General features: G+C 63.8%; 50 protein-coding genes, 1 tRNA gene, 1 pseudogene and 1 riboswitch. Of the genes and pseudogenes, 26 read left to right on the forward strand and 26 right to left on the reverse strand.

What is annotated here, in order from left to right; genetic code table 11:
- Positions 1 to 93: 93 nt before the first annotated feature.
- Both ACFE72_RS16355 and ACFE72_RS16360 read right to left on the reverse strand, forming a co-directional pair.
- Entirely contained in the window at positions 94 to 471 is a 378-nt protein-coding gene (locus tag ACFE72_RS16355; RefSeq protein ID WP_375414164.1) for a response regulator, read from the reverse strand.
- Positions 472 to 474: 3 nt separating this feature from the next.
- Positions 475 to 1326, reverse strand: a complete 852-nt coding sequence (locus tag ACFE72_RS16360; protein WP_375414165.1) for an MJ0042-type zinc finger domain-containing protein — start codon at positions 1324 to 1326, stop codon at positions 475 to 477.
- A gap of 153 nt (positions 1327 to 1479) precedes the next feature.
- Here ACFE72_RS16360 and ftsE point away from each other — a divergent pair, with 153 nt between their 5' ends.
- The 4 genes from ftsE to ACFE72_RS16380 all read left to right on the forward strand — a co-directional run bounded on the left by ftsE (position 1480) and on the right by ACFE72_RS16380 (position 4731).
- The gene (ftsE, locus tag ACFE72_RS16365) at positions 1480 to 2139 is read left to right on the forward strand and encodes a cell division ATP-binding protein FtsE (RefSeq protein WP_375414166.1); all 660 of its coding nucleotides are present in this window, start codon (positions 1480 to 1482) and stop codon (positions 2137 to 2139) included.
- 8 nt (positions 2140 to 2147) lie between these two features.
- On the forward strand, positions 2148 to 3119 hold the full coding sequence (locus ACFE72_RS16370; protein WP_375414167.1) for a cell division protein FtsX: 972 nt from the start codon (positions 2148 to 2150) through the stop codon (positions 3117 to 3119).
- Positions 3120 to 3234: 115 nt separating this feature from the next.
- Complete coding sequence (locus tag ACFE72_RS16375; RefSeq protein WP_375414168.1) at positions 3235 to 3945, forward strand: YdcF family protein; 711 nt, start codon at positions 3235 to 3237, stop codon at positions 3943 to 3945.
- 12 nt (positions 3946 to 3957) lie between these two features.
- On the forward strand, positions 3958 to 4731 hold the full coding sequence (locus ACFE72_RS16380) for a lysophospholipid acyltransferase family protein (protein ID WP_375414169.1): 774 nt from the start codon (positions 3958 to 3960) through the stop codon (positions 4729 to 4731).
- Between the two features lie 87 nt (positions 4732 to 4818).
- On the opposite strand, the gene ACFE72_RS16385 is transcribed toward ACFE72_RS16380, so the two are convergent.
- From ACFE72_RS16385 to ACFE72_RS16405, 5 genes are all read right to left on the reverse strand, one after another.
- Positions 4819 to 5304, reverse strand: a complete 486-nt coding sequence (locus ACFE72_RS16385) for a peroxiredoxin (RefSeq protein ID WP_375414170.1) — start codon at positions 5302 to 5304, stop codon at positions 4819 to 4821.
- A 215-nt stretch (positions 5305 to 5519) separates the two neighbouring features.
- Positions 5520 to 7205 carry a long-chain fatty acid--CoA ligase gene (locus ACFE72_RS16390; RefSeq protein ID WP_375414171.1) on the reverse strand — a complete coding sequence of 562 codons (1686 nt, stop codon included), beginning with the start codon at positions 7203 to 7205 and terminating at the stop codon, positions 5520 to 5522.
- Positions 7206 to 7351: 146 nt separating this feature from the next.
- Positions 7352 to 8833 (reverse strand): D-alanyl-D-alanine carboxypeptidase family protein, encoded by a 1482-nt coding sequence (locus ACFE72_RS16395; protein WP_375414172.1) that lies wholly within the window; start codon positions 8831 to 8833, stop codon positions 7352 to 7354.
- A gap of 170 nt (positions 8834 to 9003) precedes the next feature.
- The gene (locus ACFE72_RS16400; protein ID WP_375414173.1) at positions 9004 to 10809 is read right to left on the reverse strand and encodes a glucan ABC transporter ATP-binding protein/ permease; all 1806 of its coding nucleotides are present in this window, start codon (positions 10807 to 10809) and stop codon (positions 9004 to 9006) included.
- 84 nt (positions 10810 to 10893) lie between these two features.
- Positions 10894 to 11964: an ABC transporter substrate-binding protein gene (locus tag ACFE72_RS16405; RefSeq protein ID WP_375414174.1), complete on the reverse strand. Its 1071-nt coding sequence runs from the start codon at positions 11962 to 11964 to the stop codon at positions 10894 to 10896.
- A gap of 228 nt (positions 11965 to 12192) precedes the next feature.
- Between ACFE72_RS16405 and ACFE72_RS16410 the strand changes: the two genes are divergently transcribed.
- The 10 genes from ACFE72_RS16410 to ACFE72_RS16455 all read left to right on the forward strand — a co-directional run bounded on the left by ACFE72_RS16410 (position 12193) and on the right by ACFE72_RS16455 (position 21294).
- Positions 12193 to 12645, forward strand: a complete 453-nt coding sequence (locus ACFE72_RS16410; RefSeq protein WP_375414175.1) for a hypothetical protein — start codon at positions 12193 to 12195, stop codon at positions 12643 to 12645.
- Positions 12646 to 12760: 115 nt separating this feature from the next.
- On the forward strand, positions 12761 to 13162 hold the full coding sequence (gene hisE, locus ACFE72_RS16415) for a phosphoribosyl-ATP diphosphatase (protein ID WP_375414176.1): 402 nt from the start codon (positions 12761 to 12763) through the stop codon (positions 13160 to 13162).
- 64 nt (positions 13163 to 13226) lie between these two features.
- On the forward strand, positions 13227 to 13808 hold the full coding sequence (locus ACFE72_RS16420; RefSeq protein WP_375414177.1) for a YqaA family protein: 582 nt from the start codon (positions 13227 to 13229) through the stop codon (positions 13806 to 13808).
- A 38-nt stretch (positions 13809 to 13846) separates the two neighbouring features.
- Positions 13847 to 14404: a hypothetical protein gene (locus tag ACFE72_RS16425; RefSeq protein ID WP_375414178.1), complete on the forward strand. Its 558-nt coding sequence runs from the start codon at positions 13847 to 13849 to the stop codon at positions 14402 to 14404.
- 97 nt (positions 14405 to 14501) lie between these two features.
- On the forward strand, positions 14502 to 15470 hold the full coding sequence (locus ACFE72_RS16430) for an NAD(P)H-dependent flavin oxidoreductase (protein ID WP_375414179.1): 969 nt from the start codon (positions 14502 to 14504) through the stop codon (positions 15468 to 15470).
- Positions 15471 to 15632: 162 nt separating this feature from the next.
- On the forward strand, positions 15633 to 16406 hold the full coding sequence (locus ACFE72_RS16435) for a thioesterase family protein (RefSeq protein WP_375414180.1): 774 nt from the start codon (positions 15633 to 15635) through the stop codon (positions 16404 to 16406).
- Positions 16407 to 16513: 107 nt separating this feature from the next.
- Positions 16514 to 18013 carry an ATPase domain-containing protein gene (locus ACFE72_RS16440; protein ID WP_375414181.1) on the forward strand — a complete coding sequence of 500 codons (1500 nt, stop codon included), beginning with the start codon at positions 16514 to 16516 and terminating at the stop codon, positions 18011 to 18013.
- Positions 18010 to 20064 (forward strand): ATP-binding protein, encoded by a 2055-nt coding sequence (locus ACFE72_RS16445; RefSeq protein WP_375414182.1) that lies wholly within the window; start codon positions 18010 to 18012, stop codon positions 20062 to 20064. Before ACFE72_RS16440 ends, ACFE72_RS16445 begins: the two co-directional genes overlap by 4 nt.
- A 229-nt stretch (positions 20065 to 20293) precedes the next feature.
- Entirely contained in the window at positions 20294 to 20539 is a 246-nt protein-coding gene (locus ACFE72_RS16450) for a hypothetical protein (protein ID WP_375414183.1), read from the forward strand.
- A 113-nt stretch (positions 20540 to 20652) separates the two neighbouring features.
- A complete protein-coding gene (locus tag ACFE72_RS16455) occupies positions 20653 to 21294 on the forward strand; it encodes a hypothetical protein (RefSeq protein WP_375414184.1) in 642 nt (213 codons plus the stop codon).
- Between the two features lie 669 nt (positions 21295 to 21963).
- Here ACFE72_RS16455 and ACFE72_RS16460 read toward each other — a convergent pair.
- Positions 21964 to 22048, reverse strand: a tRNA-Leu gene (locus ACFE72_RS16460).
- 210 nt (positions 22049 to 22258) lie between these two features.
- Here ACFE72_RS16460 and ACFE72_RS16465 point away from each other — a divergent pair.
- Positions 22259 to 22792, forward strand: a complete 534-nt coding sequence (locus ACFE72_RS16465; protein WP_375414212.1) for a disulfide bond formation protein B — start codon at positions 22259 to 22261, stop codon at positions 22790 to 22792.
- On the opposite strand, the gene ACFE72_RS16470 is transcribed toward ACFE72_RS16465, so the two are convergent.
- Positions 22789 to 23874, reverse strand: a complete 1086-nt coding sequence (locus ACFE72_RS16470; protein WP_375414185.1) for an AbrB family transcriptional regulator — start codon at positions 23872 to 23874, stop codon at positions 22789 to 22791. The genes ACFE72_RS16465 and ACFE72_RS16470 overlap by 4 nt on opposite strands.
- A 109-nt stretch (positions 23875 to 23983) precedes the next feature.
- Entirely contained in the window at positions 23984 to 24259 is a 276-nt protein-coding gene (locus ACFE72_RS16475; RefSeq protein ID WP_375414213.1) for a PsiF family protein, read from the reverse strand.
- A gap of 191 nt (positions 24260 to 24450) precedes the next feature.
- Between ACFE72_RS16475 and ACFE72_RS16480 the strand changes: the two genes are divergently transcribed.
- The 6 genes from ACFE72_RS16480 (at position 24451) to ACFE72_RS16505 (ending at position 28371) form a co-directional block, all read left to right on the forward strand.
- Positions 24451 to 24933, forward strand: a complete 483-nt coding sequence (locus tag ACFE72_RS16480; RefSeq protein ID WP_375414186.1) for a hypothetical protein — start codon at positions 24451 to 24453, stop codon at positions 24931 to 24933.
- Between the two features lie 233 nt (positions 24934 to 25166).
- Positions 25167 to 25610, forward strand: a complete 444-nt coding sequence (locus ACFE72_RS16485; protein WP_375414187.1) for a PaaI family thioesterase — start codon at positions 25167 to 25169, stop codon at positions 25608 to 25610.
- Positions 25611 to 25691: 81 nt separating this feature from the next.
- Complete coding sequence (locus ACFE72_RS16490; RefSeq protein WP_375414188.1) at positions 25692 to 26078, forward strand: CidA/LrgA family protein; 387 nt, start codon at positions 25692 to 25694, stop codon at positions 26076 to 26078.
- Complete coding sequence (locus tag ACFE72_RS16495; RefSeq protein WP_375414189.1) at positions 26075 to 26797, forward strand: LrgB family protein; 723 nt, start codon at positions 26075 to 26077, stop codon at positions 26795 to 26797. The genes ACFE72_RS16490 and ACFE72_RS16495 overlap by 4 nt, the downstream gene beginning before the upstream one ends.
- Positions 26798 to 26873: 76 nt before the next feature.
- Positions 26874 to 27653 (forward strand): sulfite exporter TauE/SafE family protein, encoded by a 780-nt coding sequence (locus ACFE72_RS16500; RefSeq protein WP_375414190.1) that lies wholly within the window; start codon positions 26874 to 26876, stop codon positions 27651 to 27653.
- 37 nt (positions 27654 to 27690) lie between these two features.
- A complete protein-coding gene (locus ACFE72_RS16505) occupies positions 27691 to 28371 on the forward strand; it encodes a DsbA family protein (RefSeq protein WP_375414191.1) in 681 nt (226 codons plus the stop codon).
- Positions 28372 to 28445: 74 nt separating this feature from the next.
- On the opposite strand, the gene ACFE72_RS16510 is transcribed toward ACFE72_RS16505, so the two are convergent.
- The 11 genes and pseudogenes from ACFE72_RS16510 to ACFE72_RS16560 form a co-directional block, all read right to left on the reverse strand.
- Positions 28446 to 28652 (reverse strand): hypothetical protein, encoded by a 207-nt coding sequence (locus ACFE72_RS16510; RefSeq protein ID WP_375414192.1) that lies wholly within the window; start codon positions 28650 to 28652, stop codon positions 28446 to 28448.
- Between the two features lie 105 nt (positions 28653 to 28757).
- Positions 28758 to 29624 carry a hypothetical protein gene (locus ACFE72_RS16515; protein ID WP_375414193.1) on the reverse strand — a complete coding sequence of 289 codons (867 nt, stop codon included), beginning with the start codon at positions 29622 to 29624 and terminating at the stop codon, positions 28758 to 28760.
- A 9-nt stretch (positions 29625 to 29633) separates the two neighbouring features.
- Entirely contained in the window at positions 29634 to 30962 is a 1329-nt protein-coding gene (locus tag ACFE72_RS16520) for a hypothetical protein (protein ID WP_375414194.1), read from the reverse strand.
- Positions 30963 to 31367: 405 nt separating this feature from the next.
- Positions 31368 to 32183 (reverse strand): hypothetical protein, encoded by an 816-nt coding sequence (locus ACFE72_RS16525; RefSeq protein ID WP_375414195.1) that lies wholly within the window; start codon positions 32181 to 32183, stop codon positions 31368 to 31370.
- A gap of 37 nt (positions 32184 to 32220) precedes the next feature.
- Entirely contained in the window at positions 32221 to 33345 is a 1125-nt protein-coding gene (locus tag ACFE72_RS16530; RefSeq protein WP_375414196.1) for a DUF2252 family protein, read from the reverse strand.
- A 76-nt stretch (positions 33346 to 33421) separates the two neighbouring features.
- The gene (locus ACFE72_RS16535; RefSeq protein WP_375414197.1) at positions 33422 to 34492 is read right to left on the reverse strand and encodes an NAD(P)/FAD-dependent oxidoreductase; all 1071 of its coding nucleotides are present in this window, start codon (positions 34490 to 34492) and stop codon (positions 33422 to 33424) included.
- Complete coding sequence (locus ACFE72_RS16540; protein WP_375414198.1) at positions 34489 to 37491, reverse strand: LodA/GoxA family CTQ-dependent oxidase; 3003 nt, start codon at positions 37489 to 37491, stop codon at positions 34489 to 34491. Before ACFE72_RS16540 ends, ACFE72_RS16535 begins: the two co-directional genes overlap by 4 nt.
- 108 nt (positions 37492 to 37599) lie before the next feature.
- Entirely contained in the window at positions 37600 to 38157 is a 558-nt protein-coding gene (locus ACFE72_RS16545; protein ID WP_375414199.1) for an HNH endonuclease, read from the reverse strand.
- Positions 38158 to 38263: 106 nt separating this feature from the next.
- Positions 38264 to 39691 (reverse strand): alpha/beta fold hydrolase, encoded by a 1428-nt coding sequence (locus tag ACFE72_RS16550; protein ID WP_375414200.1) that lies wholly within the window; start codon positions 39689 to 39691, stop codon positions 38264 to 38266.
- Positions 39692 to 39779: 88 nt separating this feature from the next.
- Positions 39780 to 40748 (reverse strand): annotated as a pseudogene (locus ACFE72_RS16555) (peptidyl-alpha-hydroxyglycine alpha-amidating lyase family protein).
- Positions 40749 to 40843: 95 nt separating this feature from the next.
- Positions 40844 to 41422, reverse strand: a complete 579-nt coding sequence (locus ACFE72_RS16560; protein ID WP_375414201.1) for a gamma-glutamylcyclotransferase — start codon at positions 41420 to 41422, stop codon at positions 40844 to 40846.
- 102 nt (positions 41423 to 41524) lie between these two features.
- Here ACFE72_RS16560 and ACFE72_RS16565 point away from each other — a divergent pair, with 102 nt between their 5' ends.
- Positions 41525 to 42715: a DUF2125 domain-containing protein gene (locus tag ACFE72_RS16565; RefSeq protein ID WP_375414202.1), complete on the forward strand. Its 1191-nt coding sequence runs from the start codon at positions 41525 to 41527 to the stop codon at positions 42713 to 42715.
- A gap of 41 nt (positions 42716 to 42756) precedes the next feature.
- Here ACFE72_RS16565 and ACFE72_RS16570 read toward each other — a convergent pair whose 3' ends face one another.
- From ACFE72_RS16570 to ACFE72_RS16580, 3 genes are read right to left on the reverse strand one after another with little or no spacing between them, the layout of a single operon-like run.
- On the reverse strand, positions 42757 to 43698 hold the full coding sequence (locus ACFE72_RS16570) for a prephenate/arogenate dehydrogenase family protein (RefSeq protein WP_375414203.1): 942 nt from the start codon (positions 43696 to 43698) through the stop codon (positions 42757 to 42759).
- On the reverse strand, positions 43695 to 44792 hold the full coding sequence (locus tag ACFE72_RS16575; RefSeq protein ID WP_375414204.1) for a pyridoxal phosphate-dependent aminotransferase: 1098 nt from the start codon (positions 44790 to 44792) through the stop codon (positions 43695 to 43697). Before ACFE72_RS16575 ends, ACFE72_RS16570 begins: the two co-directional genes overlap by 4 nt.
- A gap of 26 nt (positions 44793 to 44818) precedes the next feature.
- Entirely contained in the window at positions 44819 to 45667 is an 849-nt protein-coding gene (locus ACFE72_RS16580) for a chorismate mutase (protein WP_375414205.1), read from the reverse strand.
- A gap of 173 nt (positions 45668 to 45840) precedes the next feature.
- A riboswitch (SAM riboswitch) is annotated at positions 45841 to 45920 on the forward strand.
- Positions 45921 to 46007: 87 nt separating this feature from the next.
- Here ACFE72_RS16580 and ACFE72_RS16585 point away from each other — a divergent pair.
- Positions 46008 to 47201: a homoserine O-acetyltransferase gene (locus tag ACFE72_RS16585; RefSeq protein WP_375414206.1), complete on the forward strand. Its 1194-nt coding sequence runs from the start codon at positions 46008 to 46010 to the stop codon at positions 47199 to 47201.
- A 1-nt stretch (position 47202) separates the two neighbouring features.
- Complete coding sequence (gene metW / locus ACFE72_RS16590) at positions 47203 to 47871, forward strand: methionine biosynthesis protein MetW (RefSeq protein ID WP_375414207.1); 669 nt, start codon at positions 47203 to 47205, stop codon at positions 47869 to 47871.
- 95 nt (positions 47872 to 47966) lie between these two features.
- Here the strand turns inward: metW and ACFE72_RS16595 are convergent, their stop codons facing one another.
- Positions 47967 to 48830, reverse strand: coding sequence for an alpha/beta fold hydrolase (locus tag ACFE72_RS16595; RefSeq protein WP_375414208.1), 864 nt, complete (start codon positions 48828 to 48830; stop codon positions 47967 to 47969).
- Positions 48831 to 49055: 225 nt separating this feature from the next.
- Here ACFE72_RS16595 and ACFE72_RS16600 point away from each other — a divergent pair, with 225 nt between their 5' ends.
- On the forward strand, positions 49056 to 49700 hold the full coding sequence (locus ACFE72_RS16600; protein WP_375414209.1) for a TIGR02594 family protein: 645 nt from the start codon (positions 49056 to 49058) through the stop codon (positions 49698 to 49700).
- A 138-nt stretch (positions 49701 to 49838) separates the two neighbouring features.
- On the opposite strand, the gene ACFE72_RS16605 is transcribed toward ACFE72_RS16600, so the two are convergent.
- Positions 49839 to 50609 (reverse strand): MOSC domain-containing protein, encoded by a 771-nt coding sequence (locus ACFE72_RS16605; protein ID WP_375414210.1) that lies wholly within the window; start codon positions 50607 to 50609, stop codon positions 49839 to 49841.
- Positions 50610 to 50828: 219 nt separating this feature from the next.
- Between ACFE72_RS16605 and ACFE72_RS16610 the strand changes: the two genes are divergently transcribed.
- A partial coding sequence (locus tag ACFE72_RS16610) for a Clp protease N-terminal domain-containing protein (protein WP_375414211.1) occupies positions 50829 to 51829 on the forward strand: 1001 nt, incomplete at its 3' end.

A 51829-nucleotide genomic window follows, 5' to 3' on the forward strand; every position in this document is an offset into this window, starting at 1 on the left:
CAAACCCGGCAATGACGGCCTCTCGTGTCCCGGCGTGATGCGGCGCTACGCAGCGTGGAGACGGCAGCCGCGGTGGGCGACATGCCGGAAAAACTACTTCGCCTTCCCTGCCGCCAGCGCATCCGCCACCGCGGTGCGGATATCGGCCACCGAGAACGGTTTTGTCACCACGTCGTGCACGATGGCGTTGAGGCCGGAGGCGCGTTCGCGCTGGTCGGCGAAGCCGGTCATCAGCAGGATCGTGACTTGCGGAAAGTCGCGCGCGGCGGCGAGTGCCAGGGCGATGCCGTCCATGATCGGCATCTTGATGTCGGTGAGCAGCAGGTCGAACGCGCCGCGATCGCGGTTCAGGATCTCCAGCGCCTCGGCGCCGTCCTCGGCGGTGACGATATCGTGGCCGTCCAAGGCAATGGCCCGCGCCACAAGCGCGCGCATTGATTCTTCGTCGTCGGCGATCAGGACACGCGCCATGACCTAGACGCCGCCGCCGGCGATGTCGCGCTTGTTGAAGAAGCGCACGTCGATGTTGCGTCCCTCCGGCGGCGGCGAGGCGAGGCGCGACTTGAACCAGGCTTTTTCGCCAGGCTTCAATACCGGCTGTTCCAATACCGCATTCCAGGCGTAGATCTCCGCACCCTGGGCGTCACGCACCGAAAACCTCAGGCGCGGCAGTTCAACCGTCTTTTTCGCCTGACCGATGACGACGCCCTCGATCACCAGCACCGGCTTGCCTTCGACGTTTTCGCTGCTGACCTTTACATCCTTGAACACCAGCCCGCGCAAATTCACCTCGAGCCCGACCGCCTTGTAAAACGCCGCGGTTTGCGGCAGCAGCCGCACCACATCGGTTCGCCAGATCATCAGCGCCAGCAGCAGCGCGCCCATGGCGGCGCAGACCGTTGCAAGGCTGACGGTCGGCAGGCCAAAGGACACCGATGGTTTCAGGCGGCGCAGCAAGGACCGGCGCGGCGCGGCCTTGGCCTGCGGCGCGTCCGGCGCGGCCGCGGGGGGCCGGGGTTCGGGACCGCTTTCCGGTTCGACCGGCCACTCGGCGGAGATTGACGGGCTTTCCACCAGCGGAGGTTCCTCCTCCTGCCCAGGGCCGTTGCCGGCGGTCTGGTTCCGGCCGGCCGCCGGGAGCGAATTTGGCGCAGCATCGCCGCTCTCGGCCATGGACGGCATCAGGGCCTGGGTAACGACCGTATCCTCCGGCCGCGCCAGCCAGACCTTCTTGCAGCGCGAGCACCGGACCGTGCGCCCGGCGGCGCCCAGGGTGGTGGGATCGATTGCGTAGGATGTCGTACAGTGAGGACAAATGATGTGCATGAGCGAATCGCTGCAAATGACGTTTGGCCGACGCTACAGGCCGACCGTTAACGAATCGGAAACCATAACGGCCGCAAAACCGGTTGGCGGGGTGCGCCGCCGAACCGGAGGGTGGCCGCTTCGCCCCTCATGTCCCGTCGAACGGAGCTGAGCTTGGTCCGGTTCGAAAACGTCGGTCTGCGCTACGGATTGGGTCCGGAGATTCTGCGCGACCTCAGTTTCCAGATCCCGGCGCATTCCTTTCAGTTCCTCACCGGCCCTTCCGGCGCCGGCAAGACATCGCTGCTGCGGTTGCTGTTCCTGTCGCTGCGGCCGACCCGCGGCCTCGTCAACCTGTTCGGCGAGGACGTGTCGCAGCTCGGCAAGGAGGAGATCGCGGCCTTGCGCAAGCGGATCGGAATCGTGCTGCAGGATTTTCGGCTGCTCGACCACATGACCACCTACGAGAACGTGGCGCTGCCGTTCCGGGTGATGGGCCGCGAGGAATCCAGCTATCGCCGCGAGGTCATCGACCTGTTGAAATGGGTGGGCCTCGGCGAGCGGATGGACGCGCTGCCGCCGGTCCTTTCCGGGGGCGAGAAGCAACGCGCGGCGATCGCGCGCGCGGTTATTTCGCGGCCGCAATTGCTGCTGGCGGACGAGCCGACCGGCAATGTCGATCCGACCCTCGGGCGCCGGCTGCTGCGGCTGTTCATTGAATTGAACAAGTCCGGCACCGCCGTGGTGATCGCGACCCATGACATCACGCTGATGGATCAATACGACGCGCGCCGAATGGTGCTGCACCAGGGCCGGATCCATTTCTATGAGTAAACCCTTTTATGAGTAGGGAACGCGACGAGCGCCACGCGTTGATGGACCTCGGACACGAGCATCCGCAGGTGGCGGTGAGGGCGCGCAACCTGTCGCCGATCGTGCCGCGCGCCTCGATCGCGGGCCGCGCGCTGATCGCGGTGGTGGCGATCATGACGTTCCTCGCTTCGATCACCACCGGCGCGGTGCTGCTGGTCGCCGCCTCCGCCGCGGAATGGCAGTCCGACGTGGCCAGCGAAATTACCGTTCAGGTCCGCCCCCTTGCCGGGCGCGACATCGAGCGCGACGCAACCGCCGTAGCGGAAGTGCTGCGGGCGCAGCCCGGCATCGTCGGGGTGCGGCCGTTCAGCAAGGCCGAATCCGCAAAATTGCTGGAGCCGTGGCTCGGCAGCGGGCTGTCGCTGGACGATTTGCCGGTGCCGCGCGTCATCGTCGCGCGAATCGCGCCCGGCGCCGTGCTCGATCTGGCCGGATTGCGCGGCCGGACATCGCAGGCAGCACCGACCGCCAGCGTCGACGATCATCGCGCCTGGATCGAACGGATGCGGTCGATGACCGGCGCGATCGTATTTGCCGGCGTCGGCGTCCTCCTGCTGGTCATCATCGCCACCATCATTTCCGTGTCGTTCGCAACCAGGGGGGCGATGGCGGCAAATCGCCCGATCGTCGAAGTTCTGCACTTCGTGGGCGCGGGCGACCGCTACATCGCCAATCGCTTCCAGCGGCATTTCCTGCGGCTTGGCCTCGAAGGCGGCTTGATCGGCGGCGTCGCGGCGATGCTGCTGTTCGGCTTCTCCGAATCCATCGCCGGGTGGTTTTCCGGCACGCCGGTGGGAGATCAGTTCGGGGCGCTGTTGGGGACGTTTTCGCTGCGCCCGTCCGGCTATGTTGCGCTGGCGGCGCAGGCGGTATTGATCGCGGCGATCACCGCCTGGGCGTCGCGGCGAACGCTGTTCGCCACGCTGAACGACATCGACTGAGACGGTTTTGTTCCCGGCGTACGCATTGCGGCCGTGCCCGCGGGGACTCCACTTCGTCTGAAAACGCACTAGACTTGCCGGTGCCAGACTTTGATTTGAGAAGACCTGAGATGCAATGAATTCGCCGTCCGACCAGGATCCGGATGCATTCGCCACCCCGCCGCGGGGATGGTTGCGCGCGACCATCGTGGCCTTGATGGCGATGGTGTTCGTCGGCGCCGCGATCGGCTTTGTCGGCTTCCTGTCGCAATTGCGCGCGGTCGAGGTCAATCCCTCGAGCAAAGCCGACGGCATCGTCGTGCTCACCGGCGGATCGTCGCGCGTATCCGATGCGATGGAATTGCTGGCGGGGGGCTATGGCAAGCGGCTATTGATTTCGGGCGTGCATCCTACCAACGCTGCAAGCGACATCTCGCGGTCGCTGCCGGACAACCAGTCGCTGCTCGGGTGCTGCGTCGATCTCGACCGGTCGGCCGTCAACACCCGCAGCAATGCGGCGGAAACCCGGCGCTGGGCCCGCGAACGGGGCTTCAAGTCGCTGATCGTGGTGACATCGAATTACCATATGCCGCGCGCCATCGTCGAGCTGTCGCACGCGATGCCCGATATCGAGCTCATTCCGTTCTCGGTGATCGGCGAGAAATGGCGCGACGAGCCGTGGTGGACGAGTGGCGCGACGTTGCGGCTGCTGCTATCGGAATATGTGAAATATGTCGCCGCCGAAGTGCGGGTCCGTCTGGCCGATCTCGGTCTCGAGCTGTCGCCCGAAATCGTCGACCGGTCGACTGGATCGCAGGCCTCTCCGAGGACGGCGGCCGCCAACTGAAACGGGCTATCAATGGTTTCGATCTTCCTGCGTTCGCTGGCCTACAACGTGCTGTTCTATCTGCTGCTGGCGTTCTGGGTGATTGTCGGTCTGCCGACCCTGCTGCTGCCGCGATGGGCGGCCGTGGCGATCGCCCAGAACTGGGCGCGCAGCAGCATCTGGCTGATGCGCGTGATCTGCAACACCAGGGTGGAATACCGCGGCGTCGAGAAAATTCCGAAGGGATCGCTGATCGTCGCGTCGAAACATCAATCGATGTGGGAAACCTTCGCGCTGCTGCAGTTCTTTCCCGAACCGCTTTTCATCCTCAAGCGCGAACTGAAATGGATCCCGTTTTTCGGCTGGTATCTGATCAAGACCGATATGATCGGAGTCGTCCGCGGCGCCGGCGGGCGGTCGCTGATCGCGATGGCGCGGCGCGCCGGCGAAGAAGTCCGGCGCGGCCGCCAATTGATCATCTTTCCCGAGGGCACCCGGACTGCGGTCGATGCGCCGCCGCTTTACAAAACCGGCGTCGGCCAGGTCTATGTCGATTGCGGTGTGACCTGCCTGCCGGTGGCGCTCAATTCCGGACTGTTCTGGCCGCGCCGGACGTTCATGCGATATCCCGGAACGCTGGTGGTCGAATTTCTCGACCCGCTGCCGCCCGGCCTCACGCGCAATGAATTCATCGCGCAGGTTTCTGCCGTGATCGAGCAGGCCACCGGCCGCCTGATCGAGGCGGGACGGCGGGAGCAGGCGCAGTTGTTCGGACGGGTGCCGGGTTCCTCGTCGGCCAAAGCGTAAGGCTTATTCGTCTTCCCTCCCGCGCGGGCAGGGAAGACGTCGCGTGGCCGCAGGTTATTGCGAGCGAGGTTGTTGCAGCCCGCGCCCTCACAACTGTCCCAGCAACGTGTCGCCGCCGGAAACCTCGACCTTGCCTGGAGCTGGCTCGATATTGAGTTTCTTGACGACGCCGTCTTCGACCAGCATCGAGTAGCGTTTGGAGCGGGTGCCGAGACCGTTGCCGGATGCGTCCAGTTCCATGCCGATCGCCTTGGCGAATTCGGCGTTGCCGTCGGCGAGAAACACGGCTTCGTCGCGCTGGTCAGTATCGCGTTTCCAGGCATTCATGACAAAGGCGTCGTTGACCGAAACGATGGCAATGGTATCGACGCCCTTGCCCTTCAACGCGTAGGCGTTGAGGAAAATGCTGGGCAGATGCATCTTGTGGCAGGTGCCGGTGTAGGCGCCGGGCACCGCGAACAGCGCGACCTTCTTGCCTTTGAACACGTCATCGGTGCTCTTGACCTGCGGACCTTCCGCCGTCATCACGCGAAATTTTGTCTCCGGCAGCTTGTCGCCGATTTGGATGGTCATCGTTGGTTCTCCTTGGGGTATGCGGGGATGTCTTAGAGCATTTTGCGGTTATTGGGAAACCGGTTACCGCAACAGAATAGCCGTCGTCCCCGCGAAGGCGGGGATCCATAACCCCTGGTATTCAAGTTCGGTGAAGATGATGTTCCAACACGCTCCGTGCCAGAACTGATGCGGCACGGAGTATGGGTCCCCGCCTTCGCGGGGACGACAAACTATCACGCCGCGGCTTTCTTGTTCTCGTCGCGCAGTTCGCGGCGCAGGATCTTGCCGACATTGGTTTTCGGCAGATCGGTCCTGAACTCGATCTGCTTCGGCACCTTGTAGGCGGTCAATTGCGTCTGACAGAACTTGATAATGTCCTCGGCCGTGACGTTGAGGTCTTTCTTGACCACAAAAGCCTTCACCGCCTCGCCTGAGCGCGCGTCCTCGACGCCGATCACGGCGCATTCCAGCACGCCGGGATGGCTCGCCACCACGTCCTCGATTTCGTTCGGGTAGACGTTGAAGCCGGACACCAGGATCATGTCCTTCTTGCGGTCGACGATCTTGGTATAGCCGTCCGGCGTCATCACGCCGATGTCGCCGGTGCGGAAATAGCCATCCGGCGTCATCACATTCGCGGTTTCGTCCGGCCTGTTCCAGTAGCCCGCCATCACCTGCGGCCCCTTGGCGCAGATTTCCCCGGGCTCGCCGAGCGGCACTTCGTTGCCGTCATCGTCGCGGATCGACAGATAGGTCGACGGCACCGGAATGCCGATCGAGCCGGAGAATTTATCGGTATCGGCGGGATTGCAGGTCAGCGTCGGCGAGGTTTCCGACAGGCCGTAGCCCTCGGACAGTGCGCAGCCGGTGGTCTTCAGCCAGGCTTCCGCGACCGCCTTCTGGGTGGCCATGCCGCCGCCGAACGACGTCTTCAGCTTGGAGAAATCCACCTTGTCGAAGCCCGGCGTATGCAGCAGTCCGTTGTAGAGCGTGTTGACCGCTGGAAAACTGTTGACCTGGTATTTCATCAGTTCCTTGATGAAGCCGGGCATGTCGCGCGGATTAGGAATCAGCAGGTTGACGCCCCCGGCGCGCATCGCCAGCAGAAAGCAGGCCGTCAGCGCGAAGATGTGATAGAGCGGCAGCGCGCAGACGATGAACAGTTGATCGACGTGGGGCGGTTTCCTCAGCGCCGGCTGCAGCCAGGCGTCGTTCTGCAGCACATTGGCGAGAATGTTGCGATGGAGCAGCGTCGCGCCCTTGGAAACGCCGGTCGTGCCGCCGGTGTATTGCAGGAAGGCGACGTCGTCGGGCGAGATCTTCGGCTTGTTGAGCGTCATCTTGCGGCCGGCCGCGATCGCATCATTGAATTTCACCGCGCCCGGAATCGAAGAGGGCGGCACCATCTTCTTTACCTTGCGGACGACGAAATTCACGATCAAGCCCTTGAAGCCGAGCAGGTCGCCCATGCTGCCGACAACGACGTGTTTCACCGCGGTCTTTGCCAGCACCTGCTGCACCGTGGGCGCAAAATTCTCCAGCACCACGATGGCCTCGGCGCCGGAATCCTTGAGCTGATGCTCGAGCTCGCGTGGCGTGTAGAGCGGATTGACGTTGACCACCGCATAGCCCGCGCGCAACACGGCGGCAGTCGCCACCGGATATTGCAGCACGTTCGGCATCATCAGCGCGACACGCGCGCCTTTTGCGAGGCCCTTGCTCTGCAGAAAGGCCGCGAGCGCCCGTGACAACTCGTCAAGCTCGGCATAGCTGATCGACTTGTCCATGCAGATGAAGGCCTTGCGGTCGCGGAATTTTGCAAAGCTTTCTTCCAGCAATTCGACCAGTGACGCGTATTGTGTCACGTCGATGTCGCTGGGTACGCCGGCCGGATACTGCTTGAGCCAGATGCGCTCCATGGTATTCCCCCTAAACCATCCCCGTTTCTTGCAAGACGGGACGCCTTGTTTCAGAGAGTATTGAGCAATGCGGTGGCCAATGGCAAGCGGGCTGCGCGCACGGGCCGCATCGCGGTCGCGAAAGGCGCGAATTCCGGCGGGGGGTATTAAGTACGCGGAGCGGCGGCAGTCTTTTGATCGGCGGCCGGCTTGGCATCGCCGGTGGTGCTGTTTTTAGGTAGATGCCTGGGCTTTGCGGCGGTCCTGGGCTTTGCCGGCTTGGCTGCAACCACGGGTTTTTCGGCAGGTTTTGCCGCTGCCGCCTCAGGCTTGACGCCGGCATGCTTGGCGCCGGCGGGCCTGATCGGCACGTTGGGGTCGATTGTTACCGAAACCCTCTTATCCGATTTGACATCCTTGGCGGCAGTCTTCGCGTCAGCCGTGGCAGCGGGTTTCTTGGCTGCGGTGTGGCCCTTCGTTCCCCGGCGTGGCGTCTGCTTTTCGGAATCGACCGCCAAAGCGGCAATTAGCGCGGGACCGGTCTTGGTCGGGCCGGTATAGACGATAACAGGTTCCGAGGGCGATGGCGCTGCCGCGAGCATTTCCGATGGCTTTAACACCGGCGGCTGCAATCCGGCGGTGAAAAACGTGACCCCGGTTTCGCCGTTGCCCGAACCGCTTGAATTGCTGGCGACGGTATCCTCATCCTCGTCGCTGGCTGGGCGCTTGCGTTTTCCGCCGCACATCTCGTCGCGCAGGTTCGGCGGCGAAGCGTCGATCGGAACCAGATTGTCGACGGTGCCAAGCGCGGGGCGTAGCCAGGTGAGATTATTATTGGCGAAACCCCGCTCGAGCAGTTGCGCGGCCCGTACCGCGCGCATACGGCCCGACGACGAACCGAGCACCACAGCGATCAGGCGTTTGCCGTTGCGCGTCGCCGAGGCGACGAGATTGTAGCCGGAGGCGCAAATGAAGCCGGTCTTGAAACCGTCGGCGCCGGGGAAGCGGCCGATCAGCTTGTTGAAGTTCTGCGTCACCCTTCGGCCGTAGCGGATCGACGGGATGTGGACGAAATATTCGTATTCCGGCAGGTCGCGAATGATGGCGCGTGCCAGAATCGCCAGATCCCGCGCCGAGGTGATCTGCCCGTCCGCCGGCAGTCCGTTCGGATTGACGTAGGAGGTCTGGGTCATGCCGAGCCGCTGCGCCGTCTCGTTCATCATGACCGAAAAGCCGTCGATCGAACCGCCGACGCCCTCGGCAAGCACCACGGCCATGTCGTTGGCCGACTTCACCATCATCATCTTCAGCGCATTGTCGACAGTGACCTGAATGCCCGGCCGGAAGCCCATCTTGGACGGCGACTGCGCGGCCGCGGTGGGGGATACCGTAAGCAGGGTGTCGAGCGAGATGCGGCCGTCCTTGACCGCCTTGAGCGTGACGTAGGTGGTCATCATCTTGGTCACGGAAGCCGGATACCAGGGATAGGTGGCGTTCTCGGCTTGCAGCACCTTGCCGGTATCGGCCTCGACAACCAACAGCGCCTCTGCATGCGCCGCGCGCGGCACCAGGGCGGCGATCGAAAGTCCTGCGACGAGAATCAGCCGTTTCAACGACGGCCTGCGACGTAGCTCGGTGAAAAAATGCACGGTCCGGTTCCGGTCCTTATGAAGACGCGCCCTGCGGGAAGGAGCCTTGGCATGTAACATTCGGATCAAGCGTGTCCGGCGGCGAACCCGAACCTATACCGGCTTGCGCAGCCAGAACAGGGGCCATGCCGGATTAAATCGGGGATGAAAGGGGCCGAATTTCGACCGACTTAATTCTCGGCCGCGGCAGCGCTTGCGTCCGGCATGGCCAGACTGGCCCGCGAATTCTCCTGAACCATGAACTGGGCTCGTGCAAGTTCCGAGAAATGCCCGCCGAGCGCGACGAGTTCATCGAAAGTTCCGCTTTCGATCACGCGTCCGTTGTCAAACACCAGAATTCGCGTCGCATTGCGGATAGTGGAGAGCCGGTGCGCGATCACGAACGTGGTGCGTCCCTTCATCACTTCGTCGAGAGCGGCATTAACCTTGGCCTCGGTTACCGCGTCAAGCGCGCTGGTGGCTTCGTCAAGGATCAGGATCGGCGGATTTTTCAGGAGCGCGCGTGCGATCGACAACCGCTGCCGTTCGCCGCCGGACAGCATGCGGCCGCGCTCGCCGGCGTTGGTTTCGAATTTCAGCTCGCCGCGCTCGATGAATTCCAGCGCCTGCGCGCGGGCTGCCGCGATCCGCATCTCGTCCTCGGTGGCGTCGGGCTTGCCGACGCGCAGATTGTCGGCGATCGAGCGGTTGAACAGCAGCGCCTCCTGAAACACCACGCCGATGTTCCGCCGCAGCGCCGTCAGCGTCAGGCCGCGGACGTCCATGCCGTCGATCTTGATAAAGCCGGACTGCGGGTCGAAAGCGCGATGCAACAGCGCGATCGCAGTAGATTTGCCGGCGCCGGTCGGGCCTACCAGCGCAATGGTCTGGCCCGGAAGTGCCGTGAAGGAGAGATCCTCCACCGCCGGCCGCTTGCCGTCATACGAAAACGAAACGTCGTTGAATTCGACCAGGCCCGAGAGCCGGCCGGGATCGATGGCGTCGGGCCGGTCGCGCACCGCGGGCAGGGCGTCCAGCACGTTGAAGAATTCCTGCAGCCGCGGTGCTTCCATGAACACGTTGTTGATGAAGGAGACCACCTGCTCGAGCTTCTGGATCAGCATGGTCGCGAAGCTGACGAACATCACGATTTCGCCGACCGTGGTGAGTCCCTGCGCGTGCAGCACGATGCCGACCGTGAAAATCGCCAGCACGGTGATGGTGGTCGAAGCCCGCGTGATCACGGTGACCAGCGCCCACCACGACAGCACCGGCATCTGCACCGCCAGCAGCTTGTCGGCGACGAAGCGCAGGCCCTGCACTTCCGCATCGATTCGCACAAAACTCTGCACCAGCGCGACATTGCCGAGTGCGTCCGAAGCGCGTGCCGAGAGATCGCTGTAATGCGCCTCGACCTCGCTCTGCATGCCGTAGGTCTTGCGCACCACCAGCGTCGTCAGCACGGTGAACACGACGCAGAGAATGAAAAGCAGGATGGCGAGCCGCCAGTTGATGTAGAGCGCCAGCGGCAGCAGCACGACCAGCGACATGATCGCGGCAAAGTGCTCGCGGAAAAATCCCAGCCACAGCCGCCACAACGAGTCGGTGCCGTTCAACATCACCTTCATCAGGCGGCCGGAATGGGTGCCGGTGTGGAAGGTCAGCGGCAACTGCATGATGTGTTCGAAGTAGCCGGTCAGCACCGCCTGGCGTTGGCGATGCGCCAGCTTGTCGGCGTTCAGCGCCACCGCAGCCCCGCAAAGGATGGTGAACAGGCCGAACGCGACCCAGGCCGTCAGCAGCGGCCAGGCGGAGGAGGCTGCCGGCAGGTCCTCGGAAGACTTGCCGGAGAGCACGTCGATAATCTTGCCGAACAGCACCGGTTCGGCAAATTGCGCGCCGGCCAGCAGCAGGTTGGCGCCGGCGAGGATCCAGCCCAGCCGCGCCTCTTTCCCGAGCAACTGCAGGACGCGGGTGTAAAGGCGGAGGAGGGACATCCAGGGCTCGGTTCGGCGCAATGATCAGGCGCGCATTCTAACCAGGGATCGGGGGCGCGATATAGCCGTCCGGCAATCTTTTGTTCAATGGATCAGACGCCCGCTGGACGCCGGCAGGAACGCATCATCGAAAATGTCCGCAGCGGTAGGCCTGGCGCGAAATTTGAAATCCTCGGCCAGCTGACCGATCGATCGGTCGAAGCGGGCCGGATCGATGCCGCCGATGCCGTTGCGCTTGACCTCGTCGGTCAGGATGTTGTCGCTGATGACGGCGCGCAGGCGTGCCAATTCGAGCTCGCGCGAGCCGCCATCCATCTGGGTCAGGATATCGTCGACCGCCCGCATCGGTTCCTTGATGGCGAGCCGCGTGCCGGCGATCACCGCCCGCAGAAATGCCCTCACCGCTTCCGGCTTGGCGGCGGCGAACGCCGGATTGACGATCAACGCAAAGCCGTAGGCTTCGCAGCCATAGTCCGTGAAGCGAAGCACGGCGATATCGTCGGCCGGAATACCGCGGTCCCTCAGATTAACCCCTGCCAAGTATGAAAAGCCGGTCGCGGCATCGATCTGGCCCGCCGACAGCATCGGCTCGCGGACCGCAGGGCTGAACTTGGCTTGCTTTACGCTGCCGATCCTGATTCCGTTCTGATGCGCCAGCGCCGGCCAGAACCAGATCGAGAAGTCGCCGTCGGCGACGCCCAGGGTTTTACCTTGAATGTCGGAAAGCGCGCGGATGCCGCGGCTCTTGCGCGCGATGATGGCATAGGGCGCCTTGTTGAACAGCACGAATACCGCCTTGACCGGCGGCGCGTCGGCGCTGTCGCGAAAGCGGACCAGGACATTGATGTCGACCAGCGCCAGATCGCTGCTGCCGGACGTGACGCGCGCAATCGCTTCGGGCGATCCGTTGACGATATTGGTCGCGACCGCCAGCCCTTCCGCCCGAAACAAGCCCCTGGTTGACGCCAGCACGAAAGGTGCGGCACTGGCATCAAGCGGACGATCGCGGGTGAGTTGGATCGGGGTTTGCGGCTGATTCTCTTCTGCCGCCCAGTCTGGCTGTGCACCGGCGCATGCAAGGCTTAGCGCCGTCACGGCCCGGACCGGAAATCGTGTCAGAAATCGCCTGACGGCGATCAGCGAGATTATGAGCATTGGCTGTACAACAGAAAGCCGATAGCAGTTACCGCAACAGGAGGGACTGGTTCAAGACGCCGCGGGCCGTCCGGGAAGTATGCCTTTTCGAAGCTGAACAGCCAATGACTGGCTTTTATTCCGCCGCCGCGGCCGTTGCGGTCGCCATTCGAACAAGGAACTCGTGATGCGCCCAGGGGTTAGTTAAAGAACCGGCCCAGGCCGCGTTGGCACATGGAGCGCCTCAAGATGTTCACGCCGAAACATTTGATTTCGCCATGGGCACACGCCGCCGCGCTGGCGACAGTTGCGGCGCTGGCGCTGCCGGCCTTGGCGCCGTCGGCCGCCCACGCCCGCTCGTTGATGCCAGTCGGCAGCGTATGGGCAATGTCGGGGACCAGCGGTGCGACTGATGTTAGTGCAGCCCGGCGCATTCGTGGCGGCTATCGTGGCGGCGGCGCTGCCGCAGCGGCAGCGTTCGCTGGAATCGTCGGTACCGGACTCGCCATCGCCGCCTCCCGGGATCGTGGTTATTACGGCGGCCCCGCCTACTACGACGGCGGTCCCGCCTATTATGGCGGCACCCCTTATGATTCGTATGGCTATGATGGCGGTCCGCCGGCCTATTATGGCGGCGGTGGTTACGGCTACCGGAATTCCGGCGTGCCTTACTTCCGCGGCCATCCCAACGCGGGCTGGTAAGACCGTTGATCCCGGCCTGATCGCAGCAAGTTTTACGCTGACAGCGATCGGTATGGATGAATTATCCGGGAACCGCGTTAACACGCTGAAGACCGGTTTGGATTAGCTTCAGGGGATGAGTGATTCGCTGGAACGGCTTTATCAGGCGGTGATCGCGGCCAAGGATCTCGATCCGGGGATTTCGCGGACCGCCCGGCTGTTTCAGCGCGGCCCTGCAAAAATGGCCAAGAAGCTTGCAGAAGAGGCCATCGAAGTCGTGATCGACACCGTCAACGGCAAGACCGAGGCGGTGATTCGTGAAAGTGCCGATCTTCTCTACAATCTCACGGTGCTATGGGCCTCCGCGGGCGTTCGTCCTGAAGACGTATGGCGTGAAATGGAACGCCGCGAGCACTTGCTTGGCATTGCCGAGAAACTGCCGAAACCGGCAGTGAAGATGCCCAAGGCCGTTGCGACCGGGATCGGGCGGCGACCAATTGTCGCGCTTGCCGGCCGCACCCAGCGCAAACGCCACTAGGTCCTCACAAAATTCCTGTATTGCCCGGCATGGACAAAGCCGCGGGACGGTGGTTCATCGCGCCATGCTGAGACGAATCTACGACTGGTGCATCGGCGCCGCCCACAAGCCCTATGCGCTCTGGATCCTGGCCGTGGTGGCATTTGCGGAAAGCTCTTTCTTCCCGGTGCCGCCGGATGTGATGCTGATTCCGATGTCGCTGGCGCGACCGCAACGCGCCTGGCTCTACGCCACGGTCTGCACCGCGGCTTCGGTGCTGGGCGGTATTCTCGGCTATGCCATCGGCGCGCTGCTGTACGATTCAGTTGGACACTGGTTGATCCAGTTCTACGGCTATGGCGACAAGGTCGAGGCGTTTCGCGCCGGCTATGCCGAATACGGCGCCTGGATCATCCTGCTCAAGGGCCTCACTCCGATTCCCTACAAGCTGGTCACCATCACGTCGGGCTTCGCCAATTACAACATCTGGCTGTTCGTGCTGCTGTCGATCATTGCGCGCGGCGGGCGGTTCTTTGTCGTCGCGATTCTCTTGAACCGCTACGGCGAATGGATTCGGATTCGGATCGAACGGCATCTGGGGCTGTGGGTCGTGCTCGGCGCCGGCGTGCTGGTGCTCGGATTCATCGTCGCGCTTCGCATGTTCTAGCGCTTTTCCGCATCGCGCCGCAGGATACCTTCATCGCCATGTCTGATCGAACCCGCGGCCCGGCGAAGTCGCGTCAGCAATCCGCCATTGCCATGGCTGCGTTGCTGGCAGCGATGGTGGCGACGGATGTCACGTGGGCACAGGCCGCCGCCCAGCCGGTGCCAGCCCTGCAGTCCCCGTCGGCGGCGTCTGCGCCGGCGCCACAAAGCGAGCCCGCGCCGCGGCCGGATCCGGTGCCCAGGGAGAATCCGGGCCTGCTCAACGAAATCGGAAAATTGCTGGAGAAACCGGCGTCGATGCTGCCGGCGTTGAAGAGCCCGAAAGAAACCATCGACGACGCAGCGGGTGCGATTTCGCGCTTGACGAAATCTCCCGGCGTCAAAGGGCGCGTTGCCTGTCCGGTGGCCCCCAACGGCGCGCCGGATTGCAAAGCCGCAGCCGACAAACTTTGCCAGCACAATGGATTCAAGGAAGGCCGGAGTCTGGATGTCGATACGACGCGCAATTGCTCCGCCAAGGCGCTGCTGTCGGGCCGCAAGCCCGACGAAAGCGAATGCCGCACCGACAATTACGTCACCCGCGCGCTGTGCCAATAGCGCTTTTTTCGGCGCGCTGCCTTGCGCGCCGGCTCCGCAATTGCTTTGGTGCCATCAAAGGTCGACCATCATGCATAACGTCCGTGAGGATATCTGAATGTCCATGCCTGCTCTGTTCAAGGGCCGTCTGTCGATTCCCGTGATCGGGGCGCCGCTGTTCATCATCTCGGTGCCGGATCTGGTGATTGCGCAGTGCAAGGCCGGCATCGTCGGATCGTTTCCGGCACTGAACGCGCGGCCGCCGGCGCTGCTCGACGAATGGCTGGCGCGGATCAGGGAAGAACTCGCCACGCATGACAGGGCGCATCCGGAGCGACTGTCGGCGCCGTTCGCGGTAAACCAGATCGTGCATCGATCCAACAATCGCCTTGAGCAGGATCTGGCGCTCTGCGAAAAGCACAAGGTGCCGATGATCATCACATCGCTTGGCGCGCGCGAGGAACTTAATCAGGCCGCGCATCGCTGGGGCGGCATCGTCTTCCACGACGTCATCAACCAGAAATTCGCTCACAAGGCGATCGAAAAGGGCGCCGACGGGCTGATCCTGGTGTCGGCCGGCGCGGGCGGCCACGCCGGGGAGATTTCGCCGTTTGCATTCGTGGCCGAAACCCGGCAATGGTTCGACGGGCCGATCGCGCTGTCCGGGGCGATCGGCAACGGCCGTGCGATTCGCGCGGTACGCCTGCTCGGTGCCGACTTCGCCTATATCGGCTCGGCTTTCATCGCAACCACCGAGGCCAATGCGGTGGAGGGTTACAAGCAGATGATCACGACGTCGACGGCCGAAGACATCGTCTATTCCAATCTCTTCACCGGCGTGCACGGCAATTATTTGAAACCTTCCATCGTCGCCGCCGGCATGGATCCGGATAATCTTCCCGAATCCGATGCGTCGAAGATGAGCTTCGGTACCGACGCCTCGGGCGAGCGGGCCAAGCGGAAAGCCTGGAAGGAGATCTGGGAAAGCGGGCAGAGCGTCGGCAGCGTCGGAAAGATTCGGCCTGCCGCCGAATTGATCGCGCAGTTCAAAACGGAATATGCCGAAGCAGTTGATCCGGCGTTGTGACGTGTCCCGGACGTGGTGCGGCATTCTTCCTGCCGCTCCGCTGAGCCGAGACCCGGTTTCGAACGCACTGCATCGCGGTCCCGGATCCGCAGCGCGCCGTCCCGCAAAGCGCGATGCGCCGCGTTCCGGGGAATGCAAGCACACCGGGGCATGAGAATTCTGATGGACGCCATCTACCGCATCGACGGCAACCGCGTTGAAACCAGCGCCAACGCCGCCGGTCCCTGGGATTCGACCATGCAGCACGGCTCCGCGCCGGCGGCGCTGGTGACTTGGGCGGCTGAAGCGATTCCAACCGCCGTGCCGATGCAAGTCGTCCGCGTCACCATTGATCTGATGCGGCCGGTGCCCGTCGCGCCGCTGATGGTCGAGACCGAAGTGTTGCGGGAGGGACGCAAGATTCAGCTTTGCGCCGTCAGACTTTTTGCAAATAAGGTGGCCGTGGTGCGCGCCACGGTGCTGAAGGTCCGCGCCGACAGCCTGCCGCTGCCGTCCGAAATCGCCGATGCGGCGATCGACGTGCCGTCGCCGGATCATGGTACGCCGTTGGACCCGCGATTTGCCCGCAATCCCTTCGTGACGGGCCTCTCGGTGAGTGCGGTTCGCGGCGGATTCCTGCATCTCGGACCTGGCGCGATCTGGTATCGCATCGACCGGCCCATCGTTGAGGGCGCGGCCATATCACAGATGATGCGCGCCGTCGTTGCCGCGGATTTCTGCAACGGCACCTCTGCGGTGCTCGATTTCGACCGATGGACCTTTATCAACGCCGACCTCACGGTGAGTCTTTCGCGTGCGCCGGTCGGCGATTGGATATTGCTCAACGCGGAAACCTGGATCGGATCGGATGGCGCGGGCATCGCGGCGGGACGGCTTGGCGACAGCAAAGGCTATTTCGGCCGCGCCGTGCAAAGTCTCGTCATCGAGAAGCGTTGATCAGACGCAATCCGAGTGAGCCAGCGCGATGCAATCTCAGGAAAATAGTTCCCGTGCCGGGGAACCATTGGATATTACGAGTGTTCGGTTCGGGTTAAGGGGGTCGTATGGACGCAATTGAACCGAGCGCCGGTAAGGCGAAAACCGGCATCTGGGGACTGGACAATATTCTGTCAGGCGGATTTTCCCGCAGTCACGTGTTTCTGGTCGAAGGCGCTCCAGGTACTGGAAAAACCACGATCGCGCTGCAATTTTTGCTTGAAGGCGCCCGCGCCGGCGAAAAAGGCCTCTACATCACGCTGTCGGAAACCGAGCGCGAATTGCGCGAAGGCGCCGCTTCTCATGGCTGGGCGCTGGGCGAGGGCATTGAGGTGTTCGAATTGCTGCCGCCCGAAAGTCTGCTTGACTCCGAACAGCAGCAAAGCCTGCTCTATTCGTCCGATCTCGAACTCGGTGAAACCACCAAGCAGATCTTCGAAGCAGTCGAGCGTCACCGGCCGAGCCGGGTCGTGCTCGACAGCCTGTCCGAGATCAGGCTGCTGGCGCAGAGCTCGTTGCGGTATCGGCGGCAGATCCTGGCGATTAAACATTATTTCGCAAAATTCGGCTCGACGGTGATGCTGCTCGACGACCTCACCGCCGACGTCGCGGACAAGACGGTACACAGCGTGGCGCATGGCGTGCTCCGGCTTGAGGAACTGGCGCCGGCCTATGGCGCGGAGCGGCGCCGCCTGCGGATCATCAAATATCGCGGCGTGAAATTCCGCGGCGGCTACCACGATATGACCATCACCACCGGCGGCCTGAATGTGTTCCCACGGCTAGTGGCATCCGAATATCGCTCGAGTTTCGTGCGAACCACGGTGTCCACCGGCATCGAGGCGCTGGACAGGCTGTTGGGCGGCGGCGTCGAAGCCGGCTCGAGCACGCTGATCCTCGGTCCCGCCGGCACCGGTAAATCGCTCACCGTCATGGCCTTCATTGTCGCCGCGATCGCCCGAGGCGAGAAGGCGGCGCTGTTCGTGTTCGATGAAGAACTCGGCCTGTTATTCGCGCGCATGAAGGGCCTCGGCATCGATCTGGAAGATCTGCAGCGCAGCGGCAAGCTTTTCATCGACCAGGTCGACGCCGCGGAATTGTCGCCGGGCGAGTTTGCCCATCGTGTCCGCAAGCACGTCGACGAGGACGAGATCAAGACCGTGGTGATCGACAGCCTCAACGGCTATCAGGCCGCGATGCCGGAGGAGAATTCGCTGATCCTGCATATGCACGAGCTGCTGCAATACCTGAACCGCCGCGGTGCCGCGACCTTCATGACCGTGGCCCAGCATGGTCTGGTTGGCGACATGAAGGCGCCCGTGGACGTAACGTATCTCGCCGACACCGTCATCCTGCTGCGTTATTTCGAGGCGCTGGGCGCCGTCCGGCGCGCCATATCCGTGATCAAGAAGCGCACCGGGGCGCATGAATCGACGATCCGCGAATACCGGATCGACGGCCGTGGCCTCACCATCGGCGGCCCGCTCGACGGCTTCCAGGGAATCCTGCGCGGCGTTCCCATCTATGTCGGTGAAGGCAAGCCGTTATTGGAAGAGCAGTTTCTGTGAAGCACGGTTCGTCGTCCGAACGTGCCATCATCCTCGCGCCGACGGGACGCGACGCTGCGGTCGCCGCGGCGCTGATCCGGGAGGCCGGTTTCTACGCCAACGTAACAATCGACCTTGCCGCGCTGATCGACGAGATCGAGGGCGGCGCGGGCCTGGCGGTGATTGCCGACGAGGCGATCAAGACTGCCGATCTGCGCGGCCTGGTGACCTGGCTGAACGACCAGCCGTCATGGTCGGATTTTCCGATCGTGCTGCTGACGCATCAGGGCGGCGGGCCCGAGCGCAATCCCGACGCCGCGCGGCTCGGGCAGGCGCTCGGCAACGTCACTTTTATCGAACGCCCGTTTCATCCCACCACGCTGGTGAGCATCGTCGGATCGGCAGTCAGGGGCCGGCGCCGCCAGTATCAGACCCGCGCCATCCTTGCGGATCTGACCGAAAGCGAAGGCCTGCTGCAGACCGCGCTCAATGCCGGCAATCTCGGCGCGCTGGAACTGCATCTGCCGCAGTTCGAACTGGAAGCTTCCGACATCTGCAAGACGTTTTACGGCCGCAGGGCGGAAGATCCATTTTCATATTCTGATCTGACGGCGGCGATTCATCCGGACGATCGCGCCCGGCGCCAGCACGCGCTGGACCTTTCGATCAAGACCGGCAAGGACTACAGCCTCGAATATCGCAACATCTGGCCCGACGGTTCGGTGCATTGGGTCAATGAGCGCGCCCGCGCGGTGCGCAAGCCCGATGGCAGCATCAAGTCGCTGGTCGGCGTGTCTACCGACATCACCGCGCGCAAGACGTCTGAAATCGAGCGCGAGAATTTGCTGGCGCAACTGGCCTCGGAGCGCACCGCGCTGGCGGAATTGACCGCAACGCTCGAACAGCGCGTCGAGCAGCGCACCGCTGAACTGATGAAGGAAGTAGCGGCGCGCGAAAAGGCGCAGGAGCAATTGCGGCAGGCGCAGAAGATGGAAACCATCGGCCAGCTGACCGGCGGCGTGGCCCATGACTTCAACAATCTCTTGATGGCGGTGATGGGCAATCTCGATCTTTTGCGAAAGCGCGTTCCGGACGACCCGCGGCTGCACCGGCTGATCGACGGCGCGCTGCAGGGCGCCGAGCGCGGCGCGTCGCTGACGCAGCGGCTGCTCGCGTTTGCCCGGCAGCAGGATTTGAAGGCCGTGCCGGTCGATCTCGGCGGGCTGGTAGAGGGCATGATCGATCTGCTGGAACGCTCGCTCGGACCGCGTATCGTGCTGCGGATGGATATTCCGAAGAATCTGCCGCCGGCGCGCATCGACGCCAATCAACTCGAGCTTGCGATTCTCAATCTTGCCATCAACGCGCGTGACGCTATGCCTGACGGCGGGTCCATTGACATCAAGGTTGCAGAATATCGCTCCAGCGGCGAGGCGACGCTGCAACCGGGCAGCTATTTGAAAGTCTCCGTCATCGATACCGGCAACGGCATGACCGCCGACATATTGAAGAAGGCGATCGAACCGTTCTTCTCGTCAAAGCCGCTGGGGAAGGGCACCGGCCTGGGCCTGTCGATGGTGCACGGCCTTGCGGTGCAGCTTGGTGGAGCATTGCAGCTTTCCAGTACGGTCGGCAAAGGCACCGCGGCGATGCTGATCCTGCCGATCGCAACTTCGGCGCCGGAGGTTGAAAGCCCGGCTCAGGTGGTTCCGAAGATCAACCGTTCCGCGGTGATTCTGTATGTCGATGACGATCCGCTGATTGCGATGTCGACCATGGAGATGCTGGAAGATCTGGGTCACCGGGTGATCGGCGCCAATTCCGGCCCGCACGCGCTTGATATCATCCGCAGCGACCAGCCGATCGACCTGATGATGACGGATCATGTCATGCCGGGGATGACCGGGATCGAGCTCGCCGCCGCCTCGCGCGAAGTGCGTCCGTCGCTGCCGATCCTGCTCGCTACGGGTTACGCCGATCTACCCGAAGGCGCGCAACTCGATCTGCCGCGGCTGGCAAAGCCTTATCATCAGGACCAGCTCCGCGACCGGCTCGATCAATTGCTGGGGTGACTAGGGTCATTGCGGGCAAAGCGAAAGCAATCCGGAGGGCGGCAAAAGCCGGACCGGATTGCTTCGTCGCTTAGCTCCTTGCACGGACACCGCCTGCCCCCCGCGGCCGTCCCGATCCGGCAGTTCGCCGTTAACCCTTCGTTAACCAGTTCCGTTCCTACAATCGCCCTACGCGCCGCTTGCCGCGGCCGCCCGAAGCGCCCCGGACCTCGGTGGGAGGGAATACGGCATGGATCGCGATGTTTTTTTCAAAAAAACCCCGGCCACCATCCATGAGCTTCAAGCCAGGGTGGCTGCGGCCTTCGGGCGGCATCGGCTCTGCCGCAACGTACAATTCGACATCGTCGGCATGCCCCGGACAGCCAAGGGCAACTGGACCGTCAGCATGCAGTCCGTAACGCCGGACGCGTTGTGGGAGGCCTCCGATATTGTCTCCGACATCCAGGCCGCCTACGATCTGGCCGCGGCGGCCTGAAAAACGCCGGGTCACCTTGTCAACCGTCGCCTTCGACGGCATGGTTAAGCCTTAATTAATGTCCATTTGTGAGGAAGGCTGATGGCGGTTTGCCGGCCGAAACGGAGCCCTGCTTGACGAGAACGATGACCATCCTGACGCTGGTGTGTTTTCTGGTCGCCGGCGCGGCCTTGGCCAGCATCCTCGGCCGTGACGGTGAGCCGGCGGCAAGCTCGGAGATCCTGCCGGCCGTGGCCCAGGGACCGTTTGCGAACCGCGAAGGCAAGAAGGACAAGTTGGCGGTGGCGCCGCCGCCGGCCAGAGATAGCTCTCAACAAATGCCCGAGCAGCTGCGGCAGGCTTTCGCATCCGACAGCCCGTTCAGTCCCCAGCCTCCGAAGATCGCAGCTCCGTCGTCGATTCCTCCCGCCGACAAGCCGAAGGCCGCGGCAAAACCGGCGGTGCAAAAAACCTATGCATTGCTCAGCGACGTCCAGATCGCCGGCATCAAGGAACGGCTGAAACTGTCGCCCGCGCAGGAGCAGCACTGGCCCGGGGTGGAAAGCGCGCTGCGCGCCATTGCGCGAAAGATCCACGCGGCCCGTCAGGCCAATCCCTCCGTCACCGGCGCGCCGATCGATCCGGAGTGGGCGGAGGTACAGCAGCTCAAATCGGTAGCGATGCCACTCCTGTTCCAGCTGCGCGAAGACCAGAAACGTGAAGTCCGCTCGCTGGCGCATATCATCGGGCTGGGGTCGGTGGCGTCGTTGATTTGAGATTTGCGAACAGTCGTTCTGGTGCCCCTGGCCGGCACCGCGCATCTGTCCCCTAACGTTATACTACGGCCTTTTTGACATGAACCCAAAGTTCTACTCGCACCTGTAATCTGAGTTACCGGTGATGCTGCCGGCCGCCTTCTAAGCAGCCGCGACCGGGACAATGATTTCGAACTCGGTTTGGAATAGGGCGTCCGGTCCCCCGGATAGACTTCTGCTTGCTGCGATACAATGATGGTCCCGCGGAATGCTCTTCAAGAGATCTTTCGCTGCTGATGCCAGTCCCAGGTGTGGTGCGCGCTGAGCATATTTGCCTCTGTATCCCCGCTCGAATATTTTTCTTTTGCTCCTGTGGCTCAATGTAAGGTCCGAGAGAGCTGACCTTAACTCGAATATCCCTCACTCCATCGATAACGCTGCTCTCCACCCGGCTGGTGCCGGGAGCGGTTCGAGAAGCATTATATCGCCTGCTTCCAAAATAACCTGACGGCTGTCCTGTTCCAAAGCGAGCGCGCCCGCGACCTGGCGGCAGATGAAAAGGTCATCGCCCTCAGATCGAGCGACATCTGCATTGCGCAGTTAACGTCCATCGGCGAATTCGCGAACAACACAAGTCCGATATCGGCCAGCATGCCCGTTGCAATTCGGCCTCGAAGGTCGTCGCGCTTCTGGTGCCCCTGGCCGGAATCGAACCAGCACTCCTTGCGGAACTCGATTTTGAGTCGAGCGCGTCTACCAATTCCGCCACAGGGGCTTGTCGTCGCGTTTGGCCCTGGAGGCTAAGGCGACGAAGCCGGCGGAATATAGCGGGCGGCGACTTCTGGTCAACCCGCGGCGGACGGCGCTGGAAGGCTGCTCCAATGCGCAGAGGGCGATTCCAAACACTCCAGTGTGATTGATCCGGCCTCGACAGGCCGATAGGCCCGGGATAGGACGCTCTCGACCGGAGGGTGATGACGTGACGCTGGACGCTGCCGTAAAGCCGTTGCACGCGCGCGAAACCAGCCCGGCGCTGACGGCGGCGCTGGGGATAGCAATGGTTGCCGCGCTGACCCTGGCCGGCGCGTGGTTCTTCCAGCTGGTGCTGGACATCCGGCCGTGTCCGCTCTGCCTCGAGCAGCGCTATGCCTATTATCTGGCGATCCCGCTCGGCGCGCTGCTGGCGTTCGCGGCGGCAAGGGATGCGCCGCGCGGCGTGCTGATTGCCGGCCTCGCGCTTCTCGCGCTCGCGGCGCTCGCCAATGCCTGGCTCGGCGGCTTTCACGCCGGCGTCGAATGGGGCTTTTGGCCGGGTCCGACCGAATGCACCGGATCGGCATTCGATCCAGGCCAGGCCGGCAGCCTGTTCGACAATCTCGACAGGGTCAAGGTGATCCGCTGCGACGAGGTGCAGTGGCGGTTTCTCGGGCTGTCGCTGGCAGGCTACAACGTGCTGATCTCGCTGGCGATGGCGGCGCTGGCGGGGTGGGGAATCGCGAGAACGATGCAGCCACGCTAGTCGTCCAGATCGTCCTGAGCTCTTCCGTACAGGTGCACGATGCCCGGCGTCGCGATCGAGACGAAGATGAAGCGCGACAGATGATGCGCGCCGACGAACACCGGATCGACATGCAGCGTCAGCGCCAGCGCCAGCATCGCATCCATCGCACCCGGTGCGAAAGCGACGACGATGTCGCCGAATTTCACGTGCGTGATCAGGGCAATGGCGGCGACGAACACCGCGGAAATGGCAATCGCCACGCCGAACGAGCCGAGCGACGCCGCGATGTGGCTGAGGATTGTGCGCGGGCTGATCTTGCCGAAGCGGCATCCGATCAGGATACCGATCCCGATCAGCGCGGTGAGATAGGCCCATTGCGGCACGCCGCCTTCGACCCAGCCGGCGCCATGCATCACCGAAGAGCCGAGCATGGCGCCGAACATCCAGCTCGCGGGAAAATTCAACCAGCGCAGCAACAGCGCCGCCGCGACCGCGACCGCCGCCAATTCGGCCAGCGCGACCGGCGTCGCAGAGGGGCCGCGCGACGGCAGCGCACCGTGGCCCGACACGCCGACGGCGGCCAGCAGCAACGGCACCGCGGCCGTCAGGATGATCACCCGCATGATCTGCACCACCGCGATGCCGGCGACGTCGGCGTCGCGCTCGGTCGCCAGCATGATGACCTGCGAGAGCGCGCCGGGGCTTCCGGCTAACAGCGCCGAGGTGCGGTCCCAGCCGTGGATTCGTTGCAGGTAAAAGCTGCTTGCGAAGGTGGCGCAGAACGTCGCTGCGGCAAGCAGCGCGATGGTGATAGGATAGGCGCTGAGATTCCTGATCATCACCGGCGAGACCATCGAACCCAGCGACAGCCCGAGCGTCATCAGGATGACGTGCGCAATCGGCTGCGGCAGGCCAAGCGGCCGTCCGGCAAGGCCCGCGCCGGCCACCGCAATCATCGCGCCGGAGATCAATCCGCCCGGCAGCTCGGCCCACAGGAAAAGCAGGCCGCCGGCACTGCCGATCAGCAGCGTCTCAAGCACGTTGAGGATCGTCGTGCGGCTGGGAAAGGCCGACGCCATTGATGCAGGGACCAGGGACACATCGCCTTATGGCAAAAGCCGGGGCCGGGGACAAATGCGTTGAAACGACGGCAGCGTTGCGCGCTGCCGCCTCTTTTCCAATTCCCGGTGCTACGGACCGCGGCGAAGATCACATCGACTTGTCAGCCGCGGCCTTCTTGCACTCGGACATGAATTTCTTGCGCTCCTTGCCGTGCAGGCTCTTGGCGTCGGCCTCCTTGGAGCATTGCAAGGACGCCGCGGTGCGCGGCTTCTCGGCCTTCTTCTCCGCAGGCATTGCTTTCGACACCGGCGCGGTTTTCGCCGCCGGCGCAGGGGTCGCGGGCGTGGTCGTTTGCGCGAACGCCGGACTCATGAGCAGCAAGGATGTGACGGCAGCCGCAGCGGCGCGGGTAGCAAAAGTCATCATGGCAGCACCTCGGGTTGGAAGCGTTGCACCGTCGCGGCGCCCGACTGAACCGTGGGTGAACGAAGCGGCACGCACGACGGTTTTGCCATCACAATTATTTGGCCGGGCAATGGATCGCCGCGTTGTCACGTGCTGCCGGCGCGCTAGGATGGCGATCTCCAATCTACCAACTGTTCAGGAGAACAAAAATGATCACTCGCGCTAAAGTAGTGTGCACGCTGGCGGCGTCGGGTTTCGCCATGCTCGCGGCGATGCCGGCCCAGGCGCTGACGATGCAGGAATGCAGTGCGAAATATAAGGCGGCGCAAACCGCCGGCACGCTCAACGGCCAGAAATGGAATGACTTCCGCAAGGCCGAATGCGGAACGGATGCGGCCGCGACGCCCGCGGCTCCGGCCGTGCCGGCACCGAAGGCAGTGGAAGCCAAGCCGGCCGCGGCGCCAAAACCGGCGGCAGGCTCCGCTGCGCCGGTGCCGATGGGCGATGCGGTTTTCCCGAAAGCGGTGGATTCGAAATATTCGAAGGAGACCGAAGGCAAGGCCCGCATGCATACCTGCGTCGACCAGTACAACGCCAACAAGGCCAGCAATGCCAATGGTGGGTTGAAATGGATCCAGAAGGGTGGCGGCTATTACAGCGAGTGCACCAAAAAGCTGAAAGGTGCAGCCTGAGCGCTGCGACCAGCCCGTCGTCATGCCCGGCCTTGTGCCGGGCATCCACGGATGCGCACATCTCGGCCGTCATTGCCGGGCTTGATCCGGCAATCCATCCGCTTCGAAACGACATCTTCCGAAGACGGATGGATACAGGGGTCAAGCCCGCGTATGACGAGATGTGTGGGCCGCGTCGGCGTGCCGCAGGATTGCGATCATCTTTTCGAACTCTCTGAGACGTGAGGCGGACCATGCCGCGCTTCGAACCGAAAAATCCCGACTATGGTGCCGCCGCGCACGCGACGTTCGACCGGCAGCAGGCGATGCGGACGCTCGGTATCTCGGTCGCCCGGCTTGAGGCCGGCGAGGTGGACCTCGCGATGCCGTATTCGCAGGCCTTGACCCAGCACAACGGCTTCGTGCATGCCGGCGTCATCACAGCGGGACTCGACACCGCCTGCGGTATCGCAGCCTTCACATTGATGCCGGCGGATTGCGACGTTCTGACCGTCGAGTTCAAGACCAATCTGCTGGCGCCGGCGCGTGGCAATCGATTTGTGTTTCGCGCGCATGTCGTCAAGCCCGGCCGTACGCTGACGGTGTGCGACGCGCAGGCATTCGCCGAACACGACGGCGTGGAAAGCCTGATCGCGACCATGACCGGGACCTTGATGGCGCTGCCGCGGCGCGGATAATGCTGCCGCTACGCCACGCCGGACGATTGACAACCGTCCGCATCGGCACCCTGATGCGGGAGCTTGCCGCCCGGTGCTTTCATGATCGCTAGCCTCAGCCTCCTATTGTTGTGCCAACTCGCGGGCGAGATAGTGGTGCGCGGGCTTGCGCTGCCGATGCCGGGCCCGGTGATCGGCCTCGTGATGCTGCTGTTGCTTTTACTGGCACGTGATCGCTTCGCGGCGCTGTCGCGCGGACCGTTGCGGCCGGACCGCGTCGAAACCGTCGCAAAGAACATGCTTGCGCATCTCTCGCTGTTGTTCGTTCCGGCCGGCGTCGGCGTGGTGCAGAAGCTCGATCTGGTTGCCGAGCATGGCCTGGCCGTCACCGCCGTGCTCGCGCTCTCCGTCGTCATCACCCTGCTGGTGACGGTGGCAACGTTCCTGATCGCGAGCCGGCTGATGGCGCGAAAGCCGGGCGCGCCATGAGCGGCGCTCCGTTCGCGCTTTGGGTTTATCTGTCGCAGACCCCGCTGCTGTGGCTGACGGTGACGCTGCTGGTCTATGCCCTCACCGATGCGGTATCGCAGGCGACGCAGCGCAATCCGCTCGCCAATCCCGTGCTGCATGCGATGTGGATCATCGCAGCGTTCCTGATGCTGACAGGCACCTCCTACACCACCTATTTCGGCGGAGCGCAGTTCGTGCATTTCCTGCTGGGGCCCGCGACCGTGGCGCTCGCGGTGCCGTTGTATGAAAACCGCAAGGTGGTGGCCGCGGCGGTCCTGCCGATGCTGGCCGCGCTGGTGGCGGGCTGCGCCACCGCAATCGTCTCCGTGGTAGTGCTGGCGCAGGCTGCGGGTCTGCCGCGCACCGTGGTGTTGTCGCTCGCGCCTAAATCGGTGACGGCAGGCGTTGCCATGGGTGTCAGCGAATCACTCGGCGCCGATCCGTCGCTGACCGCGGTTGCGGTGGTGTTTACCGGCATCATGGGAGCGATCATCGTCACGCCGCTGATGAACCGGATGGGAATTACAGATTTTCGCGCGCGCGGTTTCGCGGCCGGGCTTGCATCGCACGGCATCGGCACGGCGCGCGCCTTCCAGGTCGATGCGGTCGCGGGCGTGTTTGCGGGCATCGCCATGAGTCTCAACGCGCTGGTGACCTCGCTGCTGGTGCCGCTCACGGTGACCCTGCTGGTGCGCTGAATTGATCCCGGCGTCATGGAGCTATAGGCTGACGCTGCTCCACGCTCGCGCCGGCCAGGGAGGCACCTCCGCATTGATGATCTCCATGATCCAGGGCATGTTGGGGCTGGCATCGGGGATGCTGGTCGGATTTTCGCTCGGTCTGGTTGGCGGCGGCGGATCGATCCTGGCGGTGCCGCTGATGGTTTATGTGGTCGGTGTGCCCGACGCGCATGTGGCGATCGGGACCAGCGCGGTGGCCGTCGCCGCCAACGCTGCGGTCAATCTGTCGAACCATGCCCGAGGGGGCACCGTGCGATGGTCGTGCGCGCTGACATTCGCCGCTGCCGGCGTCGCGGGAGCCTTCGTCGGGTCGATTGCCGGCAAGATGGTCGACGGCCAGAAACTGCTGGCGCTGTTCGCGCTGCTGATGCTGGCAATCGCCGTTCTGATGCTGAAGACGCGATCGCGGGTCGGTCTTGCCGATGCGCGGATGAGCTGGACCAATACGCCTGCGGTGGTCTCGCTTGGACTTTGGACCGGGACGCTGGCCGGCTTCTTCGGCATCGGCGGCGGATTTTTGATCGTGCCGGCCCTGATGCTGGCAACAGGCATGCCGATCATGAATGCGATCAGTTCGTCACTGGTCGCCGTCACCGCTTTCGGGATGACAACCGCGGCCAGCTACGCTTATTCCGGGCTGATTTCCTGGAACCTCGCGGGATTGTTTGTCGCCGGCGGTATCGCCGGCGGATTGATCGGCACCCGCGCCGCACAGCGTTTGGCAAACCGCCGCGGCGCGCTCAACATTGTGTTTGCGGTGGTCATTATTGCGGTGGCGCTGTATATGCTGGCGCGCAACTTGTCCCTATCTTGAGGGTTGATATTCCCTATCAGCCCCCCGGAGGCCAGCCATGCAACCATTTTTTGATCCGTATCGGCCGCCTGCCAGCCCGACGCGGCGCGAAATGCTCGGCGTGATGGGGCTGGGCGCCGTCATGCTTGGCATCGACATCGCGCCGGGATCGGCGCTTGGCAAGGAGGACGGCGGCAATGTGCTGAATGAAAGCGCCGTATTGCGCGATCCCGATATTCCGGCAGCGGGGAACGTTGATGGCGATATCACCATCGTTGAATATTTCGATTTCAACTGCCCGTATTGCCGCAAACTCGAACCCGAGCTGCGGCAGGTGGTGCAGGACGACGGCAAGGTAAAGCTGGTGTACAAGGATTGGCCGGTGCTGGGGCCGATTTCTATTGCCGCGGCGCGAATGGCGCTGGCGACAAAATACCAGGACAGATACGTGGCCGCTCACGACGCGCTGATGGCCACTGCCTCAAGACTGACCGAACCGCGCATCCGCGAACTGCTGGCCGGCGCCGGCATCGATGTCGACCGCGCAGCCAGGGACCGCGACAGCAACGCCGCAGCGATCGACGCTATTCTGGCGCGCAATAACGATCAGGCCACCGCGTTCGGTTTCAGGGGTACTCCGGCGTTCATCATCGGAAAATTCCGCGTTCCCGGCGCGCTGACCATGGCGCAGTTCGATCAGGCCATCGCCGACGCAAGGAAGGCAGCGGCGAAGAAATAATATGTTGAAGCGCAGCGGAACCCACCGCACAACCGAGAAGGCGGGCTGTGCTCGACACGCCTACGGATGTATCATCACTTCGACGATAGCTTGATCCAGTCATCCTGGGCGCGTGCTTTCAACGCATTCCAGTCGGTCGCCGCCACGTCCCAATTGACGATGGTTCGGCCGGCCTGCGTGACCTGGCCACTGCCAACGGTCGAGGTCGCCATCGAATCGCGAATGTAAACGCCCACGATCAACAGCAGCGCACCCAAAATCATTCCGAGAAAAACACGCATGAGGAGACTCCGATGACGGCTGACAACGTGATCGGCTGAAGATGGTTCCGATGTCTGCCGGAGCCGGAGCGGGCACGCGGCGGGCACCTCGGGATGCCGGTCGTATTACGAACGCACTTTAGGCGCGGGCGATGGCAGTGCGGGTGCAGTTTGCGCCGGGCTTGCAGCGGGCGACGCGCCGGTCGTCACGATGTTCAAGGCCTGCAGTTCATCGGGCTTGAAGATGAACAGTCTGTCATGCGGCGTCTCCATGGCATGCACCCAGACCTGCAGGTTGATGCCCATGTCGCCGAGATAGCGCTGGCATCGTGCCGAGATGCGTTGCGCCACGTCCATCTCGTCCCGCGGCGCAGCGCCGGCCGAACCGATTGCAGCCACCTGATGCACGCCGATCGCGGCCTTGTCTCCTGCCCGGCGCTCGACCCCGCCCGCAAACAGCAGCGGACAGGATGACGCGCAATATTTCCCCGCCTCGACTTCGGTGGCGAATTTTTTCGCGCGGATGAGCCGGCCCATCGCCAGCGCATCGGTTACCGAACCGCCCGGTGAATTCAGCACCACGGTCTTGATGTAATCGCCACGCTTTGCGATCTCTGCCGCGAACGCTTCCGATATGCCCGGCGTGATGGTGCCGGTCGCCGTCAGCCTGCCGCCGCCCGTCAGTTCGAACGTCATCGGCTTGGCCATCGCGCCATCCGGCTGCGGCAGCGGCGCCAGTCGTTTGTCGCCGCCGGGCATCAGCGGGGCGAGAATCGACGGCATTGGCAGATCGAAACCAGGCTGGACCGTCTCCGCCGGGGTCTGTGTGGGATCGGGGCTGCCGGTCCATCCGTTGGTGGTGGCAAGGTCGGCGGCGAGCGTCGCGACCGTCACGGCAACAACGCTGCGGAAAATCCAGCGCAGCACCTGTTGGTCGGGATTGTCCGACAGCCAGTTGTAGAACCGTTGCGACATCGTGACGGATTGCTGCATGACGCGCGCCTACTTGATATGCCGCGCCGATGACAGCGAGGTGACGTTTTCGTCCACGGCTGCGGCCGGCTCGATCGCCGGCCCGCTCCCAGGCGCGGCTTCGCCGGGCACCATCCGCCGCGCCTCTTCGACCTCGCGCGCCATCCGCAAGGCCGCGACCAGTTCGCCCGCGGTCATGTTCGATGCGCTGACGGCGGGAAGTCCCTCGCGCCGGATCGCGGCATGCACCACGCAGAGGATCAGCACCAGCACCGCCGGCATCAGGTCGATCGAGATCGCGCCGGCCCAGCTCGGGATGAAATCGCCGGCGTAGCGCAGCACCGCCTCGGCCGGGGACATCGCCTGAAAGCGCGCCGGCTCGACGCGCGGCGTTGCGAGGATTTTCTCCGCGGCCTCCGACAGTGACGCCGCCTGCGCCGCGATCGAGCTTTCCACCTTGCCCACAACCGCAGTCTGACGATCCGCGAGATCGGAGCTGCGTCCGCCCGCGGCCGGCGCGATGAAGCCTGACGACAGCGAAGCCGCGGCGCGCTTTACCGCCGGTGCTACGGACGTCTGCTGCAGATTGGCGATCACGCCCATCAGCGCCAGCGATTCGGTGGCGAACGCGTCGCTGCGCGTTGCGATCGGTCCGCGGTCGGAGATAAGCTCGCGCATCTTCGCCAGATTCTTGCCGCCCTGCTCGAACAGCGCCGAGACGCGCTTGCCCGAGGCCTGCACCTCCTGACCGAGACTGTCGAGCTGTCCGGACATCTGCGTCAGAAGCTGGACCACGGTGCCGGAGCCCGCCGTGCCGGTCAGCGATCCCGCGCGCTCCGCATCGGCCAGTTTTGCAAAGCGCGACGACGCGAGCTGGATGTCAGGCAACAGACCTTGGGCTGCGATGGCGTTGCTGTTGGCGGTGTCGAGATCGCGGGTATAGTTCTGCACGGTGATGGCAAGATGCTGCTGGATCGCGGCGGCGCCCGCCAGCGCCGAGGCGTTGAGCCAGGACGACATCGCCACGATCATCAGCGAGCCGAGCAGCATGCAGCCGGCCATCAGGCCGCGGCCGGTGCGGCCCACGACATGGGGCATGAACTGCATCAGGAACACCCAGAACGCGTAGATGCCCACGGATACCGCGACCGAATAGATCACGGCTGCGAAGAACACCGTGGTCGGACTGCCGTTGAGCAGTTCGCGGACGCCAAGATAGGTGTAGACACCGGCCGCCAGCGCCAGGATCGCGGTCGTGAGCTTCAGGGTGACTTCGAGCCGCGCGACGCCGTTCGACAACAGCAAGGAAGCGGGAATGCGCGACACGGACGGCGGTGCAACGGCATTATCGGAAGCCATGATGAGAGTCCCGCTGCGGTTCAGTACCGCTTTGACCAACGCCCCCGTTGTTCGCTAAGTGCTTTGTATCTGAAGACAAATTCCGACGAGATTATGTCTGTGCGGATCAAAAGACAACGTTCGGCAAGCCCGATCAGGTCTTTGGCGAAAGGCGACGGTGCGCAAGCAAGAAAGACGTGGATGGCCAGGACAAGCCCTACCGGATTCACATCTGGTCATACGCGGGCTTCAACCGCGTATCCATCCATCTTCGAAAGAGTCGTTTCGAAGCGGATGGATTGCCGGGTCAAGCCCGGCAATGACGGCCGAGAGGTGTGCATAGGGTAGGGACAAGCCCGGCGATGGCGGAGCTGACCCTGTCAGGCCTGGCCCAGGTCGTCATGGCCGGGGCCTGCCCGGTCCCCCTCAATTGATGCACCTGCCGACGTCGCCGCTTGCGGTGGAAGCCTCGTAGCTGCCGGGGTTTACCGGCTGGCCGTCGAATAGCACCGGCAACTGGTTGGCGATGCCGAAGTCGGCGGCGCCGCGCCGCCGCTCGTTGAGCAGACGCGCGATATTCCATTCGTCATGGGAGCCGTAGCTGAAGGCGACCGACGCCTTCAGCCCGTAATAATTGCGGAAGCCGAACTTCGTCAGCTTGCCCTGATCCACCGCCTTCTTGAATTCTGGATCGGTGGCGGCGCGGCTGTCGAAATAGGCTTCGATCGTGGTGAAGTCGCCTTCGCCGGAGAGCGCGAAGAAGCGTCCGAAATCCGTCGGTCCGACGAAGTAAAAGAAGTCGAAATCCTCGCCCATGCCGCGCGGGCCCTCGAGTATTGTCGTCCACATGTACATGTAGTCGGCGCCGGTGGCGCCCGCCGGCAGGTTTCCGGCGGCACCGGGATCGAGCATCCATGCGGAGGATGCGCCGAAGCGTTTCTCGATCCTGTCCTTGGACTGCCGGGCGATCTCCTGGTTGATCGGGAAATAGCCGCCGCCGGCGGGCGAGAGCGGAATGCTCATATAGCCGATCGATCTGCCGCGGCCGCGCTCGTCGGCCAGCATCTGGCGGATGCGAGCGATATTGGCCTCGATCGCGGCCTTGTTGTCCGCATTGATGCAATAACAGATGTTGAGCGCGGTACATGCCGTCGTGGAGGCCGCCGGGGCGGCCTGCGGGGCGATCAGCGTGCCCGCGGCAGACGCGGCGAACGCAAGGCTGCGAAGGGATGGCCTGGACATCTGAACTCTCCGTCTTGTCGATCGACCGGCGATGCGATTACTTGCGCGGCGCGTAGCGCCACTCCTCGTAGTCCTTCCTCACCGAATCTGCGGCGGTCTTGGCTGCGTTGAACAGCCAGTCGCGCGGCCGTTTCTTCAGGTCGCGCCGCAGCGCCTCGACACCGGCCGAGCCCGCGGCATGAATCGAGGCAAGGTCGAAAGCCATCGCCTGCAGCAGATAGTCCTTCAGATGCGTGGCGGCATCCTCATCAAGCTCGATCTTGCGGGAGTCGGGAGCAAGGCGGCGGAGGATCCACCCGTCCTGGACATCGAGGAACGGATCCGGCGCGCGATACTGGCCTCGCGCCAGTTTCAGGAAGCCCGATGGCTGCGCGCCATGCACACAGGTCCAGGCCGAGGGGACGAGTGCCTTGGCTTCGCGCATCACCCGTCCGCCGCGCCAGTCGGCGATCGCGACGTAGCGCGGGCGCCCCAGGCTGCCGCCGCCGGCAATCCGCCGTCGATAGCGGATGCCGGTCGCTCCCGTTGGCAGGCTAGCCTTCAGGAGCTGCATGACATCGCGCGGCGGCTTGCCGCCCGCCTTGCCGTCGATCAGCGGATATTTCTTGGCTTTGTCGATGTTCTTCCAGAATTTTCCGGTCTCCAGGTCGGTGCCGATGGCATAGGAGCGCAACCAGGTCTCGCCTTCGTCGAGCAGTGCCGGTTGCGGCAGCTGAAGCCCCTCGCGATAACCGGCGATCAGGATGTGCGCGACCTTCGTGTTGGGCACCGAGCGGTCGGGCGCCAGCCGGATGCTGGTGGCAAGGCGCACCAGATCGAGCACGTAGGGCATCACGGCCGCTTCGTCGAAGTCGTTGACGCCCCAGACCAAGCGCCCGTCGGCATCGCGCCAGGTGCCGAAATTTTCCAGATGCAGGTCGCCGACGGCCAGGACTTCCGGAGCATCCGCCAGTTCGGGACAGAGGGTCGGGATGCTTTTAGCCCAGCGGAAATAGGTCGCCCGCAGGAACATGAAAGGGCTGTCTTTCATCCGTTCGTGCTTCGCCGCGAGGTCCTTGTCGACGACGTCGCACTGTTCTTTCAGCCAGGTTTCGTATTCGGCATTGGCTTCGACAAAAGACATCGTGATCTCGCAAGCGGGCGGGCCGGCTACCTGCTTCATTCGTCGCAATCCTATCTCAGGATGCGGCGTTGCGAAACTCGCGGATTGCGTCAGGCGCATGAAATCCTTCGTCCGGTCAGGCGATCTGTTCGAGCGGCCGGATGCAGGACGACCAGAACGGCATCGATCGCCATCGGCGCTCTCGCAGATACACTTCGCGATGACGTCGGGAATAAACCTTGCGGAGGTGGTCGAGGCGGCCGGAATATTCATCGAGCGCCGCGGTTTCGCCATCGAGCGCCTCGGCGATGCAGTCGCTGGCAAGCGCGCCGTGGTGAATAGCGGCAAGCATGCCTTGCCCCGACACCGGATCGAACGAGAGAGCGGCGTCGCCGCAGGCGAGCCAGCCTTCACCCGAGAACCGGGCGAGACATGCCCCGCCGGCCTCGATCGGAGCGAGCCGCGTCGCAAAGCGCGCGGGCGGAAATCGCGTCCTGATGTGGATCGTCTCGTTCAACGCATGCGACCATGCGTCCGGCTGTTTGGCGAAACCCGGCGCATCGTCGATCGCCAGATGAAAGCCTGCGATCGATCTGCCGTCCGGCAGGTGCGCCGCATACCACCATCCGTGCGGAGTGGCCTCGATCATGGTGCGGTCGAGCCGCGGACCATCGTTGGCGCCGACCCGATACACCGCCGCCACGCGCGCGTCGCGCCGGCGCGCGATGCCCAGATGTTTCGCCAGCAACGCACGGCGGCCGGTGGCATCGACAAGCCATCGCGCCGAGACGGCGGAGCCGTCGCGCAGTAGTGCGTTCCAGCCGGCGCCCCGGCTGACCCGCACCACATTCGCGGAGCGAAATTCGGCGCCGGCGGCGATGGCATTCGCCCTGAGCGCCGCATCGAATGCGGTTCGATCGAGCAGCAGACCGGGGCCTTGCGGATCGTTGATCGAATCGATCGCGATCAACTGGTCCGATCCCCAGGATGACAGAACGCCGCCGACCCGCACGTGCCGGTCCGGCCGGAAGTCGATCCGAAGCCTGTGCAGCAAGTTTACCGCCGCAGCCGCCAGATGCTCGCCGATCTTGTGCCGCGCCGGATCGACGCCGTCGGCCAGGACGACCCGAAGCCCGCGGCGGGCAAGCAGCGTTGCGGCCACGGCGCCCGCCGGTCCGGCGCCGGCGACCAGCACGTCGTGCATCATCGTTGCAGCGGCCGGATCCGCACGTTCCGGGCTTCCTGGAGCTGCTCCTCGCTTTCCCAGCCTGCACGCGCGGTCCGGCTGAGGGGTTCGGAAGGGCGGGCGAGCGCCCGGCTGATTCTCACAGATTCGGTGTGAAGTTTGCTGGCGGCCAATGATTCGACGAACATGATCGGCGGAAAGTCGGGATCTCCCTCGATGCCCGGCCGCTGCTCGACGATTCCCATCGCGCCGAAATGCGCGATCATTTTCGCCATCACTTCGGCGACCGAGCCCTTGAGGATGGCCCGCTCCCAGTCCGGACGATGATTGAACGCCGCGATCCGTTGCTCGCGTGGAAGCGCGGTATTGATGACGGTTTGGTAGTCCTCCTCGGTCAGCACCTGGTTTGGAACCCGTGCCGGCCAGAACGTCGGCACATAAGGATCATAGGCGGTGTCGTATCCGGAGCGGCAGAACGCCGAATCCCCCTGCCAGGGAAGCGCCATCCAGCGCGTAATGTCGCCGGGACCCTGGGCGTACAGCGGACCGCCGGGCTTCAGCGCGGTCTGCTGGTCGAGGGTGTCGCCATAGTCGGGGTCCGGCTCGCCTTCCCGGCGATGACGAATGCGAAACGGCTTTTCGTACATGCTGGCATGGCGCATCGGCCAGGTCATTTCGCAGCCGGGATGAAAAGCGTCGGCGAGACAATAGGTCAGCGCCGCCCGGTCGAGCATCGCGGGCCGTTCGTCCAGCGGGAAGTTCTCGAGCCTGGTGCGCGCGGGCGCGGCTGCCGGCGTCCAATCGTCGATAAAATCGCCCGCGACCCAGCGTCTCAGCGCAACCTCTTTCACCGACGGAAGATGCAGATAGTTGTCGGGCGCATCCGTTGCAAAGGATCCGTAGGAGTCGCCGTAGATCCATGGCCATGGATGCGGCCACAATGGCGGCTCGTCCACCCTTGGAAAAGACGGGCGGAAACTGTTGAAGATGACCTGCCGTAATTCCGCATAGGGATCGGACCTGGTGGCCGGATCGGGCTTGCGGCCGAGCTTGGCGATGAAGTCGGGATTGTCGAAATCCATCGGACAGCCGCGCCCGAACAGGGTCGCGAATCCCTTGTTTACCCACTGCAGACCGGACAGCCGCTGCAGCACGGGCAGAATGTCGTCCTTGAACGACACGGTTGCCGGCATCGGCAGCCAGCCGCATTGGACATAGACATCGACCAGAAGATCGTACAGCGGGCGCCATCCGATAATGTCGGGCGCATAATTCGGCGGCGCGACCGCCACCCAGGCGCCTTCCACCGGTATCGCGCGTCCATCGATCGAAACGGCGGCGGTGACCGGGCCATCGGATATGTCGTCATACCAGTCCGCCGCATTGTTGAATGAATTCGGATTGGCGGGGTCATAAACCGGTGCGCCCGAAGGCGACGCGGATTTGCCAAGGCCGCCGAGCACCAGCAGGCGCCCGAGGTCGTCGGTCTGAAGTTCGCCGAGCGTCACCGGCGTGCCTTTAAACGTCCCGGTGTCGAACACGTGACCGGCGCGATCGGTGACGGATTTGCCGGCGATGCTGCGCGGGCCGGGATCGATTACCAGCGTCTGCCGGCTCGCGCCGTGGATGGCGGGATTGCGGCGCGGAACCGACAGCGTAGCGGCTTCGGGAATATCGAGCGCCGCCTGAAATTCGTACCACTGGGCTTTTCGGTTGGCGAGATGAACGGTCCAGCGAATGTCGGCATTGTCCGGCGTCAGTTCTCCGACCACCTTGCCGCCGGCATTGTAGCCGTAGATGCGGAAGCGCGCCGCCTGCCGTTTCAAGGCGCCGCTCACGGGATCGCGATAAAAGTCCGGGGTATGGGCGAGGGGTGCGACGACCTCAGGCCCGACGAAGAATTCCGTCGGGCTGTCTCCGATCCGGGCGACGCCGATCGCCGGATGAATGGCGGCGCGGACCACGACGCCGTCGACGCAATCCGGAAGATCGAGCGCAGGCTTCGGCTGGTCGGGCTCGGCCGCCGGAATGCCGTTGACGTCGTGGCGCGCCTGAGCCGACGCGGCATAGACGGCCCGGCGCGCCAGAGCGATCGAGCCCTGCGGCTCGTGCTCCTTGGTCACGCGCCAGATGTTCCAGGAGAGATTTTCGCCATAGCCGGCCTGGCCTCTGGCCGCGACGTCCTGCTGGCCAAGGATCAGGTCGGCGACGTGGATGGGGACACTGACGGTTTCATCCCAGCGCACGCTTGCCTTGTCCAAGGGGAAATCCGCCGACCCGTCGCCGAACTGGACCATGAAACGGAATCGGATTTCGCCGGTCTTCAGCCGCCGTTCCAGATCGGCGGCGAGATAGGTTGGATCGGCGGGCGCCTCGATCGGCGGATCGATCCGGATCTCGGGTTCGAGCTTGTATTTGACGAAGCGCGGCCCGAAAGCGAATGGCACGCAGCTCCAGTAATCGATCCCCAGCGCACTTGCGACCGGGTGGGACATCTCGTTGAGAAGATCGTTGGTTTCGGGATGCGCCTTCAGATACGAATCATAGTCGTGCTCGACGACGCCGGCGCGGGTGAAGGCGCACATGTCCTTGGCGGTGTCGACGAAGAACACGTCGAAATTCTGCAGAATGAAATCGGCGGTAGTGTCGTCGGGCCGTCCGAAAATCTTCGGCCCGGGCACGCCGAACAGCTTGATGCCCACGCCCACGGTGGTCTTGAAGTCGCTGATGGTCGGCAGCGTATCCGAAGAAAACCGCACCCAGGCCGGATATTCCGATCCCGCAAACAGGCCGACCTTGAGATCGGCCGGCAGATCGGGACGGATCCTGAACGTTCCGTGGACGACGCCGTGCGGCTTGAGAAATACCGGCCGCAAGGCGGGACACTGTCCCTGCCTGATGCGGCCTGCCTGAACCATCCCGACGAACATTTGCGTCAGCGAGGCGATCGGATCTTTCTCGCAATCAACGGGGGTGGAGGTCGTGGTTTCGGTCGAATCGGCGGTTTCTGAAAATCGCATTTTTGACTCCTGCAATATGCATTGGATCGCAACCTCACAATCCGCAACCATAGGAAGAGCAAAGGGGCAGGTCTAGCCGGAAGCTGAATGCAGAGACGCGCGTTGGACTCACGGCTCCAATTCGGTATCCCAGTACAAATAATCGAGCCAGCTGTCGTGCAGATAGTTTGGCGGGAACAGCCGGCCGTTGCGATGCAGTTGATGCACCGTCGGCGCGAACGGCGCCTGTTTTGGAAACATCCGTGCCTGCTGCGGCGTCAGGTTGCCCTTGCGCAGGTTGCAGGGAGAACACGCCGCGACGACATTTTCCCAGGTGGTCTGGCCGCCCTTGGAGCGCGGCAGGATGTGATCGAAGGTGAGATCGTCGGCGGCGGAGCAATACTGGCAGGCGAAGCGGTCGCGCAGGAACACGTTGAACCGGGTGAAGGCCGGATGCGTCGACGGCCTGACAAAGGACTTCAGCGACACCACGCTCGGCAACTGGATTTCGAACGAGGGGCTGCGCACGGCCCGGTCGTAATGCTCGACGATGTTGACGCGATCGAGAAATACCGCCTTGATCGCGTCCTGCCACGACCAGAGCGATAGCGGATAGTAACTCAGCGGCCGGAAGTCCGCATTCAATACCAGTACCGGCCAACCGCCCTGCGAAACGTGCGCGTTCACGCGCGAGCCTCCATGAGCTGCGAAGCAGCGCCAGACCATATACTACAGGCAGCGCGGCGGGATTGTGAAGAGCGTCGGCAGGTTATCCTGCGCAGGCGCGTTCAGGTCAGTGCCCCGGCCCGATGAAAGCTTTCATCTCCTCGAGGAACCGCGCCAGCGCCGGTTCGCCTTCGAGCATGATGTGGTTTTCGCTCTCCAGCGGGACGAAGCGGGCTCCGGGAATGCCGGCGGCGAGCCGCCGGCCGGATTCGAACGGTACCCTGGCGTCATGACGGGCGTGCATGACCAGCGTCGGCACCTTGACCTGCGACAGCAGCCCGCTCACATCCGCTTCGCCATTGGCCAGAAGATTGCGCGCGGCGTCGGCGGCCGAACAGCAGATCCGCTGAAACTCGTTGAACCAGTCGGCCTGTTCCTTGCTGGCGCCAGGAATAAATTGCGATGTGAACATCTGGCGGAATGCCGGGTTCTCTTGCCCCCATCCCAGCCGCATCAGGGTGACCATGGCTTCGCCGGCCTGCTTGTCGGCGTCGGTCCGGGCACGCTTCTTCCAGCCGACGGCAAATCCGCCATGCAGAATCAGACGGGAAACGCGCTTCGGATGCCGCACCGCGTAGGCGATCGAAACCGCACAGCCTTGCGAGATGCCGAGCAGGGCGAAGCGCTCGATGCCGGCCGCATCGACGACGGCTTCGAGGTCGTCCACGAAATTTTCAAATTTGACGTCGGGTATCTCGCGATCCGACAGCCCGTTGCCGCGCGCGTCGTAGCGATAGAAAGCGTGATCACGCGATAGCTCATGGTAGAAATCCCGCCAGATCGGGCTCTCGAAATCATATTCGAGATGGGTCATCCAGTGGCCCGTCTTGACCAGCGCAGGACCCTGGCCGGTTCGCGCGTAAGCCAGTTGCACGCCGTCCTTGCTCTGGCAGAAACGGATTTCCTGTTCGTACGGCGTGGCGGCGGCCTCAACTGTTTGCGAAGGCGTCGCCGCGACCGAGTCGGGCAGGGCCTCGATATCCCTCGCCGTAATTCCGAACACGCCCACCGCCCGCGAGATATTCTTCACGGCCTGCTCGCCGAGATCGGAGAAGGCGACCGACAGCTTGTCCCTGATCTGGTCGTTGGCCGCCCTCGAGATGCAGACGCCGCCGGGTTCGCACAGCGTTTCCAGGCGCGCGGCGATATTGACGCCGTCGCCGAAGATATCGCCGCCGTCGATGATGATATCGCCGAGATTGATGCCGATCCGGTACACGATCTGCTTGTCGCCGGATACCCCGGCGTTGCGCCGGACCATCGCGCGCTGAATGTGCACCGCGCAGCTTACGGCGTCGACCACGCTGGCGAATTCCACCAGCATGCCGTCGCCGGTTGTCTTGACGATGCGGCCGCGATGCTCGGCGATGGTCGAATCGATCAGATCGCGGCGATGCGACTTGAGAGAGGTAAGCGTCCCCATCTCATCGGCGCCCATCAGGCGGCTGTACCCAACCACATCCGCAGCCAGAATTGCTGCCAGCCGGCGTTGCATGGCATTCCCGTCGAATTGTCTTCAATCCGACAAGTGTGCCCGCGATCAACCGCGCCGACAAGCGTGAAGAAGCCGGCAAGCCGGCCTGCTAGACGCGTTCCAGTTTCTGCAGGCAGCGCGTTACTGCCACCTCAGGTGGCATCGGCATATCCGGAAAACTGGTCTTCCAGTCGGTGACGCCGACTTCGCCGACATAGATGTCGCCGCGGGAATCCAGCGCGATGCCGTGCGGCGCCAGGAATTTGCCGGGTTCGACGCCAGGGCCGTTCTCGCCGCCGAGCCGCGCGATGCGCTTGCCCTGGAAGTCCACGATGCTCAGACGCGGGCCGAGATTCGGCACTTGGCTATTGACGGCCATGCCGGGCCCGAGTTCGCCGATCACGAAGTTCGGCTGCGTGCCGCCGCAGCAATGCAGCGCGCAGGGACGGTGCAGGTTGTTCCACTGCGTCTCGTATTTGCCGTTGCCGTCGAACACCTGGACGCGGTGGTTCTCGCGGTCGGCCACATAGACGAAGCCGTCCGCGTCGGTGGCGATGTTGTGCACGATGTTGAACTGGCCGGGATCGCTGCCCGGCTCGCCCCAGGTTTTGATCAGCCTGCCATCCGGCGTGTATTTGTGCACGCAGGCATTGCCGTAACCATCCGATACATAGATGTCACCCGCCGGTGACAGCGCGGTGTGGGTGCAGCGGTGGAACGGTTCGCCGCTCATGAACGGCTTAGGCCGGTTCGGGATACCGATCGTCAGCAGCACCTTGCCGTCGGACGAGCATTTGCGCACCGTATGGTCGCCGTCATCGGTGCAATAGAAGTTGTCGTCGGCGTCGATGTGCAGGCCATGGGCCCGGTTGAACAGCCCTTCGCCCCAGCTTTAGATGAAATTTCCTTCGCGGTCCAGCACCACCATCGGGTGGCTGCCGCGATTGAACAAATAGACCCGGTCCTTGGAGTCGACCGCAACCGAGGCGACGTCGGTGAGATTCCACCCCTCCGGCAGCCTGGCCCAGTTCTCGACCACGCGGTAGCGGTGCTCGCCCGCGCCCAGAAGTGCCGGCATATGTTTCTCCCCGATAGGCATTCTGTTGACGAGGAATGTCGCAGACCGCGCGACGCAGCGCGAGGGCTTTTTCAAAGGCGCGGGTTTGCGCGGGGCTACCGGTGCAGCGGGGTGTCGTCGTGCAACATTCCGGCAAGCTGGTGCAATTGCCGGTCCTGGCAGCCTTGCGCGTCAAGCGCGCGGACCGTGGCCAGCACGTAGTCCCGGTTCGGTCCGGACTGGCCATGGCCCTGCCGCACGTGGCGGATCTGCTCGGCCAAGGACAGCCGCCCCGCATATTGCACGTGCCCGCGGTCGACCACATAGGCCAGCGCGCTGACGCGCTGGCGCGCGTGGTTTTCGAGCCATACCGAGCGCATCACCTCGCGATAGACGCTGGTGACCTGCTCGCGCGCGCGCAAATATGCGACGGTCGCGATACGATGCTTCTCCGCAACCCGGAATGCGATTCCCCGGCAGGCGCCGCCGCGGTCGAGGCCGAGCACGAGGCCGGGCTTTTCCGGCGTTCCCCGGTGCACAAACGAGTAGACGCAGAGCGCGCGGTGCTCGCCGATCAGCCGTGCCGGGACCTGCTCGATGAATTCGAAGCCCGGCCGCCACATCAGCGAGCCGTAGCCGAACACCCAGAGGTCGCCTTTGGGAGATTTCGCCTCGGACAGGATTTTGGCTGGCATGGCGCGCACGGCTAGCAGAATTCCGCCTCCGATGAAAATGCGTTAACTTGATGGCGCGCCTGCATCGTGCAATTGACAAATTCCTCGGATCAAGGTCGCCGCATGTCCGATATGACCCTCGCGCCACGCCCGCAGCGGCTTTGGCGGCTTTTCCTCATGCCTGTCCTGTTGCTCGCCGCGGCCATCGCATGGTGCGCGTTCTGGTTCCATGCGGCGTCGAAGGTCGATGAGACGGCGGATGCCTGGCGTGCCCGCGAGGCGAAATCGGGCCGGGTCTACGACTGCGACAAGCGTTCGGTGGCTGGCTTCCCCTTCCGTTTCGAAGTTTCCTGCAGCGGCGCCAGCGTCGCGCTGATGGCGCAGACCGCGGCTGCGCCGCAAGCCCCGATCACGGCCCGGCTCTCCGAAATCCTGGTGGTGGCGCAAGCCTATGATCCCAAACTGCTGATCGCGGAGTTCACCGCGCCGGCGACGATTTCCGGCATGGATCGGCAGCCTTTCATGACGGTGAACTGGAGCAAGGCCCGCAGCAGCATCGTCGGCCTGCCGGCCGTGCCGCAGCGCGCCGCCATCGTGTTCGATGATCTGGTCATCGATCGTATCAACGCTTCGCTGCCGACGCCGCTGGCGCGCGCCGGGCATGTCGAGCTGCACGCCCGCCTGGCCGATGGCTCGGCGCAGGATCATCCGGTGATCGAAACCGTGTTGCAGATCGCCGGCGGCAGTTTGCAGGACCTGCATCCGCTTCTCATCGAACGGTTCGATGCCGATCTGCGCATCCTGTTCAGCGGCCTGAAGGATTTTTCGCCAAAGCCCTGGCCGGAACGGTATCGCGAAATGCAGGCTGCGGGCGGCCATGTCGAGGTCGTGCAATCCCGGATCGCGCAGGGCGACCTGATCGCAGTCGCCGCGGGCACCCTGGGTCTCAGCCCCGGCGGCGGTCTCGACGGCGAATTGCAGATGACGGTTGCGGGGTTCGAGAAGGTAATCCCGGCGTTGGGAATCGAGAAGATGCTTGAACAGGGCGTGCCGCAGGCGACGCTCGACCGCGTGGTTCCCGGCGTGAAAACCCAGGACGTCAACAATCTGCTGGGTGCGCTGAATCGAGCCATTCCCGGCCTCGGCAACGTGGTCAAGCAGAATGCCAATATCGGCGTTGCCGCCGGCATCAATTCGCTCGGCAAGGAAGCCGTTCTGGAAGGCAGGAAGGCGCGGGCATTTCCGCTGCGCTTCGTCGACGGCGCGGTGTTTCTGGGGCCGCTCAAGGTGGGACAGGTGCCGCCGCTGTTTTGAGAACAGACAGATCTGGCGTCCTTGCGGGGACGACGGGCAGATTACTCGGCCTTCTTCCCCAGCTGCGCGTGCGGGCGGCCGAAATCGGGTGCCGCGGAGTCCTGGCCGATTTCGACGATGCCGCGGCGGATCGCGCGGGTACGCGAAAAATGCTCGAACAGCGCCTCGCCGTCGCCGCGTCGAATCGCCCGGGTGAGTTTTGCCAGGTCCTCGTTGAAGGTGCCGAGCATTTCCAGCACGGCGTCCTTGTTGGTGAGGAATACGTCGCGCCACATGGTCGGATCGGACGCGGCGATGCGCGTGAAGTCGCGAAAACCGCCGGCGGAGAACTTCAGCACCTCGGATTGCGTGACACCTTCAAGCTCATCCGCCGTGCCTACGATTGTATAAGCGATCAGATGCGGCAGATGGCTGGTGATCGCGAGCACCATGTCGTGGTGGTCCGGCGTCATGGTCTCGACCTTGGCACCGAGCCCGGCCCAGAATGCGCGCAGCCGCTCCACCGCGTTCGGATCGGTGCCTTCCGGCGGGGTCAGAATGCACCAGCGATCGATGAACAACTCGGCAAAGCCGGCGTCGGGGCCGGAGTGCTCCGTCCCCGCCACCGGATGCGCGGGAATGAAGTGCACGCCTTCGGGCAAGCAGGGCGCCATGTCGCGTACGACCGCGCCCTTGACCGAGCCGACGTCGGAAACGATGGCGCCGGGCTTGAGATGCGGCGCGATTTCCTGGGCGGCCAGGCCGCAGGCGCCGACCGGGACGCACAGGATGACGAGGTCGGCGTCTTTCACGGCCTGCGCATTGGTATCCGCCACACGATCGACGACACCGAGTTCCGATACCCGCGCGCGGGTTTTTGCCGAGCGCGCGGTGGCGACGATTTCTCCTGCCAACCCCTGCGCCCGCGCAGCGCGCGCGATCGAACCGCCGATCAGCCCGAAGCCGATCAGCGCGATCCGTGGAAAAACCGGCGCGGCGTTCACTTCCGCCCTGTAAAGTCGCGCAAGCCGTCGACCACCAGGCGGTTGGCTTCCTCGGTGCCGATGGTCATCCGAAGCGCGTGCGGCAGGCCGTAATTGCCGAGCGCGCGCAACACCAGTCCGCGCCTGGTCAGGAACGCGTCGGCATCGGCGGCGGTCTTGCCCTGTTCCAGCGGAAAATGGATCAGTACGAAATTCGCAACGCTTGGCGTCACCTTGAGGCCGAGCTTGCCGATCTCCGCGGTCAGCCAGTTGCGCCAGTGCTCGGTATGCGTCCTCGACATCTCCATATGCGCGGTGTCCTCGATGGCCGCGACGGCCGCCAGCATCGCCGGCGTCGAGACGTTGAACGGTCCGCGAATCCGGTTGACCGCATCGACGATATGCGCAGGACCGAACATCCAGCCGATCCGCAGCGCCGCGAGGCCGTGGATCTTGGAGAAGGTGTGGGTCATCACGGTATTGTCCGTGGTCGCCACCAGTTCGATGCCGAGTTCGTAGTCGTTGCGCGAGACGTAGTCCGAATAGGCGGCATCGAGCACCAGGAGCACATGGGGCGGCAATCCCGCGCGCAGCCGCTTGACTTCGTCGAACGGCAGGTACGTTCCGGTCGGATTATTGGGGTTGGCGAGCCAAACCAGTTTTGTCCGTGGCGTGACCCGCGCCAGGATGGCGTCGACGTCGGCGGTGAAACCGGTTTCCGGCGCGACTACATTGGCGGCGCCGTTCGCTTTGGTCGCGATCGGATAGACCAGAAAACCATGCGCGGTGCTGATCGCCTCGTCGCCGCGGCCGAGATAGGTGTGCGCCAGAAGATTGAGAATCTCGTCGGAGCCGGCGCCGCAGATGATGCGGTCGGGATCGAGCCCGAAGGCGCGGCCGATCGCCTGGCGCAACACCCGCGACGTTCCTTCCGGATAATCCTCGAGATGCGCTGCGGCTTGCCTGTAGACTTCCATGGCCTTCGGCGAGGGGCCAAACGGGGTCTCGTTGGCGGACAGCTTGAACACCTTGCGGCCCGGCTCCGGCACTGGGCTTTTGCCGGGCGTGTAGGGCGCAATATCGAGAATGCCGGGATTCGGCATGGGTCGGGACATCGTCAACTCCGGATATTCGGGGCAGGCTATTTCGCCGCCCCGCTGGGGACCACCGTATAGCGCCTTGCGTGGCTGCCGACGAGAGCCGTCGAGCGCACCGAGGCGCCGGCTTCGATCAGCGCCGATCTGATCTTTTCCACGCTCTGGGCGCCGGCCACCGAAACCAGCAGCGCCGCGCCGTCACAGGCGGCGTCAGGCACCGCGACGATCTCCGCCAGCGGCGACAGCGCGCGGGCGACTTCCGCGTTCCACCCCGAAACCCGCACGCTCCACGTCTCCACTTCGGTCACCATCGCGCTGTCGGCGACGCGCGACACCACGAACACCGGCAACGCGGCGGGGTGATCGGCGCGTTCGATGAACGGCAGCCGGGCGATGATTTTCGGCGCGCCGTCGGTCTCGAGCGCGATCCACCATGGCGCGCGGCTGGAAGTCGCGGACACCAGCGCAAGATCGCCTTTCGATCTGGCCACGGCTTCGACCGCCGCCGGCGCGTTGAAATGCGCGACGAAGGGAACGGTGAAGCCGAAATGGAAGCGGGCCGAATCCCGCATCGTGGATTCCCCGAGTGACAGATCCGCATGCACCGAAAACGGCGCCTGGACGTAAGTGAACGTCGAGATGATGACGCGCCAGATACTCTCGACCGTATCGAGCGGCAGGATGCCGCGATGGCGCTCCGCCAGCCGCCGCATCATGTCGGCCTCGCGCGCCGGACGGAACGCGGAGCCGATCTCCTGGGTCTGCTTGACCTGGATCAGGCGATCGATGATGTCGCCGCGCGCCATCAGCAGACCGTGGACCTGCTCGTCGATGGCGTCGATCTCTTTGCGCAGCAGCTCGAGCGAGGGCGGCGCCGGGGGCGGTTGGGACATGGTGAGTGACCTACAACCATCCTTCGAAGCCCGCCGCAAGGGCCAACCGCCCCCCGTCATCGCGAGCAACGCGAAGCAATCCGGTTCTGTGCGGTCGGAAAAACCGATTGCCTCGTCGCTTCGCGCCGCGCAATGACCAGCCGTCTTGACGGAAACCTAGCTTGGGATTAGCTTGGCCGTTCTGTGGTCATTTGAGCCGGCCGGCTTGCAGCCACGTTAAATAACTTGCTAAACAGGCCGGGGACAATTTGATCCCGGCCGAACTCATTGTTCAGGCCGGGTTTTTTTATGGCCTGATTTCCCGTGCTGTTGTGAAACCTCCAAGGAGGTCGGACCCAAAATGGCAAATGTGAAGTCGATACCAAGCCTGGCTGTCCACACCGAGGAGCGCGCGCACGAAGCGGATCATCCGTCTTCGCAACTGGCGCTGTTCGGCGCGGACCAGCCGTTGCGGCTGGATTGCGGCATTGATCTGACGCCATTCCAGATCGCCTACCAGACCTATGGCGAACTCAACCCCGACAGGTCCAACGCCATCCTGATCTTCCATGCGCTGACCGGCGACCAGCACGTTGCCAATGTGCATCCGGTGACCGGCAAGCCCGGCTGGTGGGAGACCATGGTCGGTCCCGGCCGGCCGCTCGACACCGACAGGTATTTCATCATCTGCTCGAACGTGATCGGCGGCTGCATGGGCTCGACCGGGCCGGCAACGACCAATCCCGCCACCGGCAAATTGTGGGGTCTGGATTTTCCCCTCATCACAATTCCCGACATGGTGCGCGCGCAGGCGATGCTGCTCGATCGTCTCGGCATTGAAACGCTGTTTTGCGTGGTCGGCGGCTCCATGGGCGGCATGCAGGCGCTGCAGTGGACCGCGGCGTATCCTGCGCGGGTATTCTCGGCGCTGGCGGTGGCCTGCAGCACGCGGCACTCGGCGCAGAACATCGCGTTCCACGAGCTGGGGCGGCAGGCGGTGATGGCCGATCCGGACTGGCGCGGCGGCCGCTATTTCAAGGAGGGCACCGATCCGCATCGCGGCCTCGGCGTCGCGCGGATGGCCGCCCATATCACCTATCTGTCGGATGCCGCCCTGCATCGCAAGTTCGGACGCCGGATGCAGAACCGCGAACTGCCGACGTTTTCCTTCGACGCGGATTTTCAGGTCGAGAGCTACCTGCGCTACCAGGGCTCGTCGTTCGTCGAGCGGTTCGACGCCAACAGCTATCTCTATCTGACGCGGGCAATGGATTATTTCGACATCGCCGCCGATCATAAGGGGGTGCTGGCGGAAGCGTTTCGCGGCATCCAGACCCGGTTCTGCGTGGTCTCCTTCACGTCGGACTGGCTGTTTCCGACGTCGGAAGCACGCGCCATCGTGCACGCGCTCAATGCCTCCAGCGCGCGGGTGTCCTTTGCCGAGATCGAGACCGATCGCGGCCACGACGCCTTCCTGCTCGACGTGCCGGAGTTTTTCGAAATTTCCAGGGCCTTTCTGGAATCGGCCGGCAAGGCGCGCGGCCTGAGGGCATAGCATGACGGCGCAGCAACAGGTCTTGCCGCTGCCGGAACTTGCTGCGCGCGGCAGCGAAAATTACCGCGGCGATCACCTGCTGGTCGCGCAAATGGTCGAGCGCGGCTCCAAGGTGCTCGATGTCGGCTGCGGCGAGGGCGACCTGCTGCAACTCTTGGAAACCCGCGGCATCGACGGCCGCGGCATCGAGCTGTCGCGCGAGGGCGTCAACCGCTGCGTCTCAAAAGGCCTCGCGGTGGTGCAGGGCGACGCCGACACCGACCTCGTCAACTATCCCGACGATGCTTTCGACTACGTCATCCTGTCGCAGACCTTGCAGGCCACGCGGCAGCCGCGCGTGGTGCTGGAAAACCTGTTGCGGATAGGACGGCGCGCCATCGTGTCGTTCCCGAATTTCGGCTTCTGGAAGATGCGGCTGCAACTGCTGGTCGGCGGCCATATGCCGCGCACGGAAAATCTGCCCGCGACCTGGTACGACACGCCGAACATCCATTTCTGCACCATCAAGGATTTCGTGCAGCTCTGCGACGAGATCAACGTCAAGATGGAGCGTGCGGTCGCGCTCGATCTGTACGGCCGGCCGCTGCGGCTCAACGCGCCCTGGTGGTTCTGGAACATGTTCGGCGAGCAGGGCGTGTTCCTGCTGAGCCGCGCGGGCAAGGGCCGGTAACCCGTCAGGCCCGGCCTTGGGCCGGGCATCCACGTCTTTCTTGCTTCGGCGAAAGGAAGAGGTGGATGGCCGGGACAGCCCGGCCATGCCGGGAATCATGGCCGCACCGACCGCGGATCGCGCGCTCCCCAGCGGCCGGCTTCCGCCTGCACCAGAAACCGTTCCAGCGTTTCGTTGAACAGCGCCGGCTCTTCCAGATTGAGCACATGGCCGGTTTTCGGGAACATCGCCAATCCCGAGGTTGCGATGCGCTTCTTGAGATAGAGGCTGGCCTCGACGCAGGAATCGTCCTCGTCGCCGACGATGATCAGCGTCGGCAAGGTTAGGCGGCTGATGTCATCCTCGAACTCGTAAAGCGGCGGCCGCCCGCGCTGAAAGCCACGCTGGGTGTGGGCCGAACCCTGCACATCATGCTTTGCGAGCGCATCGTAAAATTCCTTGAAACCGCGCGGGTCCTTTATCAGAAACGGAATTCGCCCGGGTGCCATGCCGGAAACCTTGGCGACGACGTCGGGATCGCCCTTTTCGAATTCCTCGGCATGCGCCATGCATTGATCGCGAAAGCCCTGCAGGCGCTCTTTCTCGAACCCTGAACCGACACCGGCCAGCGTCAGCGACAGCGCACGCTTCGGCATCTGGATGCCGGCCTGCAACGCCGAATAGGCGCCCATCGACAAGCCGACCAGATGGGCGGCCGGAATTTTCAGGTGATCGAGCACCGCGACCGCGTCGTCGCGGAAGTGCTGGTAGCTGTAGGCATCCGCCGAATCCGGGATGTGCGAGGGGATGTAGCCGCGCGCCGAATAGGTGATGCAACGATGGCTGCGCGAGAAGTAACGCATCTGCGGCTCCCAACTCGCGTAGTCGGCGGCGAATTCGTGCACGAACAGGATCGGCGTGCCGCTTCCGACTTCTTCGAAATACAGGCGCACATCGTCCTTGGTGTCGGCATAGGGCATGTCGGTTCCTTTCGCATGGCAGCCATGAAAAATCGCAGTTGATGTTCGCCGCCGCAATGAGGCAGGCGCAATCTTCCCGGTCATGAAATGATCCCGATATGACCCTGAAATCAATCCCGCGCCGCCGCATCGCGTCTTGCTCTCGCCACACGCAATTCGTCTTACCCCCGGGACGCTGGGCCTTCACGGGCTCGACCGGGAATAGGGTGTAAAAGAGGATTGAGTATGGTTCAGTTTACTGCGTTCCGCCGGTTGCTTGGGTTCATCGTGCTGGCGGCAGCTTCGTTGGTCTTCGTCGCCTCGGCAACGCCGGCTTCCGCAAGGTCTCATCATCACGGCGCAGGTCGGCACGCCCGCGCGCATCACGTCCATCATTACTTGCATCGCCACTTGCATCATCGCCACAGGCATCATCATCGCCGCCACGTCGCGCGGGCCGCGGCTGAAGACGCCGGTACCACCCGGTCGCGCGCGCATATGACAAGCGGTGCCAGGGTATCGCCTGCCGCGGCTCGCAGCTCGTCGTCGGCTGTCGTCGCCGAAGCGCGTCGCTATATCGGCGGCAATCCCACCGGCCGCGGCCGGCTGTGGTGCGCACGCTTCATGAACATGGTGCTGCAACGCTCCGGCCTTCACGGCACCGGTTCGGACATGGCGCGTTCCTTCGCAAGCTACGGCCATCGCGTGTCCGGCCCACAGGTCGGCGCCATCGCAGTGATGGGCCGGCGCGGCGGCGGGCATGTCGGCGTGGTCAGCGGTATCGACGCGTCAGGCAATCCGATCGTCGTATCCGGTAATCACGGTCACCGCGTCGCCGAGTCGGTTTATTCACGCAGGCGCATCTACGCCTACGTCATGCCGACGGGATGAGACAGGCCGGTGCCCCGGACGCAGCGCGGCGCCGCACCACGCGACGTGGTGCGCTGCGGAGCCGGGGCCGTAACGGACTCCGGCTGTGCGGAGCGGCATGAAGCATGCCCGCACCACGTCCGGGACAGGCGCGGATACTCACTCGTTGCTGACCTCATCCCCCTCGGCAATGTCGCCGCCGGCAATCACCTCTGCATATATCCCGCAATCAATATGCCCCAACCGGCGCATCAGCGCCTTCAGGATGTTGAGGTCGCGCGCGGCGGTGTCGGGATCGACGTTGATAGCGGCGCAGCGCTTGATCCCCTTCACGACCTTCAGGCGCGCGCCGCCGATCGTAAGGGGCCGGCCGATCAGGTCGAACTCATGCCAGGCCGGCCAGCCCCTGACATAGAGATTGGCCCTGAAGCGCAGCGGATGCACCGGCTGGCCGACGATGTCTTCGATGGCTTCGAGGCTGTCGAGATTGATGATCGAAACCACCTTTTTGGAATCGTCGGAAAAACTGTGGTCAATCCCAGAAAGGATCTTAGGCGGTCCGTTGACCAGGTCGGCAAAATGCGAGGCAAGAAACCGCTCGATGGCGGCACGGCCTGGCGCTGTTTCAAGATCGCCCTGGGCCGAGATCGAACCATTGCGGCAAACCGTCAGGACGTTACTCGCATCGTCGAAACGGGTGTGCAGCCCGGCTAGCCATTCGTCCCGCATCAGCATCAGGAAGTGGGTTTTCGGCATCCACTTCGGCTGCGCCGGATCGAAGCCGCTGGGGCCGTTTTCGATGGCATAGCGGCGGTCGGCGGGCAGCGTCTGGCCGACGCCCAGCGTGACGCGCGGAAGCTGCTCGGGGGACAGGCCCTTGACCGGATAACGGTAAAGACTGGCGATTTCAGCGCGGAAGTTTTCGGCCATCCGGCTGTCTAAAAGATTTCCGGGCAGGGCGCCACTGCATGAATTTGCGATGCCGCCTCTTCACTTTGAGACGTCCTGTTCCCACATTTGCCCCAAGCCGGAACACACCGGCGACGACCGCCGGCTGATTGAGGAACGTCAATGCGGCAGGCGGAAACCCAGTGAAGATGCCATGTCCGTGCCTGAAGGGGCGGATCGGCAGGCTGAGGGAAACCCACCATGAATATTGAAAAATACACCGAACGCGCGCGGGGATTTATCCAGTCGGCGCAGTCGCTCGCGGTGCGCGACGGGCACCAGCAGTTTTCGCCGCTGCATATGCTGAAAGTGCTGCTCGATGACGGCGAGGGGCTCGCCGGCGGTCTGATCGATCGCGCCGGCGGCAATTCGCGGGCCATCCTCAAAGCCACCGAGGATGCACTCAACAAGCTGCCCAAAGTTTCCGGAAGCGGCGCCGGACAGGTCTACCTGGCGCCGGAACTGGCGCGGGCGTTCGACGCGGCGGAAAAAGCCGCCGAGAAGGCCGGCGACAGCTTCGTCACCGTCGAGCGGCTGCTGCTGGGCCTGACGCTCGACAAGGACAGCGACGCCGGGTCGATCCTGCGCAAGGGCGGCGTCACGCCGCAGACCCTGAACGCGGCGATCGAAAGCCTGCGCAAGGGACGCACCGCCGACAGCGCCACGGCCGAAAATGCCTATGACGCGCTGAAGAAATATGCCCGCGACCTCACACAGGCCGCGCGCGACGGCAAGCTCGACCCGGTGATCGGCCGCGACGAGGAAATTCGCAGAACGATCCAGGTATTGTCGCGCCGCACCAAGAACAACCCGGTGCTGATCGGCGAGCCCGGCGTCGGTAAAACCGCCATTGTCGAGGGCTTGGCGCTTCGCATCCTCAACGGCGACGTACCGGAAAGCCTGAAGGACAAGAAGCTGCTGTCGCTCGATCTGGGCGCGCTGATTGCCGGTGCGAAATATCGCGGCGAGTTCGAGGAGCGGCTGAAAGCCGTGCTGCAGGAAGTAACCTCGGCCGAAGGCGGCATCATCCTGTTCATCGACGAAATGCATACGCTGATCGGGGCCGGCAAGGCCGACGGCGCCATGGACGCCTCCAACCTGCTGAAGCCGGCGCTGGCGCGCGGCGAACTGCACTGCATCGGCGCCACCACGCTCGACGAATACCGCAAGCATGTCGAAAAGGACGCGGCGCTGGCGCGGCG

Source organism: uncultured Bradyrhizobium sp. (genome assembly GCF_964252615.1).
In the GTDB taxonomy this organism is placed as follows: Bacteria; Pseudomonadota; Alphaproteobacteria; order Rhizobiales; family Xanthobacteraceae; genus Bradyrhizobium.

What these genes read in the sequence shown, in the direction of transcription:
- ACFE72_RS16355 (WP_375414164.1), bottom strand. Translation starts at nt 471, where the DNA reads ATGGCGCGTGTCCTGATCGCCGACGACGAAGAATCAATGCGCGCGCTT.
- ACFE72_RS16360 (WP_375414165.1), bottom strand. Translation starts at nt 1,326, where the DNA reads ATGCACATCATTTGTCCTCACTGTACGACATCCTACGCAATCGATCCC.
- ACFE72_RS16370 (WP_375414167.1), top strand. Translation starts at nt 2,148, where the DNA reads ATGAGTAGGGAACGCGACGAGCGCCACGCGTTGATGGACCTCGGACAC.
- ACFE72_RS16375 (WP_375414168.1), top strand. Translation starts at nt 3,235, where the DNA reads ATGAATTCGCCGTCCGACCAGGATCCGGATGCATTCGCCACCCCGCCG.
- ACFE72_RS16380 (WP_375414169.1), top strand. Translation starts at nt 3,958, where the DNA reads ATGGTTTCGATCTTCCTGCGTTCGCTGGCCTACAACGTGCTGTTCTAT.
- ACFE72_RS16385 (WP_375414170.1), bottom strand. Translation starts at nt 5,304, where the DNA reads ATGACCATCCAAATCGGCGACAAGCTGCCGGAGACAAAATTTCGCGTG.
- ACFE72_RS16390 (WP_375414171.1), bottom strand. Translation starts at nt 7,205, where the DNA reads ATGGAGCGCATCTGGCTCAAGCAGTATCCGGCCGGCGTACCCAGCGAC.
- ACFE72_RS16400 (WP_375414173.1), bottom strand. Translation starts at nt 10,809, where the DNA reads ATGTCCCTCCTCCGCCTTTACACCCGCGTCCTGCAGTTGCTCGGGAAA.
- ACFE72_RS16405 (WP_375414174.1), bottom strand. Translation starts at nt 11,964, where the DNA reads ATGCTCATAATCTCGCTGATCGCCGTCAGGCGATTTCTGACACGATTT.
- ACFE72_RS16410 (WP_375414175.1), top strand. Translation starts at nt 12,193, where the DNA reads ATGTTCACGCCGAAACATTTGATTTCGCCATGGGCACACGCCGCCGCG.
- hisE (WP_375414176.1), top strand. Translation starts at nt 12,761, where the DNA reads ATGAGTGATTCGCTGGAACGGCTTTATCAGGCGGTGATCGCGGCCAAG.
- ACFE72_RS16420 (WP_375414177.1), top strand. Translation starts at nt 13,227, where the DNA reads ATGCTGAGACGAATCTACGACTGGTGCATCGGCGCCGCCCACAAGCCC.
- ACFE72_RS16425 (WP_375414178.1), top strand. Translation starts at nt 13,847, where the DNA reads ATGTCTGATCGAACCCGCGGCCCGGCGAAGTCGCGTCAGCAATCCGCC.
- ACFE72_RS16430 (WP_375414179.1), top strand. Translation starts at nt 14,502, where the DNA reads ATGTCCATGCCTGCTCTGTTCAAGGGCCGTCTGTCGATTCCCGTGATC.
- ACFE72_RS16435 (WP_375414180.1), top strand. Translation starts at nt 15,633, where the DNA reads ATGGACGCCATCTACCGCATCGACGGCAACCGCGTTGAAACCAGCGCC.
- ACFE72_RS16440 (WP_375414181.1), top strand. Translation starts at nt 16,514, where the DNA reads ATGGACGCAATTGAACCGAGCGCCGGTAAGGCGAAAACCGGCATCTGG.
- ACFE72_RS16450 (WP_375414183.1), top strand. Translation starts at nt 20,294, where the DNA reads ATGGATCGCGATGTTTTTTTCAAAAAAACCCCGGCCACCATCCATGAG.
- ACFE72_RS16475 (WP_375414213.1), bottom strand. Translation starts at nt 24,259, where the DNA reads ATGACTTTTGCTACCCGCGCCGCTGCGGCTGCCGTCACATCCTTGCTG.
- ACFE72_RS16480 (WP_375414186.1), top strand. Translation starts at nt 24,451, where the DNA reads ATGATCACTCGCGCTAAAGTAGTGTGCACGCTGGCGGCGTCGGGTTTC.
- ACFE72_RS16485 (WP_375414187.1), top strand. Translation starts at nt 25,167, where the DNA reads ATGCCGCGCTTCGAACCGAAAAATCCCGACTATGGTGCCGCCGCGCAC.
- ACFE72_RS16490 (WP_375414188.1), top strand. Translation starts at nt 25,692, where the DNA reads ATGATCGCTAGCCTCAGCCTCCTATTGTTGTGCCAACTCGCGGGCGAG.
- ACFE72_RS16495 (WP_375414189.1), top strand. Translation starts at nt 26,075, where the DNA reads ATGAGCGGCGCTCCGTTCGCGCTTTGGGTTTATCTGTCGCAGACCCCG.
- ACFE72_RS16500 (WP_375414190.1), top strand. Translation starts at nt 26,874, where the DNA reads ATGATCTCCATGATCCAGGGCATGTTGGGGCTGGCATCGGGGATGCTG.
- ACFE72_RS16505 (WP_375414191.1), top strand. Translation starts at nt 27,691, where the DNA reads ATGCAACCATTTTTTGATCCGTATCGGCCGCCTGCCAGCCCGACGCGG.
- ACFE72_RS16510 (WP_375414192.1), bottom strand. Translation starts at nt 28,652, where the DNA reads ATGCGTGTTTTTCTCGGAATGATTTTGGGTGCGCTGCTGTTGATCGTG.
- ACFE72_RS16515 (WP_375414193.1), bottom strand. Translation starts at nt 29,624, where the DNA reads ATGCAGCAATCCGTCACGATGTCGCAACGGTTCTACAACTGGCTGTCG.
- ACFE72_RS16520 (WP_375414194.1), bottom strand. Translation starts at nt 30,962, where the DNA reads ATGGCTTCCGATAATGCCGTTGCACCGCCGTCCGTGTCGCGCATTCCC.
- ACFE72_RS16525 (WP_375414195.1), bottom strand. Translation starts at nt 32,183, where the DNA reads ATGTCCAGGCCATCCCTTCGCAGCCTTGCGTTCGCCGCGTCTGCCGCG.
- ACFE72_RS16530 (WP_375414196.1), bottom strand. Translation starts at nt 33,345, where the DNA reads ATGAAGCAGGTAGCCGGCCCGCCCGCTTGCGAGATCACGATGTCTTTT.
- ACFE72_RS16535 (WP_375414197.1), bottom strand. Translation starts at nt 34,492, where the DNA reads ATGATGCACGACGTGCTGGTCGCCGGCGCCGGACCGGCGGGCGCCGTG.
- ACFE72_RS16540 (WP_375414198.1), bottom strand. Translation starts at nt 37,491, where the DNA reads ATGCGATTTTCAGAAACCGCCGATTCGACCGAAACCACGACCTCCACC.
- ACFE72_RS16550 (WP_375414200.1), bottom strand. Translation starts at nt 39,691, where the DNA reads ATGCAACGCCGGCTGGCAGCAATTCTGGCTGCGGATGTGGTTGGGTAC.
- ACFE72_RS16560 (WP_375414201.1), bottom strand. Translation starts at nt 41,422, where the DNA reads ATGCCAGCCAAAATCCTGTCCGAGGCGAAATCTCCCAAAGGCGACCTC.
- ACFE72_RS16565 (WP_375414202.1), top strand. Translation starts at nt 41,525, where the DNA reads ATGTCCGATATGACCCTCGCGCCACGCCCGCAGCGGCTTTGGCGGCTT.
- ACFE72_RS16575 (WP_375414204.1), bottom strand. Translation starts at nt 44,792, where the DNA reads ATGTCCCGACCCATGCCGAATCCCGGCATTCTCGATATTGCGCCCTAC.
- ACFE72_RS16580 (WP_375414205.1), bottom strand. Translation starts at nt 45,667, where the DNA reads ATGTCCCAACCGCCCCCGGCGCCGCCCTCGCTCGAGCTGCTGCGCAAA.
- ACFE72_RS16585 (WP_375414206.1), top strand. Translation starts at nt 46,008, where the DNA reads ATGGCAAATGTGAAGTCGATACCAAGCCTGGCTGTCCACACCGAGGAG.
- metW (WP_375414207.1), top strand. Translation starts at nt 47,203, where the DNA reads ATGACGGCGCAGCAACAGGTCTTGCCGCTGCCGGAACTTGCTGCGCGC.
- ACFE72_RS16595 (WP_375414208.1), bottom strand. Translation starts at nt 48,830, where the DNA reads ATGCCCTATGCCGACACCAAGGACGATGTGCGCCTGTATTTCGAAGAA.
- ACFE72_RS16600 (WP_375414209.1), top strand. Translation starts at nt 49,056, where the DNA reads ATGGTTCAGTTTACTGCGTTCCGCCGGTTGCTTGGGTTCATCGTGCTG.
- ACFE72_RS16605 (WP_375414210.1), bottom strand. Translation starts at nt 50,609, where the DNA reads ATGGCCGAAAACTTCCGCGCTGAAATCGCCAGTCTTTACCGTTATCCG.